This window comes from Bacillus sp. KICET-1, assembly GCF_027721405.1.
GTDB lineage: Bacteria > Bacillota > Bacilli > Bacillales > Bacillaceae > Bacillus > Bacillus velezensis.
This window is the reverse complement of sequence record NZ_CP113515.1, coordinates 339,665-395,411: the sequence shown is the minus strand read 5'-3', so window position 1 is coordinate 395,411 and position 55,747 is coordinate 339,665. Positions and strand designations below refer to the sequence as shown.

Below are 55,747 nucleotides of genomic sequence, written 5' to 3'. Positions count from 1 at the left end.
AACGCTACGGTTTTGAAAGAGATTCCGTTATTTTGCTGGAGCAAATTCGGACGATTGACAAGCAAAGATTAACGGATAAAATAACTCATCTGGATGATGAAATGATGGATAAGGTTGATGAAGCCCTGCAAATCAGTTTGGCACTCATTGATTTTTAGTCATATTTTGGTTGCTCATATAGAGCAACTTTTTTTGTTTTCGAAAAACATAAGCGCTATAATAAAGAGATAATCAAACAAAATTTGTTGTTTTGTGTCGGGAGGTCAGTGAAACCCATGTCGAATCAGAAAGTGTATCAGTTCATTATTGATCAGCATGATGAACTGCTTGATACTTGGACAGCCAAACTAAAAGAAGTAGGCAATCAGGAAGACTATCAGCTTACGAATCACATATGTGAAAATATTTGTAAAGACTATATAGACATTCTTTTATTATCGACAAAAAATGACGAGGCTACGGAAGAGCAGATCAGTGAACTCGCACTGCGCGCCGTTCAGCTCGGCCTGTCGCTGAAACTTCTTTCAGCCACCCTGTCAGAGTTTTGGAAACTGCTTTACGAAACGATGGTCGACCTTAATATGGCCGATCAGGACAGAGCAGATTTGATTTTGGAAATAGACAGCTTTTTCAATCCGATCAACACGGAAATTTTAAATCAGTATTCTATCTCCTGGGAAAAAACGGTTACTTTGCAAAAAATCGCGCTTCAGGAATTGTCGGCTCCGCTGATCCCGGTATTTGAGCATGTAACGGTCATGCCGCTTGTCGGGACGATTGATACGGAGCGTGCAAAGCATATTATGGAAAATCTGTTAAACGGCGTCGTAAAGCACCGTTCACAGGTTGTATTAATTGATATTACGGGCGTGCCGGTCGTTGATACGATGGTGGCGCACCATATTATTCAGGCATCAGAAGCGGTGCGGCTTGTCGGCGCGAAATGTCTGCTCGTCGGAATCCGTCCGGAAATCGCGCAGACGATCGTTAATCTGGGAATTGATTTGTCGCAGGTTATTACGAAGAATACCCTTCAAAAAGGAATTCAAACAGCGCTTGAAATGACAAATCGAAAAATCGTTTCATTGGGGGAATAACATTGTGAGACATCCAAAAATCCCGATCCTGAAACTGTATAACTGCTTATTGGTATCCATCCAATGGGAACTTGACGACCAGACAGCTTTGCATTTTCAAGAAGATCTGCTGAACAAAATCTATGAAACCGGCGCAAACGGGGTCGTCATTGACCTGACATCCGTTGACATGATCGATTCATTTATCGCGAAAGTGCTCGGCGATGTCATCACCATGTCTAAATTGATGGGTGCAAATGTCGTATTGACGGGAATTCAGCCGGCTGTGGCGGTCACATTGATTGAACTCGGAATCTCACTTGAGGAAATCGAAACGGCGCTCGATTTAGAGCAAGGGCTTGAGACATTGAAGCGGGAATTGGGGGAATAGCGATGAACGACCAATCCTGTGTGAAAATCATGACAGAATGGGATATCGTAGCCGCCAGACAGCTTGGCCGCAACGTTGCGAAGGAATTAGGCTTCGGCACGGTGGACCAGGCCAGAATCACGACGGCTATCTCAGAATTGGCCAGAAACATTTACTTATATGCAGGCAAGGGCCAGGTCAGCATAGAACAAGTAAACGACAGAGGGAAAAAAGGCCTTAAAATTATAGCAGAAGACAAAGGACCCGGAATCCCCGACATCCGTAAAGTGATGGAAGACGGCTTTTCAACGTCAGGCGGACTGGGAGCGGGACTTCCGGGCGTCAAAAGGCTGATGGACGAATTCAGCCTGCAATCTGTTGCAGAGGAAGGAACAGAGATTCAAACCGTGAAATGGCTTCGGTAGGAGGTTAGAACGTGGATTTCAGGGAGGTTATAGAGCAGCGGTATCATCAGCTGCTTAGCCGATATATAGCCGAATTAACAGAAACATCTTTATATCAAGCCCAAAAATTCAGCCGAAAAACGATTGAACATCAGGTTCCTCCGGAGGAGATCATCAGCATCCACCGAAAAGTAGTAAAGGAACTGTATCCGGATCTGCCGGAAGATGTTTTTCATTCGCTGGATTTTTTAATAGAAGTCATGATTGGCTACGGGATGGCTTATCAGGAACATCAAAGTCTGAGAGATATCCAGCAGGAGCTTCGTTCAGAAATTGAAATTGCCGCAAATGTTCAGCAGACGCTGCTTGGCACAAAAATTCCTGAAGAAGAAGATCTGGATATCGGGGCAATCAGCGTCCCCGCCAAACAGATGAGCGGGGATTATTATCACTTTGTCAAAGACAAGGAATCGATTAACATCGCGATAGCCGATGTCATCGGAAAAGGAATACCCGCCGCATTGTGCATGTCGATGATCAAGTATGCCATGGACTCTCTTCCGGAGATCGGCATTCACCCCTCCCAAGTGCTGAAAAATCTTAACCGCGTTGTAGAACAGAACGTGGACTCAAGCATGTTTATCACCATGTTTTACGCAAACTACAATACGAAAAATCACCAATTTACATATGCTTCTGCGGGGCATGAACCGGGCTTCTACTACTCTGAAAAAGAAAAAAAGTTTTATGATCTGGAGGCAAAAGGATTGGTGCTGGGAATTTCCCAGGATTTTGATTACAGCCAATATGAACAGCACATGGACGAAGGAGACATGATCGTTCTTTTTTCTGACGGCGTCACCGAATGCCGCACCGAAAACGGTTTCTTAGAACGCAGCGACATTCAGCGCATGCTGGAAGAACATATGGATTGCTCCGCGCAGGATATGGTCAAAAATATTTACGACAGCCTGCTGAGACTTCAGGACTTTCAGCTTCATGACGATTTTACGTTAATTGTTTTGAAAAGAAAGGTTTAAAAAAACAGCAGCACGGGTAAAAAGCCATTAGCACGAGTAAGGATAACTTTCAGAGGTGATACGATGAATTTAACGGTAGATATGAAGGAGAATCTTTCAGATATACAAATCAATATCGCTGGAGAAATCGATGTATACTCAGCTCCGGTGGTTCGTGAAAAGCTGATGCCCCTGGCAAACGAGGGGAAGGACATGAGAATCTGCTTAAAAGATGTAAACTATATGGACAGTACGGGTTTAGGCGTTTTTGTAGGCGTGTTTAAAACGGTGAGCAAGGAAGGCGGCTCTCTGAAGCTTGAGAATCTTTCCGACCGGCTCGTCCGTCTGTTTGAAATTACGGGGCTTAAGGACATCATCGACATTTCGGCAAAGTCAGAAGGTGGCGTGCAATGAGTACATCAGTTGATTATATAGAGATGAAAATTCCGGCCGAACCGGAATATGTAGGAATCGTCAGGCTTACGTTATCAGGGGTCGCAAGCAGAATGGGCTATACCTATGATGACATTGAAGATTTAAAAATCGCTGTCAGCGAAGCTTGTACAAACGCTGTCCAGCATGCATACAAAGATGAAAATAAGGGAGAAGTATCCGTGCGGTTCGGTGTGTTTGAGGATCGGCTGGAGGTCATTGTCGCCGATCAGGGAGACAGCTTTGATTTTGATCAGAAGCAGCAGGATCTCGGGCCGTACACACCTTCGCACACAGTCGATCAATTGTCAGAAGGAGGGCTCGGTCTGTATTTAATGGAAACGCTCATGGATGAAGTCAAAGTTCAAAGCAACTCTGGCGTAACCGTGGCGATGACAAAGTATTTAAATGGGGAGCGAGTTGATCATGGCACAACCATCAAAAACTACGAAACTAACTAAAGATGAAGTTGATCGGCTCATACGCGACTTTCAAACACATGATAATAAAGAAGCCCAGGAAACACTCGTCGAGGTGTATACCAATCTCGTCGAAATGCTGGCAAAGAAATATTCAAAAGGAAAAAGCTTTCACGAAGACCTCCGCCAGGTCGGGATGATCGGACTTCTCGGAGCCATTAAACGGTATGATCCCGAGGTCGGCAAATCCTTTGAAGCATTTGCGATTCCGACCATCATCGGCGAGATCAAACGCTTCCTCAGGGATAAAACATGGAGCGTACACGTCCCGAGACGGATTAAAGAACTCGGGCCGCGCATTAAAATGGCGGTGGATCAGCTGACGACAGAGACGCAGCGGTCGCCGAAAGTCGAAGAAATCGCAGCCTTTCTCGATGTGTCAGAAGAGGAAGTGCTTGAAACGATGGAGATGGGAAAAAGCTATCAGGCGCTTTCTGTCGATCACAGCATCGAAGCGGATGCGGACGGAAGCACCGTCACGATTTTAGATATCGTCGGGTCGCAGGAGGAAGGATACGAACGCGTCAACCAGCAGATGATGATCAAAAGCGTGCTTCATGTGCTGTCCGACCGCGAAAAACAGATTATCGATCTAACATTTGTGCAAAATAAAAGCCAAAAAGAAACAGGGGACATTCTCGGAATATCTCAAATGCACGTCTCGCGCCTGCAGCGGAAAGCGGTGAAAAAACTGAGAGAGGCCTTGATTGGAGATCCCTCCATGGAGCTAATGTAATGATTCAGGTTGAAGAAAATGAACATGTTCAAACTCTCGTATACCAATTAAATAAAGAAGGCAAGTCCATATGCGGCGACAGCTTTTTTATGAAGGCGAATGAAGAAGAATTAGTTTGCGCGGTAGCGGACGGTCTCGGCAGCGGATCTCTTGCCAACGAATCCTCGTCAGCCATTAAAGATATCGTGGAAACGTATGCGGATGAGGATGTGGAAAGCATCATTGAGCGCTGCAATCAAGCGATGAAAAACAAAAGAGGGGCGACTGCCTCCATCTTAAAAATCAATTTCATCAAAAGGGAATTGACATACTGCTCGATCGGCAACGTCCGTTTCTTCCTGCACTCCCCATCAGGCGAAGTCTTTCATCCGCTGCCGATTTCGGGTTACCTCTCAGGCAAACCGCAAAGATACAAAACGTATACGTCATCATACGAAAAAGGGGCGAGGTTCATCATCTACACGGATGGGCTTGAGGTCCCGCATATCCGCACCTGCTTAAAGCAGGGACACTCAATAGAAGATATATCAAAATCACTTCATCCGTACACAACATCCAGACGTGATGATTTGACCTATATTCTAGGGCAGCTTTTATCGTAAGGCTGCTTTTTTTATGTTCCGCCGTTTTTTGATACACTAGAGAAAGAATGAAGAGATGGAGGCTTTTGTGATATGGAAACGTTAGCCCTTTTGAAAAAACAAATCGCTGAAGAAACAGCGTTATCCCAAAAACATGTCGAAAGTGTCATCCGCCTGCTGGAAGACGGCAATACCGTCCCGTTTATTGCGCGGTACCGAAAAGAGCAGACCGGCTCAATGGACGAGGTGCAGATTCAGGCAATTTCCGAGCGGTGGCAATACATACAAAACCTGACGCAGCGGAAAGAAGAAGTCATCAGATTGATCTCAGAGCAGGACAAGCTGACGGAAGGGCTGAAGCAAAAAATCGAACAAGCGGTCAAGCTTCAGGAAGTCGAAGATTTATACCGTCCCTTCAAACAAAAACGGAAAACAAAAGCCACCGTCGCCAAAAGCAAAGGCCTTGAACCGCTTGCGGACTATATTCTTTCTCTCCCGAAAGAAAACCGCCTTCACGACATCGCTGATCAATATATCAGTGCAGAAAAAGAAGTCGCTTCAAGAGAGGAAGCCATTGAAGGCGCGAAGCACATCATAGCCGAGCAAATCTCGGATGATCCTCATTTCAGAAAGTGGATCCGCCAGGAAACGTATAAAAAAGGAATTCTCACTTCCGCGGCAGGCAAGTCAGCCGCAGATGACGAGAAAAACGTCTATGAAATGTACTACGAGTACGAAGAGCCGATCCAAAAGGTCGTTCCTCACAGAGTGCTTGCGATGAACCGCGGTGAAAAAGAAGGCATTTTAAAGATTGCGATCGAACCGCCCGCCGATCAGATAAAAACTTATTTAGAAAAGCAAATCATCAAACGCCGTGAAACGCCTGTGAAAGAAACGCTGAAAGAAGCCATTGAGGACAGTTACAAACGTCTGATCCAGCCGGCTATTGAGCGCGATATCCGCAAAGAGCTGTCAGAAAAAGCAGACGCGCAGGCGATTCATATTTTCGCTGAAAACCTGCGTAAGCTCCTGCTGCAGCCGCCGATGAAGGGGAAAGTTGTGCTCGGCGTCGATCCGGCCTTCCGTACGGGGTGCAAACTGGCAGTTGTTGATGAGACGGGAAAAGTGCTGAAAATCGACGTCATTTACCCGCACGCTCCCGTAAAAAAGACAGCGGAAGCCCGGAAAAAAATCAAAGAATTGCTGGACCGGTACGAAGTCGAGGTTGTGGCGATCGGAAACGGCACGGCATCACGGGAGACAGAGCAATTCGTCGTTGATGTGCTGAAAGAAACAGAGCGGGACATTTATTATGTCATCGTCAATGAGGCCGGAGCAAGCGTGTATTCCGCGTCAGAAATCGCCCGTGAAGAATTTCCGGATTTTCAGGTCGAAGAGCGCAGCGCCGTCTCCATCGCGCGGAGATTGCAGGACCCGCTGGCCGAGCTTGTAAAAATTGATCCTAAATCCGTCGGCGTCGGGCAATACCAGCATGATGTGAGCCAAAAGCATTTAAACGAATCTCTCCGTTTTGTCGTAGAGACCGTCGTCAACCAAGTCGGGGTGAATGTCAATACAGCATCAGCCGCGCTGCTTCAATATGTAGCCGGGTTATCCAAAACCGTTGCCGGCAATATCGTTAAAAAAAGGGAAGAGCTCGGCAAATTCACAAACCGCAAAGAGCTGAAAGAAATCCCGCGTCTCGGCGCAAAAACATATGAACAGTGCATCGGCTTTTTGAGAGTGCCCGGAGGACCGGAGCCGCTCGACCGCACCGGGATACACCCGGAAAGCTATAAAGAGACAAAGGCGCTGCTCAAAAAACTGCAGCTCACTGCGAATCAGATCGGAAGCGCGGACGTAAAAGAGAAAATAAGCGCACTGCCGCTGTCTGAAACGGCTGAAGAGCTCGGTATAGGGGAAATTACACTTACGGATATTTGCGGGCAGCTGACAAGGCCGGAGCGAGATCCTCGTGACGAAGTGCCGAAGCCTTTGCTGAAAAAAGACGTTCTGCAGCTTGAGGATTTAAAGGAAGGAATGGAATTGCAGGGCACCGTCCGCAACGTTGTAGACTTCGGCGCTTTCGTCGATATCGGCGTCAAACAGGACGGGCTTGTGCACATTTCAAAACTGAGCAATCAATTCGTCAAACATCCTCTCGACGTCGTATCGGTCGGAGACATCGTCACCGTATGGGTCGAAGGGGTGGACGTGCAAAAAGGCAGAGTGTCGCTGTCTATGGTAAAATAAAAGCACTGCTTACGAGCAGTGTTTTTTTCTGTAGAAATACCAGCACTGATTCAGCAGTTTGATTTGGTAATTATCCTTTTCTAAAAACGCTTTTTGCATTTGTTTCATCAGCCAATTCGGCATGGCTCATTCCTCCTCAGCTTTTAGTTAGAGGTCGGTTTTAACTCATTGTATGCGAACGGTGAATTGTCCCGTTCAATGTTTTTAAAGCGGGGTGCACTTATGGATAACGAACAACTTCAAAAGCTGACGGAAGACATCTCTGCACAAGATTTCGGAAAGCCGTTCCGTCACAGAGCCTTCTTCAATGACCGGCTGAAAACGACAGGCGGCCGGTACATGCTGTCTTCCCATAACATCGAATTAAACCGCAAATATCTGATCGAACACGGGCAGAGCGAGCTGATAGGAATCATCAAACACGAGCTGTGCCATTATCATCTTCATCTTGAGGGAAAAGGGTACAAGCACAGAGACAAAGACTTCAGAGACCTGCTTCAGAAAGTCGGAGCGCCGAGATTCTGCACGCCGCTGCAAACCAAAAAGACACAAAAGAAAACATATATGTATAGATGCGCGGCTTGCGGCCAACAGTATATAAAGAAGCGGGCAATGAACCCGGAAAGATATGCCTGCGGAAAGTGCAGAGGAAAAATCAAAAGAATTTTTTAAAAAGGCTTGACTCATTTTAATGTTCTATGTTAAATTATAAAAGTCGTTGAGAGACAACGACACTTTCTCAAAAAAATAAATGTTGCTTCTTGACACAATATGTCGCATCATTTATAATTAAGAAAGTCTGATTATTCCACAGTAGCTCAGTGGTAGAGCTATCGGCTGTTAACCGATCGGTCGCAGGTTCGAATCCTGCCTGTGGAGCCATATGGAGAAGTACTCAAGTGGCTGAAGAGGCGCCCCTGCTAAGGGTGTAGGTCGCGTAAGCGGCGCGAGGGTTCAAATCCCTCCTTCTCCGCCAGATAAGTTCTCAACCAGACGGCCCGTTGGTCAAGCGGTTAAGACACCGCCCTTTCACGGCGGTAACACGGGTTCGAATCCCGTACGGGTCACCATTTACCTTCGTTGGGCTATAGCCAAGCGGTAAGGCAACGGACTTTGACTCCGTCATGCGTTGGTTCGAATCCAGCTAGCCCAGCCATTTTATTTAAAAATTTTGAATCACTTTTAGAGCGAGCCATTAGCTCAGTTGGTAGAGCATCTGACTTTTAATCAGAGGGTCGAAGGTTCGAGTCCTTCATGGCTCACCACTTGTCACGCGGGTGTGGCGGAATTGGCAGACGCGCTAGACTTAGGATCTAGTGTCTTACGACGTGGGGGTTCGAGTCCCTTCACCCGCACTTTCTTTTCAAAGTGCTGATCATCATCACTAGCTTATATGCTTAGTGGAAAGACAGCTTCATAGCACGCGGTCGTGGCGGAATGGCAGACGCGCTAGGTTGAGGGCCTAGTGGGTGAATAACCCGTGGAGGTTCAAGTCCTCTCGGCCGCATCAATGATACCAAGGGTTTAGACGCCCTTGGTATTTTTTATTTCTTTTAAAAATATGTGTTTTGTGACCAAAAGTGTCCACTAACTTATAGTAAGTCATCTAATTTGTCAGCCATTTCTTTCTGTTTGTTAGGATATAAATGGCCATATACGTCAATAGTTGTTTTCACTGAAGCGTGACCTAGACGTTCTTTTATTGTGATGTAGTCTTCACCTTGATTTATTAAAAGAGCAACATGTGAGTGTCGAAAATCATGTAATCTGATTGGTTCTAGGTCGGTGTCTCTGCAAAAATATTTTATCTTTCGGCTGAAAATATCCTTTGATGATGGTGTATCCTTATATTGAAATACATAAGTGTTTTCTGAATGAGGAATCATTAATGATTTGAATAATTCTTTTTGGTGTCGTTTCCAATGTTCTAATAGCTGTAATAATTTTTGGTTTATACTTATACGCCGGAAGCCATTCCTTGTTTTTGGTTTAGTAACAATAAATTCACCTTTTATAAGAGTGGCTGACTTTCGAATATCCAGTTCCATTATGTAGGGGTCTATATCGTTCCATTGCAAAGCTAACATTTCGCCGCATCTTAATCCTGTCAGGTAAGCTGTTGTATAAAATGTTTTAAACAATAGTTGATCGTCAGGTATGAAACTAATAAATTTTTTGAATTCTTCAGGTCTCCAAAACTTCATTTTTTTATGGTTTAGAGGTAATCTCTTAACTTTGCCACAAGGGTTTTCTTTTATCACATCTTCATTTATTGCTTTTTCAAATAATTGGCTCAAAGTAGCTAAAAGGTTATTTACTGACTTGTTACTCAATTTTTTTTCAATAAGATGTTTTCTGAATTCAATGATCTCATTGTGTGTAATTCTTTTGATATCTGCATGTTCAAAATAATCTCGTATATGTTTGTTGATTGTGTATAACTGTACACTATGATAACCCGGTTTACTTGAAGTTTTACATTCATCTAAGTACAACTCTATTAATTCTGGAAAACTGATTTTTTTATTTCTTATCCAGTCTTTTGATGCGTGTTTACTTCTAAAGTTGGCCTCTAATGTAAGGGCATCCTTTTTTGTGGGGGCAGTTGGTCTTTTTCTTATTCTTTTTCCAGTTATAGGATCATTACCTAAACTTACATCTACTTTATATTTTCCACTCTTTGTTTTTTTGATCGGCATTACTATCTCTCCTTACCCAAACGCTTTAAGCTGGTTATTACAGAAATTGAATACACTGTTCAGGGTGTTACCGGGCTGCGCGAATTTATAATCGACAACCGCAGATAAAGGCACTTCAAAATAAGACGCCACTTGCTCTTGAGTGAATTCTCTAATGATGGGGATGGCATCATGAATCATTCTGTCTGTGAGTAACAGTTCTGAGGCAAAAAGATTTGCTTGATGTTCGAGTTTATCTTTCAGGGCACTTGAACAGTTCAGAATCTTAAAAGTATTGAGATTTTTGTGTAGGTAATAATGCCCTAACTCGTGGGCAATTACAAAGTGTTCGTATTTTAAATTTTCATTGATATGAATTAGATATTGATTTGTGGGTTCATCAAATTGAAGAAATCCATTTGCTTGTCCTAGATTATTTTTTAAGATGTAAATACCCAAAGATTCACATATTTGATAAACGTTATTTGTGCCATATTCTTTTATTACAGCTAACGATTTATGTTTTATTCTTCTACTTGTATAAATGATAATCACTCTTTCTTTTTTAACTCGTCTATGAATTTAATTCCGTTTTTTAATGCTTTCTTAATTAATAAAGCAGTTTCTTCATCGAATTCACCGTTATTCATAAAAAGGAGTGTATCTTCATCCTTTAATTCCTGGATGGCTTCGTTAATTGTTTTGTTCAGCAGATTATTGTCATTAGATTCTTTGTTTTGGTTCACCTGTTCTTTTCCTAATAAATAATCTGTTGTTACATTGTAAACGTCACTGATCTTTTTCAAAGTAGAAGTATCGGGGTCTCTGTAATCTCTTTCATAATTAGATAATGTGTTTTTGGATATTCCAATTTTATTAGCAGCTTGTTGTTGATTCCAACCTAAGTTTTCTCTACATATTTTTAATCTTTGACCTAATGTCATAATGTTTTTCACTCCACGAAAAGTTGATTATGAAAAGAATAATACCACTATGTGTGGATTTTTTCATTTTAGTTAACGAAAAGTTTACTTTTAATATTGACATCAACTTTACGTTGTTTTATTCTGGTTATACAAATCAACTTAACGTTAACTAAATCGTTATTATTTACAGATGGCGCATAAAAAATACACAAACAGTTGATTTTTGTGTTGACGTACACGAAACGTTGATTTATAATGAAATTAACCACGAAAAGTTGATTAAGGAAGGAGAAAATATATGAAACAGTTTTTAACTGCTAAGGATATTCAAGATATTCTAGGGGTTAAACAAGCGAAATCATATGAAATTATTCGTCAACTGAATGCTGAAATGTTAAGAGAAGGTTATAAGGTCATTAGGGGAAGAGTTAATAAACAGATATTTGAGAAACGTTACTTTTATGAAAGTAATAAAAGTAAAACGGGTTGATAATATGAGTTTAAGGCAAACAAATTCATTCATGAGGGATGCTGTACCACTAGCTAGACAGATGGAGGGGCATTGGTCGGTGAGAATGAAACTGGCGCTAAATCAAGTCATTGTAAAACATCTTTTGAGTAAGCCACTTTCAAAGAATAACATTCAGGAGCTGCTTAAAAAAGGCGTTTCATATCGCCGGATTTGTAAAAATTACGGTATCGGCAGAAAAGACCTTTCTGCACTTCAACAAAAACGTATAGTGTGAAGTCATATACCACTATCGGTATTGTTAGAAAAACTGAAAGGGGGAATGCGATGAAAGTAAAGGTGAATGCAACGATTGTTATGGATATTGAAGCCTTAGAAGCTGACAAGAATTTTGAACATTTTGCTGATTATGCAATTTCTGAATCTTATGTAGTGGAAGCGCCAACTTATGATTTAGCCAATGTAGAAGTATCAAAACAGCTTAAAGGGTGGCATTGGTGGTGCATATGGTCGGTTGAGCCAACGGGCAAGAAAGATAACCGAGTGTTCGTCTTGTACAATGATGAATTGTACGAAAAATGTCATTAGAAAGGATTTTGCTCTTTGAAAACTACATACAGACAAAGAAAGCGCCTTGATGATTACCATCAAGAACGCCCGCAATAAAACCTCAACAATTTTATTATAGGGCATTTTTGATGAAAAGTCATGCGTGAGTATTTGAGTGATGAACAGCAATCACTTTAAATGCTGTAGCAGGCTAGAATAAGCGTGCGGCATGGCTGTAATCAGCCTGATGGCTATAAATAGCCTACTAGGTCGCCATGAAGGATTTTTCCGTTAGCGACTGACAAGCGCCACGATGGAGACAGTACCGGAGCGAATCTGTGAATATAAAATTGAAATTTAAATAACCGAATAAAAATAACGGAATGGAGATGTAAAAAAATGAATTTAAATTTTATCGTACCGGACATCAATATGACTTTTGGGGAAATGAGATACATGGGACTTAACAGAGAAAGATACGTATATGATCGAGAAAACAATAAGCGTACTGATGTACTGGAATCGCGAATTTATAACATTGCTAGTGCTGTTCAAGGTGGTCAAATTGAGGTAACTATTCCTGAGTATGCTGGAGCAAAAGAAATCCCTGCTTTTGCTGAAATTGAGTTGAAAAACCCAAAAATTAGCGCTATGGCAACCAGTCAAAGGGATTCAACTTTTGCCAATGTAATGTGGAAACTTGAAGCTGATGATATTGTTGTGAAAGGCGGTTCTTCTGTAAAACCTGCTACTACAACTGGCGGGAATGATAAGAAATAGTCTATTGATGGGTTATAGCTAAGTAGTAATGATGTTTCAGGAAACGGAGGTAAATGGCAAAGTGAAGACTGTAAAATCTGTGTACCTTGAAAATGTCATTATCCCTACGATTGAACTTGGTGAATGTCATCGTTGTGATGAAGACAATGCTGTAGAGTATTTTCGGGAAGAAGTCCCGAGGGGATATGTATGGGAAACGTATTGTCACTCCTGTAGAGAAAAAACATCAGGGTATGAATTCTGATGATTAATATTAGTGATTTCTTTAATAAAAGGTTTTGGAAGTATAGGGGCAAACGTATTCGTCCTTACATGAGAAATAATTTGAAATTGGCAGGCGCAATTATTTTTGTGCCTGTTTTTTTGTTGTCCATGTTCATCTTCTGGAAAGATCAGTTGCTCCATCTGGACGTTATGAAAACTGTAAAACATTTTGAGTGGAATGTACCTCTGATAATCAAGAGTGTACTGTTCTCTCTCTTGGCTGTGGCGGCGTGTGCTGTCCTAGCTTATTTTTTGTTTTATGATGCGTATAAAAAGCTGTACCACAGGCAAAAAATTGCGAGGATGATTTTTTCGAATAAGTTTTATGAAAAGGAAAGCGTTCAGGTGAAAAAACTGTTTTCGAATGACACGGCTACTAAAGAAAAAATCACTTACTTTCCAAGAATGTATTATCAAGTCAAAGACAATCACATTTATATCCGTATAGCTATGGATATGAGCCGTTTTCAGAATCGCTTCCTAGACTTGGGAAAGGATTTAGAAAACGGCTTATTTTGTGACCTGGTGGATAAAGAAATGGAAGAAGGCTTTGTCTGCTTCAAACTGCTTTATGATGTGAAGAAAAACCGTATTTCAATAGATGACGCAGTGGCGAAAGATGGTGTTTTGCCATTAATGAAACATGTGTCATGGAAGTTTGATAAGTTGCCGCATATGCTGATCTCCGGCGGTACAGGCGGAGGGAAAACCTATTTCATGTTAACGATCATAAAAGCGTGTGTAGGGCTTGGGGCAGATGTGAAAATCTTAGACCCGAAAAATGCCGATTTAGCCGACTTGGAAGAGGTGCTGCCGAAAAGAGTCTATTCGCAGAAAAATGGCATTCTTATGTGTCTGAGGAAGTCGGTTGATGGCATGATGGAGCGAATGGATGAAATGAAGAAAATGCCCAATTACAAGACGGGTGAAAACTATGCCTATTTAGGGTTGAAACCTGTATTTATCTTCTTCGATGAATACGTGGCGTTCATGGATTTGCTGGACATGAAAGAGAGGAATGATGCTTTATCCTACATGAAACAATTGGTTATGTTGGGACGGCAAGCTGGTTATTTTCTTGTTTTAGGGGCACAGCGCCCGGATGCAAAATATCTAGCGGACGGGATACGAGATCAGTTTAGTTTCCGTGTGTCGTTAGGCTTGATGTCTGATACAGGGTACGGAATGATGTTTGGTGATGTTGACAAAGCGTTTGTGAATAAAAAAGTGACAGGGCGAGGTTATGCCAATGTTGGCACAGGATCAGTTTTAGAGTTTTACAGTCCGATTGTACCGAAGGGGTATGATTTCATGTCATCTATTAAAGAATCGCTGGTTGGAGTCACGGGAGCGCAGGCGACGGCAGTCGCCAGCGGCAGCGTAAGCGACCAGACGGCCAGCGGTGAGCGAAGGAGCGAAGCGAGTGAGTGAACTACAAAAACCCCCCCACGCTAACAGGGGGGTAGTAATCGTAAAAGAAAAAGAAGAAAACGCTGAAAAGCCTTTAACATCAATGGTTGACTACATTCGTGTGACTTTCAAAACGCATGATGTTGATCACATTATCGAGAACATTCTTCACTTGAACAAAGATTTCATGACAGAAAAGCCAAACGGTTTTTACGGATATGTCGGAACGTTTGAACTGGACTTCATAAAGGTTTTTTACTCTCCGCCCGGAGATAATAGAGGTATTCTGGTCGAGTTATCGGGTCAAGGCTGTCGACAATTTGAGTCGTTCTTAGATTGCCGGAAGAAAACATGGTTTGATTTCTTTCAAGACTGTATACAGCATGGTGGGTCATTTACTCGTCTTGATCTGGCAATTGACGATAAAAAAACATACTTTTCAATCCCGGAATTGTTGAAAAAAGCCCAAAAGGGCGAATGTATTTCACGGTTTAGGAAATCTGATTTCAATGGCTCATTCGATTTATCGGATGGTGTAACAGGCGGAACGACAATTTATTTCGGCTCAAAAAAATCAGAAGCGTACCTCTGCTTTTATGAGAAAAATTATGAACAAGCTGAAAAATACAATATCCCGTTAGAAGAATTAGGCGATTGGAATCGCTATGAATTGCGCTTAAAAAGTGAACGAGCGCAAGCCGCAATTGATGCTTTGATGAAAACGAAAGACTTAACATTAGTCGCCATGCAGATCATTAATAATTATGTAAGGTTCGTTGATGCTGACGAGGAAGTCACTCGGGAGCATTGGAAAACGAGCCTTTTTTGGTCTGAATTTATAGGCGATGTAGGGAAACTGAAACTGTACATGAAGCCGCAAAGAGACTTTTACCAGAAAACACGGAATTGGCTGAAAAACTCATGTTCCCCCACCATGAAAATGGTGCTGGAAGCTGACCAACACTTGGGACGTAATGACCTCTCGGACATGATTATGGAAGCCGAGCTGTCAGAGAAACAAGAAAAGATGCTGGATGTGTTTCTTGCTGAAGTGAGGGACATGGTCGTTTAGCATTTTAAATAGATTGCTATCGCTCTTAAACACAGGTGATGCGATTAAACGTATGTGTCAACGGTACCGGAACGAAGTGAGGATAAGGAGTTGACATATTCAGCGCAACCAAAACCCTCTTGGCATTGAACAAACAACCGTTTGTTCCTGCCTACCGGCGAGGGAGTCCCCCGATGATTCGGGGGAATAGGGGGATAGATTATTAGCGATCCAACGGGCTTCCGTTGGTGGGTTTGGGTGAAACCCATGATATTAAACAAGAAAGGTGTGCTGTCATGGTAGTGCATCATCTTAAGATATATCCAGAGTATTATGAGGCTGTTTGGAAAGACGTAAAGAAATTTGAAATTAGAAAAAACGACAGGTTCTATGTGGTCGGAGATACGCTTGTGCTTCATGAATGGATGGATGGATTTACAGGTCGAAAATTAGAAGCGCAAATTATATATATTACCGATTACAAACAGCGTCCCGGGTATGTAGTTCTTGGTATCGAAAGAATTAAGGGATGAATATGTTACATTCAATATTTTTCGTAATTGTGAGTTTGCTTGGCAGCGGTTTTTTATTCTTTTTGTTATATCCCAAGCTTCAATATCTGGCGGACCGTTATCAGTGGACAGAAAATGCGATGTTTATTATTTCTCTTTCTGTGGCAGGGATTGTTGGTTTGCTGGGGCAAATTTCCGAAAATGTTTCTTCTGATGCGTTTGCAAAGGTATTTTATTTTACCTTTGTTTTTTTATGGGGTTTTTCATTATGCGTAGGCGCTTTTCTAAGAGAACGTTAAGGGAGGAATAAATATGAATGGCGTTAATCTCCTTAATCCGGCTTTGCTGGAAAGGGAATTAGAGTCAATTGGTCATTTAAATTTGTTTGATGAAATTGTTGAACAAATGAAAGAAGTCTCTTCTTATGAAGAATCATTTATTGTTCAGGTGACTGCTGAGGTGAATGGTTTTTACCAAAAGGTATATGCAGTGTTTTCGATTGTCGAAGAAGATGAATTAGAAGAGCAGCACGAAAAAGATGTTCATTTTGAAGCTATTGGCTATTCAAAACCAGTTGCGCAGTAAAGTGAAGGGATGTGTTCTTTCGTGATCGTTCATCATTTAAAGATACTTCCGGAAGAGTTTGAAGCTATTTCTAAAGGGGCTGCTGAGGTTACAGTCAGCGAAAATATTTATAAGGCCAAAGATGTTTTGTGCCTTCATGAATGGAAGGGCGAGTGTACGAAGCGAGTCATAGAAGTCCTTGTTTTAGATAGGCGTCAGTCATTGACACCTGGTCTTATAGTATTAAAGATCGAAAAAATGAAGGAAGGAGAAAATAACAGCGATCTATTTAAATAATTTCAATAAGGAGGAATAAAGATGAATAGCTTTAATCTTCTCAATCGAGCATATTTAGAAAGTGAGTTAGAAAAGATCGGTTTATTGAAATTGGCTGAGGAATTCATTGAAAGGTTGAATGAATTAGTCCCTTATTATGAGAAGGGTCAAAGGATTTTGCTTGAATCTGAGCATCCCTTAAAGGATGATTTTAAACGTTTTGTGTCTGCTGTCTTCTTCATTCCTGAAAGTGAAGATGAAGAGGAAGAAATAGAGGAAGTTGATGTTGAGTTTGAAATATTGAGATCGTATGATAGCTCTCCAAAATGAGGAGGATTTATGAAATATAAAATTGTCAATGAGTCCACTCTTATAGATACATTAGAACGGCACCTAAATGGTCATCTTTTAGACGATGTTTTAGAAAGGCTGAGTGATGAAATCTCTTCCGGCTATGAACAGATGATTATTGTTCATGTTCGCAAGGATGATGGCGGCGAAATGGTGGCGAATTTGTACTTTCATTTTCGAGTCATGGAAGAATATGAGGGTGAAAGTGAGTATGGTGAGGTTTTTGTGGAATTTGTTATGTATGACCCATATGTTGTTAGAAAAGATTATGAAGCAACCTACTTGAAGAATGGAGGACGATGATAGAAGGAGTGGTTGTGTGTCTGCTGTTGACGATCAATTCAGAAGCTTGGGGTTTAATGTAGGCATCCCGTCGCTGGTTTTTGTAAGAAGTCTAAGCAGAGATTGTATGTTGGTTGTGGAAGGTCAAAGGGTCAAAGGTTTTTCTGAGTACAGATACACCTTTTATAAAACGAGGTATTTGCCGGATGGACGAATGACAAGTGTAAAAGTTTATATAGAGAATCAAGGCATAAAAAGGGTGGTACATCGTGTAGCATCCTTTTTATCATTCTTGGAAAGTACAAAGCAAATTGAAAAAGGCACAGTTTAAAGGGGTGAAAAGATGCTTCAAAAGGAAAATGAAAACGAGAAAAAAGAAGAATCACTTTTTAAGGCTGCTTTCCAAAAAATAAAACAAGTCCGTCGGCCTGAGAAAACAAATACAAAAGTACCGCGAGATCGTACCCGATTGGTCGCAGGGACGTTGTGGACGTGTGTAGGAGCGTTACTTCTCTTTTGTCTCCTATCTGTTTTGTTGTCTGTTAACACTCGATCTACTGTAAATGACTTAAGGAATCAATCCAGTAAGCCTGCTGATAGCGAAAAACAGAATATGTCTACAACGGCGGCTGAAAATTTCTTGTCAGGCTTCATCAATGAATATATCAACGTGAAAAACAATCAAGACGCCATCGACGAAAGAAAAAAGAATCTTGAGAGTTACATGGTGAAACAGACACAAACAAGCTTTGATGAAGGCGATCGCTTCGATATGGATGGCTTTAAGGGAGATCGTCAGCTAAATGATTACAGCTTGTATAACGTGAAAGAAGGTGATAAAGGGAAGCTTTTTCAGTACAAAGTGACATATACGAATCTCTTTCCGGTAGAAAAAGAAGTTGAGAAAAAAGTGAAGGATGGGAAAAAGGAAAAGAAAGTGAAAGAGAAAGTCACAGAAAATGAAAAAGCTGAAAAACAAGTGCTGCTAAATATTCCTGTAGTCAATAAAGGCGATGCATTCGCCGTCTCTGCTGTCCCATACTTCACTGAGATATACGATTTAAAGGGCAATGTATCAGCTTCAGAGAAGGAAGAAACGAGGGATGAATACGCAGGAGATAAAAAGGAAGCGATTGAGTCATTTCTTACATCTTTCTTTGAAAAATATGCTTCTGAAAAACAAGAGGAAATGGTGTATATGATGAAAAAGCCGGAAGCGCTTCAAGGAAGCCTTGTATTCGGTGAAGTGAAAAGCGCTAAGGTCTTCGGGACGAAAAAAGGTTTCGAGGTTATTTGTGCTGTCCAATTTAAAGAAAAAGAAAATGATATACCTGTCAATGAAAGCTTTACGCTCGAATTAACAGAGAACAGCGGTCAATTTTATGTGAATGAATTAAAACACAATTAGAAAGGGGAAAACAAAATGGATTTATTTAACCATTTGATTATGGGGGCTGGCCTCCCTACTCTTAGCGGGGTTAAAGGCTGGGTTTTGGACATTGTCTCGCAGTTTATTGTGATTGTTGTCGTGGCTTTGGCTGCTAAGCACTTCGTGAAATTGAAAATAGGCGGAATTGTGGCGGCTTGTGTTCTCGGAAGTGCTGTTACATGGACTATTCGTCACTGGTCGCAGTTCTCCGGCTGGGTTGACGCACTCATGAACAAATTGTAAGGAGTGATATTGTGGGGCGTCTAGTTTTTAATTATCGGAAGGCAATGCGGGAGCCGAAAAAAATTCAACAGCTTACCGATAATTTTTCATTGCCGTTTGCTATTGAGTTGATACCTGCAATCAACTACTTTATTTTTGTGGCTCTATGCTTCGGTTTTTGGTACGGCGTGAGGATGATTTTCCCTCACGCTTTTGAAAATACATTCTTTATCGTGATTTTTGGTACCCCGGTATTGTTAACCATGCTTGTAACGAAAATTAAACCGGAAGGAAAAAACATCTATCTGTATTTCTTTGACTTTGCAAAATACTATTTTCTGATTAAGCTTCCTGAAAAGAAGTTTTGTAATGACCGTAAGGTGGATTTAAGTAATGAAAAGCAAATTGAGTTCCGAAAATTAGTAGAGGTGGTGGGAAAATCGAATGAAATTAAGAACACCGATGAAAGCCATATACAACAACCTGTTGTTGACAAGAACGGGAGACGTTTGGGCGTATTACCGCATAAAAAGCAGTTCCATCCCAATGCAGAATAAAGAAAAGGTCGAGAATTACAAACAAAAATGGAAACACTTATTCGAAGAAATTACTTCATATGATGACTTTCATTTAATGATGTATCCAAGTGAATATGAGTTGGAAAAACGATTTGAGGATTTAGAATCTGATCTTGCCGAAGATGCTTTGGATGTGGCTCGTTATTACAATGAGGAAACAGTAAGACTCTTGGAACAACGTTTAGGGCGGCTTACCAAGTATGATTTTATCTTCGGCATTAAATTGAAAAACAGCCTTGTTAACATCAGCGTTGAAATGAAAGACAATGTATTGTCATTGTTCAATACGGCGACTGATACAGTCGTCAAAATGTTGGGGTGGGAACAAAATGTTCCGACCTCCTTTTTTTATAAGTATGAAGAAGTTGAAGAGACATTAGCCAATGTAATGGCGTCCATTCGGGGCGAACGGCTGACGAAGCAGGAAATGACGTACATGAATCGTTATCATTTTGTGCGTGGCTTAAAGCATCGAATCGAAGAGGAAAGCGAGATTAGAAACGTCAGATCAATCACGAATACACTTATTGACCCTACAAATCCTTCTGTATTACATCTCCATAGTGATCAAGATGAAGGCTTCACTTCTTTTGTTGTCGTTGATGAATTTTTGCACAACATGTCTGAAAGTGATTTGTTTTATGAAGCGCAGGCTCTTCCGTTTCCAGTAGAAGTACAGATCAAGGCACAGACAGAATCGAAGTCTATCACTAAACCAGCCTTAAATATCAAGAAGCAACAATTGAAAGAGGAACAGCGTGAACAGCATAGCACAGGTGACCGCAGTGACGTTTCAACTGTGACCAGTGCGACGATGGTGCGGCATCTGCAAGATGAAATAAAAAAAGAAGAAGTGTACTTGATGAATTGGCTGGCCGTCATTGTGGTTCATGGCAAAGATAAAAAGGACTGTACCCGAAAGGCTACGATTGTTAGGCGTCATTTAAAAGGGGCGGGCATCACATGCAGGCTTCCTGTGGCGGATCAATTGAAACTGTTTTATAAGATGCTGCCCGGCGAAAAGTTAGATATAACGGATAAAAACTGGATTCAAAAAACAACACAAGATGGGCTGGCTGAAGGTTTGTTTGCTGTTAACTCTGATATAGGTTCAAAAATAGGATTCTTTCTTGCTTGGGTTGATCGTTTCATTGAGCACACCGATTTAGAAAGCGCCATTCTATCAAGTCGTGATTTTGTCTTATTTCATCCATTCTTAGCGAATCAACAGTTAAAAGGGTCGAAGACACGTTCACCTCACTGTCTGATTACAGGAGACACAGGGAACGGAAAGTCATACCTCGCAAAATTGATTTTTAATTATATCAGCATGCTGAACGTTAAGGCGCTTTATATTGACCCCAAAAAAGAAATGAGGAAATGGATACGCCGAGTTTTAAACGATCAAGAGATCAGAGAAAGGTTCCCTCTGTATATCGCTCATTTAGAAAAATACAACTATATTACGTTAGATCATGAGGACAAAGGAAACTGGGGCGCATTAGACCCGATTTCCTTCCTCCCACCTATGAAAGCGAAAGACCTCGTTCAAGTCATCTTTGAGCAAGTTTATGACTTTAAAGGAAAAGACGATGTGAATACAGCGTTTCTACGTGCGACATCAAATGTCATTGAGATGAAACAAAAAGGGGAACAAGTTGGCTCTCTCCATATCGTGAAGGAGATGCAGAATCATCCGGAGGAAGCCGTGAGAAAAGCAGGCGATTATTTAAATGAAGTTGTGGCGGACTCCATCCTGAAATTATGTATTCATGATGGATCAAACCCGGCTCTATCACTAGAAGAAAGAATCACGATTTTAGAAGTTGAAAATATGGATTTGCCGGAGCACTCTGAACGATTAGAGAACTATACAACCTCACAATTAAAATCAAGTGCGGTTATGTTTGCGCTCGGTAAATTCTGTGAGCTGTTCGGAATGAATCCAGATGAACAGACAGTTGAGTTTATAGATGAAGCATGGATATTTACCACTTCTCAGCAAGGGAAAAAAGTCGAACGTCAAATGCGGCGTATAGGTCGCTCTTATAATAACGCTGAGTATTTTATCTCACAGTCTACAAAAGACGCATTGAAAGAAGAGGACAACGGTAACTTTGGTGTTGCTTTCGCTTTTGATGAACCGAACGAACGTGAAGACGTGTTGAAGTGGATGAACATGGAGGTCACAAAAGAAAATCTGAAAATGATGGAATCCATGTTTCAGGGGCAATGTCTCTTTAAAGATTATTATGGCCGTACTGCAAAAATATCAATTGAATGCCTGTTTGAAGAATGGGAAGGCGCATTGAAAACAGTTGAGAAAAAAGCTGTCGCATATGCCGAAGAAAAATATTTATAAAGGGGATGGAGAAATGGAGGTTGCGCTCTTAAATTCTTTGGTTTTGACCAGCCCGGGCTGTTATAAGGCTGACAAAATTACGATACAAGAAGTTCATGATGTACTGAGGTGTTACGGTTGGCGTTATAAAAGCTTTATCGGGCACAGGTCGACGGCTCTATTTATGCAAGCGCTGCTAGGAATTAGAGTGGAGCATAATCGTAAAATATTCAGGCACATGAGGTATCAAAAAGCAATTTGTTTTAAACTGTATGATCGGTTTCCTGAATGGAAGGTGCTGACCGAAAGGGATTTAGCGAATGCAAATTATCAGTTTTATTTACTGACAAGGCTGGATTAGGAGGAACGACATGAAAAAGAAAAAAATTCTTATAGTGTCAGCTGTCATTTTGCTGTTCATCACTATCATAACAGCAGTATCTACCATTGCGGCGGATGGAGATACAACCACACAGCCCAAAATCCAAAAGTCAGGAGGCGTTGAACTAGAGTCGAAACGATTTCCGATTTCTCGGTATCAGGCGAATAATGAAGCATCTGATGAAATGCTCAAAGGTCCATTTGTAGGGATGACAAATGTGACGTTTTCTTTTGCAGGGAATATCGTTCGTGTGGTCGATGCTGGTATGGATATTATGTATAACCTTAAGCCGATAGATAAATTTGCGGACAGCATCACGAATGTATCAAAAACGGTATATAAATCGCTGAAAAAGAATTTTGGGGAAGCGCTTTTTATCTTTGTGGGCGGTTATGTTGTGTACCTATTTTTTGTAAGAGGAAGTGTGAAGGATGCTATGAGACGTAGCATTCTTTTTATTGTTGTATTAGTTATTGGGGGCTTATGGGTATCAAACGCTGGTTATTACATGAAGGGATTGAATGCCCTTTCTGTTGAGATACAAGGGAAACTGTTAAAAGCAGGAAACGGTTTGATTGGAATAGTAGAAAATGAGGGCATTTATGCTGATGCTTCAAAAATAGAGAAAGGTAAGGAAATGGAAGGAACAGTCGCTGTAATGCGTAATGTGTACTTTGAGATTGCCTTGAAAAAGCCCTATCTCATTGTGAATTATGATCAAACAAGTGCGGCTAAAATCAATGAGAAAGGAGACAGCAAAGAAGAATTAAGTCGTATTGATAAGCTGTTGTCCTATAAATTGTCTGACGAAGGTCAAAAGGAAAAACAGAAATATATAGAGGAAACCGAAATAAAAAAATATAACAATGACACAATGACTTCCGGGAATGTGTTTAATCAGTTGGGGGAATCGGTTATAGCTGTTGTTTCGGCAATAGCAATTGGAATCCCTTTTCTTGCTTTGGCGTTTCTTAGTTTCTTATTACAGATTATCGCTTTAGCGATTGTATTTTTTATTCCGTTCGCTTTTATTATTGCTTATGTCCCGCAATTTGCTATGTCAGGTTTTGTTGCTTTAGGACGTTTGCTAAGCGTTTATCTTTTAAAAGCGATGTTGAGCATTTTAATACTTTTTGTATATGTTCTCTGTTTCATGGTTGATACACTCGTCCCTCCTAATGGTTTTGGAATGTACCTGTTAAATACGGTAGTATTGGCGGCTGTAATGTGGATTGCAATTAAGAAAAGAGATTCGATTGTTCAATTTGTGACTGCCGGAAAAGTTGTATCTGTTGATAATAACATGGTAGACAACATGAGAAAGGAATATGTACAGCCTTCTTGGGAAGCCGCAAAAAAAGGTGCAGGCAGACTATCTGGGGCAATTGGACAAATTGGAAAAGTGTTTGGCAACAGAAAAGGAAAAGGCGGATTCGAAGATCAAGAATCGCCATCTTCTGAGGGAACGAGTGCAGGTGGAAACAGTCCGGGGATGGTGACTGGATTCAACAAGGGAGCTATTTCGAGGACGCCGCAACAAAATGAAAAACCTTCTGTAGCCCCGCCTTCTGAAGAGAGAAAGGCACTTGAAAGAAAGCCGCAAAACATGTCGAAAGAACAGCCTAGATTAACGCCGAGTGAATTACAGAAAAAACAACAGCTTAACTCTTCTGCAAGAGACTGGCGGCGAGAAGGTGTTAAAGCTCCTATGATAGATGATGTTTTGAAAGAAGAACAGGAAGGAGCTTATAAGCGTGCACCAATGCTTCAAGAGAAGATGGATGAAAAAGACCGGTCTGACCAAAGGCAATTTGTTGAGTACGATGCTGCTTCTCATGAGACGAACGGAAATCTTCATCAGCAGGAAGAAGAAAACATAAAAAGAGCACCTTTGTATCAAGAAACGATGACGGAAGAAGAACGAACAGACCAACAACAATTTAGTGAAAGAGAGCACCGGGCAAAGGGTTATGACCATCAGGCAGCAGTGCAACGGGAGAACATTTCTCCGGCTTATCAAGAGGTTCAGAAAGAAACACAATATACTCCGTATTCAACTGTTAAGCAGGAGAATAAACAGCCGAATCAACCAGTTATAAGACCATCTGAGACACCTTCAAAAGTTCGAACAGATGGTTTTTCTATGGAGAAAAAACAATCTGTGTCTTCTAGCGGTGAAAGCAGATTCGTAAATCGTGAAGTTCCAAAAAAGGTCACTGAAAAGCCTTTGACGCTGAAGCGTAATAGTTCAAAAGTGGTTAATAAGGTGGAAACTCTTCCCCTGCATGATATTGTCGGACGCTCATCAGAGAAAGGCATAGACAGACTAAGAGAGGATGAAAGAACATGACGGTTTTAAGTAAGTCGAAGTCTAAAACATACCTTTGGATATTCATATGTTCAACTCCTGTCATCCTCTTCTTTCTTTTGGCGGTAGCTGTCGTCATGTTGATTTCGGGAGAGCATGACATTGGAAACGATGAAATCGGGGGCGGAGATGGAGAGTTTGAAATGGTCGGCATTGCCCCGGAAGTTGAACGTTTTCGTTTTGCTTTTGAGAAATACGCTCGTCAAGAGGGTGTATACGATCAAGTGAATGTGATTATGGCGCTCACCATGCAGGAAAGTGGTGGGCGTTCTTTAGATATTATGCAAAGTTCAGAAAGCATAGGGTTGCCGCCAAATACTATTACAGACCCGGAATACTCTATTGAAGTTGGTGTCAAACATTTTAAAAAAGTGTTTAAGGAAGCTGGAGGAGATGTCCGGCTGGCTTTACAATCGTATAACTTTGGCTCTGGCTTTATCGGATATGTAAAGAAGCACGGCGGCAAATACACAAAAAAACTGGCTTTAGATTTCAGTCGTCTTCAAGCCATTAAGATGGGCTGGAAAAGCTACGGTGATCCGAGTTATGTAGATCATGTGATGCGTTATCTCAAAGGCTCTAATAAGGATGTGAAACCTGTTGACGGCGCAATAGATGGCTATGAAAACATTATGAAAGAAGCTCTGAAATATGAAGGGCAGCCGTATGTGTGGGGCGGTTCAAACCCGAAAAGCGGCTTCGACTGTTCGGGACTTGTTCAATGGTCATATGCGAAGGCTGGCATCACTCTTCCGAGAACAGCGCAGGAACAGCATGGAGCAACGAAAAAGGTCAGTGAAAAACAGGCCGTACCGGGTGACCTCGTATTCTTTGGCGGCACATATGAAGGAAAGGCAATTACTCATGTCGGCATTTATGTCGGTGAAGGTAGGATGTTTAATTCAAATGACAGCGGTATTCAGTATTCTGATCTAAAATCCGGCTACTGGCGCAGTCATCTAGTTTCATTTGGACGCATTAAAAATTAGGAGGTTGTTTCTATGACAAGAAAAACGAATTGGCTTCTTTATGGGATGTTTTTGCTTTTGGTATGTGGGATGGGATATCTTGCTTACTCAAAATTTCAAGAATTTGATAAAGCGAGACAAGGGTTTTTAGAGAAGCAGGCAGAGCTTAAAAAGGAAGAAATACGTCAGTCAGAATCAGGGGGTGCTGCTGAAAATCATGCTTTTTTTGAAGCGTTCTTGAACTACAGCGATATAGATAAGCGATACGAAGCGGTTAAAAAATATACCACGGAAAAAGGGTTTGATTATGCCTTTCCTTCCCGATCTGACAAAAAGCATTCTATCAGTGTACAAAGTAAATTACGTTCGTTGGAAAGCTATTCAAAGCCGATTGATGATTCGACTGAATTGTTTTTGAACATTGTAGAGGTATCAACTACTGCAAACTCTGTAACCAGTCATCAAGTGCTGATTGTCCAAACAAAGATGAAGAAGGAAAAGAACAAGTGGCTGGTAGATGATGTACAGGTAAAAGGAAATGGATGAAAAGTGGAAAAACATATATATTTTGAGTATAATGAATATTGAAAAAAGAGGGGGTGCATATTTTGAAGAACCTTTTTACTTTCCTTAATATCTTCGCCCTGATTCTTCTGACTGCGTGCGGCGGAAATAAATATGATGACGCAATTGATAATGTAATAAAAAAATATAAAAACTCTTTAATAAAAGATGGATATGATACTGATGATGTTAAAAGGGACAATGCAGTAATTCGTGTATATGATGGCGGGAAATATATTCAGCTTGCTTTCTATAATGATGGATCGCTCAATTATTCCACGTATGATTACTATGAGAAGATGGGGAATGATTATGAAGAAATGGAGCATATGCCTTCAACTGGAGAGCATGATCGTTTAGGCTTGTATAAGAAAACACCTGATTATGAAGAAGTTAAAGGAGAAGAGACAAAATCGGAAGAGTAGATTTTATGTCTACTCTTTTTAATTAATAAAGAAAGATTCTTAATGAACATTGAATTGGCATGTAATAAATAGGTATAATATTATAAACATTAGCGTAGTATTGGGCTGTGAGAATAATCTAAAGTTACAATTGAACTATATAGCATAACTCATCTTACTACAAGGAGAAATTCAAATGCCTGCGGACAAGGAGTTCAATACATTAGTAAATCAGATACGTTTATTAAAAGACCGAAATTTGATTATTAAAAATATGAAGGAAGCTAAAAAACACCTATTGGAGAAAAATTATTTTAATTTAATTAATGGTTTTGAAACGCTTTTGTTAGATGATCATAAAAAACCACCTAAAAACTATTCTAATATGTGTTTCGACGACTTTCTAGATCTTTATGAATTTGATAAAAAATTTTCAAGCCTTTTATTTACTAAAATATCTGAACTAGAGAATAAATTAAAGTCTTCTATCGCTTATCATTTTTGCAAAAACCATTGTTCAACAATCAATGATAATAATAATTATATAAATCTTAAAAATTATTCTGTTCCAGAAAGAACAACTGCCCCAGACTCAATTGTCAAAGCTTTTAATAAACACATACTTTTCTTAAGGAATAATTATTATAAAGGGAGATTTAAAGGGAGTTTTGTTGGGAAAGTAACTTATGAACCTAAAAAAACTATATTGGAAGGGAAATTTAGTGGAAGGTTTGCTTCTACGTCAATAAATGAGGTTCTTCAAGGAAAGTGTGCTTTTTTTAATTCACGGCAATCAACATTACTTAAACATATTAAGTCACACGCTCCACGTTCAGGACCTATTACCATATCACTAAATATAAACGATGAAAGAATTTATGGACTGAATTATATAGATGCATGTAAAATTAAGTTTAATTATATAAATGAATATAATAATCCTCCATTTTGGGTCATTATAAAAACGTTGATGTTTAATGATATAATTACTTTGTTATATGGGTTAAAAAAGCGTACGCTTGATGCTATTTTAAGAGATTTTAATCTAAGGCCACATGATAAAGAGAAGTTTTTAAACTCCCTACAGATTATTCGTGAATTAAGGAATTCATGTGCACATTTTGAGTTGGTTAATCGCTTTAGAACTTCAAAAAGATTAAAAATTAATGCACATTTAATTTCACAATTAGGGTTGAAACCAATGAGATCACAATTTGTTATAAAATTGTATGATGTTTTAAAGGTTTTAAAGCAGTATGTGAATTTAGATGAGATCAAATCGTTTTTATGGAGGTATCGTTACCATACAAAAAGCAATATTGCAATTCCTTTATTTGATAGGATGGGTAATGCTAATATTTATTATTGGATTTAAATTAATTGTTGATCCTAACTTGCATATGTGTTATGATTGTTACATAAAATAAAACGTAGCCAAGACGGCGTGTTAAGCTATCGTAGCTTACTAAAAGTCCGAAAAAGACACTATTCATTAGAGTAGTGTCTTTTTCGTGTTCTTTGCACTTTTTTAAAATTTTTGTGAATGATAACTGTTACGATTATTTCCATTTCCACTAAAATTTTATATCCTTGTCAAGACACAAAAGTCTTACAATAACCGCAATAAAGACGAAAAGAATATTTTGTTCAATAGACAATTCGTACCTTTTTACATTTTAACTTTGTCAAGAAATGTTTAATCTGCCATAATACAATTAATGTAAATATTCCAACAATTTAGTGGAGATGGGGGAGCTTTCTTGCAGCAGGGTTTTTTAAAGAGAAGCAAAATTCCATATGATTTGGTGACAAAAAAACTAAATGCTTGGTACATGGCGATAAAAAGTGATTTGGTTGAAGAAGCAGAACGAATTAAAGTGGAAGCTGAAGCTGAACTAGCTAATATGGAAGAAAATCAAGATGCTCTATTATATTATCAGCTGCTAGAATTCAGACATGAAATCATGTTGAGCTATATGAAGTCAAAGAATATGGATAGCTTGGAAAATGCATATGAGACGCTAAGGGAAATTGAATCCCAAGGCCAATTAACCGGTATGTTGGAGTATTATTTTTATTTCTTTATGGGAATGTATGAATTTAGAAGGAAAGAACTGACTACAGCAATAAGTGCTTATCGAATCGCGGAGAAAAAGTTGTTTGAGGTGGAAGATGAAATTGAAAGGGCGGAGTTCTTCTTCAAAGTCGCCCATGTGTATTACTATATGAAACAAACTTATTTCTCTTTAAATTATGCCAATCGGGCACTTGAAATTTTCAAACAGTACGATGCGTATGCAGTTCAAACCATAAGATGTCAAAATATAATTGCTGGTAATTTAATTGACTCTTTGGATTATGAAAGAGCACTAGATGTGTTTAGAGACACATTGCGTATAGCTGAATTAGTTGGAGCGGATTACTTGATTGGTATGTCTCAAATGAATATTGGTATTTGTTATGATTATATAGGTGAATATGATAAAGCAGCTAAGTATTTACAAACGTCATTAGAATTTTTTGAAAAGACTGAACACGTCTTTTTGACAAAAACATTGTTCAATATTGTAAATGTTAAAACGAAACAGAAAGCTCTGGCTGAAGCCTTACTTTATTTAAAAAAGGGGCGATCTATCGCAAAGAAATACGGAGATTCAGAATATGAAGCAAAGTTTAAGATTATAGAAGGACTTTATTTTAGTGATGATGAATATTCTTTAATTGAAGAGGCCTTTTCGTATCTGAATAAAAAAAGAATGTTCGGAGACATTGAAAATTTTGCTATCAGAGTAGCGGATTATTTTTATGAGGAAGGGGATTTATCACGTTCCAATGAGTATTATCGACTGAGTATTGAAGCAAGACGAAAAATAAAAAAAGGGGAGATTATTAATGAAAATCAGCCGGACTTTGTTTACAGTCATTTTATTGGGTAGCATTGCAGGAGTGGTTTTAACAAATGATGTCCCTGTTATCAAAGCTCCTTTTCACGTTGCTGATGACAGAGTAGGTGCTTAATGATTTGGACAAAATATACGCTAAAAAGCTCTAACTAGACCCTTTGTGGACTAGTTAGAGCTTTTTTATTTGACCATGTTACCCAGTGTACTCCTCCATGGTGTGATTTAATACGGTATGGTTTAAAAATCCGAAATTACTCGTGAAGCACTAAAATTTCTCCTAAGCGCATTCCAGTCAGATAATCGGTCGTATAAAATAATCATTGTGTTGTTTATTGTTTTATTTTCAAGTCCTTTATCTTTTGAATTTGAAAGTGAGTGAGTGTCCATTTTGTGCCCAAAATTAATATAAAACGGTGTAAATGAATGTAATGAATAGCTTCAAATGCTTGAAATGACGGGGTTTTGTAACTATTGATAAGCTATCACTTTATTGAGGGCCTAGTGGGTGAATAACCCGTGGAGGTTCAAGTCCTCTCGGCCGCATCAATGATACCAAGGGTTTAACCACCTTTGGTATTTTTTTGTGCTTATTTTTAAATGATCTACTATCCACAAACTGCCCGCTTACCTAAAGTAAGTCATCTGCAGTAGACATCGCATAAATATTTTCATCATTATAGGTAGTTACTAATGCCTCAAACTCCAATTTGCAAAAGCAGAGGAAGTATTGCTAAGCATGGAGGGAAAACAAAGATGCCTTGTTATATGATCAGTTATTAGAATTTAGACACGAGATAATAGGGCAGGGGCATAAAGGTACTGAAAAGCCTTAATCTTTTTTAAAAGGTTAAGCCTTTTTTGGGCTATAAATGTAATCGGTGTCCAATTAGTTGCCCTGAATTCATGAAAAAGGATAAAATAGGTGTAAATAAGTTGTTATTTTAAAATTAGAACCAATTCTTTATCACAAAGCAATAATAACTAATCGGCGAAGAAAGGATAACAGTCAAATGAAAACATTAGTTATCGTTATACACCCTAAGTTGGAAACGTCTGTTGTCAACAAAACCTGGATGAATCGTTTAAAGCAAGAGAATGACATTACGGTTCATGACCTGTACGGTGAATACCCTAATTTTATCATTGATGTAGAAAAAGAGCAGCAGCTCCTGTTAGATCATGAGCGTTTCGTTTTTCAGTTCCCAATGTATTGGTATAGCAGTCCCGCGTTACTCAAACAATGGGAAGATGATGTGTTAACACATGGCTGGGCTTATGGAACTGGAGGTACTAAATTGCATGGAAAAGAACTACTCTTAGCTATCTCCTTAGGCGCACAGGAATCTGATTATCAAGCAGGCGGAGAATATAATATCACGATCAGCGAGCTTATCAGACCGTTTCAAGTCACTGCTAGCTATATAGGAATGCGTTTTCTTCCTGCCTTTACACAATATGGGACACTTCATCTTTCAAAAGAAGATGTTAAGAACAGTGCGGAGAAATTGGTTGACTATCTTAAAGCTGAGCATTGATCCGGTATACGCGAGGAAAGCTGAAATAAATGATGTGAAACTAATTACAGCAAGGCGATGAGTACATATTTCTTGATGAAATGTAGATTTCCTTGGTCTCTAATCGGTGCCCAGTTTGTGCTCAGAATTCATGAAAAATGATGAAAATAAGTATAAATAAAATAAACAGATGCTTTGAATAAAAGCTTTTGTAACTCATGATAGGTTTTTACTAGGTTGAGGGACCAGCGGGTGAATGACCCGTGGAGGTGCAAGTCCTCTCGGCCGCATCAATGATACCAAGGGTAATAAAGAGATCCTTGGTATTTTTTGTGCTTATTTTTAAAAGATCTACTGCCCACTTACCTAAAGTAAGTCATCTGCAGTAGACATCGCACAAATATTTTCATCATTATAGGTAGTTACTAATGCCTCAAACTCCAATTTGCCAAAGCAGAGAAAGTGCTGCTAAGCAAGGAAGAATACCAAGACTTCGAGGAAAATGTTTGCTGATGTTGAAAATTTTTCGATTGAAGTCGTTGATTATTTTCATGAACGAGGAAGCTTAATGCTCTCTACGAAAATTAAAAAAGGGGAGATTATTGATGAAAATCAGCCGGTGTCTATTGGCTGCAGTGATTTTAGGTAGTGTATTTTCAATAACTTATTTGCAAAGTGATCAAAATACTCAAACTATCTGGACAATACTTTGCTTGGTTCTTATTTGTCGATAGTCGCCGTAACGAAAACCAGCGAAAAAACTGAATTTCATCCTTCTTTCCTGGTTTACAATGTTATTTGGCGCTGGTATGGATATTCGTCTAGTCTTTTAAGGTACAGTTGAACCAATCATCCACTATGCCGTTAGCTCTCCATCAGGTGAAACAGAAACCCCCAGACTTTTAGAGAAGCATTACGCTATACATTTCTGGGACTGCATGCTTGGACCGTTTATACGCTTGTATAATGTGGATTTGATAATTAAGGAGTCGATATTATTAAATGAAGTTTAACAAGAAAAAAATTAACGTTGTAGACATTCAAAAAGCGAAGAAAAGCGTGTTTGCTACAGGGATAGGAAACGCGATGGAATGGTTTGATTTTGCTTTATATTCTTATTTGGCAGTTATTATTAGTAAAAACTTTTTCAGTCCGGTTCAAAACGATGAATTAAAGTTAATATTTACTTTTGCTACATTTGCAATTGCCTTCTTACTTAGACCGGTAGGCGGAATTATTTTTGGTAAAGTGGGTGATAAATTTGGTCGGAAAATAGTATTAACAATTACTATTTTAATGATGGCTTTATCTACTTTAATAATTGGTGTGCTTCCTACCTATGACCAGATTGGTGTATGGGCCCCTATATTATTACTCTTAGCTCGTATTCTGCAAGGTTTTTCTGTGGGTGGAGAGTACGCTGGTGCAATGGTATATATCGCAGAATCTTCTCCAGATAATAAACGTATAAGGTTAGGCAGCGGTTTAGAAATCGGGACATTATCTGGTTATATAGTAGCGTCTGTTTTAGTTACAGTACTTTTCTGGACTTTATCTGATGTTCAAATGAATAGTTGGGGATGGAGAATTCCTTTCTTCTTAAGTATTCCAATAGGATTATTTGGTTTATATTTGAGAAGTCATTTAGATGAATCACCAATCTTTGAAAATGACATCTCTGAAAACCAAGAACAACAACCAGGTTTATTAGAAGTCATTAAAACATATAAAAAAGATATCTTTTTATGTATCGTATTTGTGGCATTTTTCAATATAACCAATTACCTATTGTTAGGTTATATGCCTTCTTATTTAGATGAGAACCTTGGTATAAGTGATAATATAAGTACACCGGTTACAGCAATTGTATTGATTATTATGGTACCGTTCGCTTTAACTTTTGGTAAATTGGGAGATAAATTAGGAAATAAAAAAGTTATAACAATTGGATTAGTATTAGGAATTGTATTTTCGATTATCTCTTTTCAATTTCTTAATATGGGGAGTCTAATATTCTTATTTATAGGACTTTTAATGTTAGGTATTGTATTATCTGTATACGAAGGTACTATGCCAGGATCTTTACCTACGTTGTTCCATACTGACATTAGATATCGAACATTATCCTGGACATTCAACTTATCAGTTTCTATTTTTGGCGGAACAACACCTTTAGTTGCTTCTTGGTTAACCCATGTGACAAGAAACAATTTGGCGCCGGGTTTCTATTTATTAGCAGTTAGTTTAATTGGCTTAATAGTTGTGTTAACCTTATTTAAAGATACTTCAGGTAAATCTTTAAAAGGTTCTTACCCAACAGTTGCTTCTAAAGCTGAGTTTCAAGAAGCTGTTGAAAATCCAAAAGATTCACTGTGGTGGAAAATGGAACAAACAGAAAAGGAATGAAAAAAACATCCATTTAATTGACCGGCTACTCGAAATACAGACTCAGAGTAAGCTGGGATTATCCGAGCAGCAATGACTGCAGCTCTTTTATATTCTGGAGGGCTTACTGCTTTGCAAAAGCAGCGTTGCTATTCTCGATCGTCATTATTTTATTGGTTGTGTCCTAATAATAAAACATTGACGCAAGAACGAAGAGAAATTAAAAGGTCCGAGCAATACAGCAAAATAAGAAATAAGAAGCTTTGTTATGCCAGTTCTTCTCCCGAAGGAGAGCTGGCTTTTTATTTTCTATATGGGGCCCAAAGCAGAAAACGAGAACTTGTACGCTAACTAATAATCCTATTGTTTTTATCAACAAAGGTTTTTTGGATATGAAGAGGGTGAACTGGTGAAAAAATGGAGTTTGTTGTGGAGTTAGCTTTTCAATTAGGGACATCTCAACAACAAAATAATAACCAGCCCGATTAAAAAGCTCATCAAAAGTTCCATTATTCCAACGTTAATATATTTGCGATAAGTTATTGAATCAATATACGATCCACTCAATTATTTGAGTGGATCTGTTTGTTTTTTATTTATTTGCAGCAGTCTCTAAGTGACGAAACAATAGATGAATTAAAACCCTTTACGCAGCCAAGTTGCGGCAAGATCAATTGCTCCGCGCGCAGCTTCAGTTTTAGCTAAGGCGTTGAGCATCACGAAATCGTGAATGATACCTAATGCAGTATTTGATAAAACCGGTTGTAATGAAGAAGAAATTAAAAGTTATAACAAGGAAATTCGTAATTTACTTAACATGCTGACAACTGAGCAATAGTTTTATGAATATAGATGGAGGGCCCTGCGGGTGAATAACCCTTGGAGGTTCAAGTCCTCTCGGCTGCATCAATGTTACCAAGGGTTGTAGACGCCCTTGGTATTTTTTTGCGGAAAATTCATCTGTTACTGTATAGTAGGCCGTATGATTTGTCAGTCACCTTCATCCTTCTGCTGACTGCGTGCGGCGGTAGTAAATATGATAATGCAATTAATGAAGTGATGAAGCAGGAGAAGAAAGTCAGAAAAGAAATGCGAGCAGATTCAGATGAGTACAAAAGAGGTAACGCCATAATTCGTGTATATGATGACGGGAAGTATATTCAACTTGCGTTTTATCTGCCAGAAGAAAGTTCTCGCAAGAGCTGACTGCTTATTCTTTATTATGAGAAGCTTGGAGATTCTTATGAGGAAATGACACATATGCCGGGTGATAGTGATGGCGACCGCCTTGGTCTTTATAAGAAAACACCTGATTATAAAGAGGTTAAAAGCAAGGAAACAAAAACAATGTGCTTGTTCATTCCTGATAGGGGAACAATTGTTTCACCGTTAAGTTGTTGTGTGAGAGCCAGTATGTTAAAATGCTACGTAGATTTAATAATAAAGTTTAGATTCAAGGAGATTTATTTATGAAGTTGGATGAATTTACCATCGGGCAGGTTTTTCAAACTAAATCTTTTGAATTAACAAAAGAGAATATAATGAATTTTGCAGAAGTGTATGACCCACAATACATGCATTTAAATGAAGAAAAAGCAAAAATGGGCAGATTTAATGGAATTATTGCTTCTGGAATACAAACGTTATCTATTACTTTTAAGCTTTGGATTGAAGAAGGGTGTCATGAAGACGATATTATTGCTGGGACAGGAATGAATAATATAAAATTCCTAGCACCCGTTTACCCTAATGATAAACTGCACACTATTGTTAAGGTTATTGATAAAAAACCAAATAAAAGCCAGACGGGGATACTTACTGTATTGTTATCTACCTATAATCAGAAAGAAGAAAAAGTGTTTGAAGGTGAGTTATCAGTATTAATGAAACGCTAAATGACTTTTGTGGCATATCATCGTCACCTTTCATTTTTTATAGGTGTCTGGATGAAATAAGCAATCATCTTAATGAATTGAGTGAACTTTGAGTCTGCTCTTTTTTATTTGTTCAACCTATGTCAAGAAACAAAGGACTAACAATAACGAAAAAATCATCTCGTAAATACGAATTTAAACATTGCTGCCTTGAGGTTTTTTGCATATTTCTCTGTATCATTGCACCGGATGAATATCTATAATGAGCGTTCTATCCTTCGATGTTATGTTTCCTTTTTACTTTTTGGTTTTGTCAGTTCAAAGCTGTACTTTACCATGTCATGGATTTGGTGCTCTGGGAGTCCCTCATCTAAGGTAAGAGTATTCCAATGCTCCTTGTTCATATGGTATCCGGGCTTGATTTCTTCAAAAAGACCACGTAGAAAATCAGCCCTTTCAGGTTCGCATTTAAGGTTGACACATAAGTGTTCGTCGCGAGTGAAGATAAGTGCAAATATTTTCTTATTCCCTTTGTGCCGAATTGCAGTCCAACCATCTCCAAAAGGATGGTCTTCATAAGAGTTTGGAAAGGTTAGACAGTAATCTTTTATTTCATCATAATTCATTATCAATTCACTCCATACCTCATTATTTTTATATACAGAACATATTTGTTCAAACTAAGATTTGCGGTTTCTTTTATACAATCCGAGATTTCCTCAAGTCTTTGTTTGAACTTAGCTTCTGAACCTTGAGTTGTTGGATAGTAATACTCACCCCTATTAAAGAATCTGGCATCGTCTGCATTGTCGTTAATTTTTCCTCTGTATCATGAGCATATTTATATCCCTTACCGTAATCTAAATCTTTCATCAAAAGGAGCAGACTTTATGTCTGCTCTTTTTTTGTTCATGAAAAAGCCATTTTTCTTATCCCCAGTCTGATAAAAGATTTTCTGTGAATCATTTAACAATTATTGGCCGATTTTTCTTTTTCGATAATATCCTTTACCACATCCTCAATTGTTATATGTCCAAGAGCTTTTTCCAAGGCAGATTGGGCGAGTTCAAATATTGGACCAATTGTACTTTGAATGTTCCGGCCTACAGGACATTGAGGATTGGGATTTTCATGTATACTAAACAATTCTTTATCTTGAACAACATTAACTGCTCTATAAACATCAAGTAAGGTGATTTCAGTTAAATCCTTCGCTAATTCAGCTCCTGCAATACCTGGCCGTACATTTACTAAACCTGCTTTTTTCAGCATCCCCATAATTTTTCTTATTAAGGCGGGATTTGTATTTACACTTCCAGCTAAAAATTCAGAAGTGCTAATTCCGTCTTCATTTATTTCAATAAGAGCCAATATATGAATTCCTACAGCAAAACGGCTGCTAATAGACATGATTTCTTCACCATCCTAATTACGTTACACTCTTTATAGTACACTTGTAACTGAATGTATTACAAGTTCTTTTACTCTAATATGCTCAATTAACAAGATGATAAAAGTATTGACAAATAAATAAGGTGTAACTAAAATTATTACATGTAATCAATATGGTTACATTTAAAATTTTGAATGATTAGGAGGACTTTAAATTGAAAATTGGAATCATTGGTGCAACCGGAAAAGCTGGAAGTCTTATCATGAAAGAAGCGGTAAGCAGGGGACATGAAGTAACTGCAATTGTAAGAGATGCTGCAAAACTTAAAGAGGAAAAGATTTCAATCATTGAAAAAAATATAATTGATCTTACATCGGATGATCTAAAAAAGTTAGATGTAATAGTTAATGCCTTCGGTGCTCCATTAGGAGAAGAACAGGCACATGTAGATGCTGGCCGGGCATTAATTAGGGCATTAAAAGGAACGGGTACAAGAGCCGTAATTGTAGGTGGAGCAGGGAGTCTTTATGTAGACGAAAATAAAACTGTCAGTGTAATGGATACACCTGATTTCCCGGAGATTTTTATTCCAACAGCTAAAGGCCAAGGTCGTAACTTGCAAGAACTAAAGGAAACTTCTGATATTAACTGGACATTTATCAGTCCTTCAGCGGTATTTGACCCAGACGGGAAAAGAACTGGATTTTATCAGTCAGGAAAAGATCATCTTCTTGTGAATTCGAAAGGCGAAAGTTATATCAGCTATGCAGACTATGCAATTGCAGTATTGGATGAAATTGAAAATCCAAAACATATAAATGAACGCTTTACAGTTGTTGGAGAAGCTGAATAAGTGATTGAGTAGAAACAAAGGGTACCATTAGTGTCATCGCTAATGGTATCTTCCTTCTAAGAATGTACGGAGACATTGAAAACTTTGCAATCAGAGCAGCTGATTTATTCGAGTTGAGGATAGAGTAGGTGCTTAGTGAGTTGGACCAAAAAAATATGTATAAATAGCTCTGACTAAAACCTTTGTGGGTTAGTTAGAGCTTTTGTAAACCCACTCGTTTTCGTGAGTGGGCTTTTTTAAAATACATCTATCAACATGATATTTATTATTAAGTACGGTAAGGGGTCCGTCAAAACTTCTAAATTACAGAAGTTTATTTTCATGGTAGTTTAATCATAATGTCACTTTCGAATAATATTGATTAAACTTGATTGAATAGATCAAGACATAAATAACGATTAGTGCGGCAAATGTGTTTAGAACAATTAATGAGTGATTCAAGCTAAAGAAACTGGTCAAAATGCCGACTCCAATTGGAGGGATAATGAATCCGGAATAAGCGCACAAATAAAATGCTGATATTACTCTCGGTCGTTCTTCCGGCTTAGGCAGCTGTCCGGCAAACCTTAATGCTGCTTGGAACGACCAACCGGCGCCGACCCCTTGGATAAGCATTCCAATCCAGAGCATCCATAAATCGCCTGTCTGTCCGGAGAAAACAATGATCCACGGACCGATGGCCAGCAATACAATTCCGATGCGCATTCGCTTAACTGGATTCTGTACCCACGGGAAGAATTGTATCAAGGCAGCCACGCCTAAGAGTATGAACACCAACACACCTGCTAATGAGAGATTAGAGGAGTGAATGACGTTTTTGACATAGGAAGGAATGACGGAAAATACGATTCCGCCTAACATGAAGAATGTAAAAGCCGGAAGTCCAATAAATGAAATAAAATGGGTTCGTATATTTTCCGGTATACCGAGCGAAATTTTTGTATTCAGCGGTTTTGGTTCTTCTTTAAGACTCGGTAACATTTCCAGAAGTACCAAAGAACTCAATAGCATGGCAAGCAAAAGCCAAAATGGCATTCGAAGCGGCTGAACCTGCACATATTGCAACACTAGACCGGATATAGCCGGACCCATGCCGAATCCAACGTTTACGAATACTCCCGATAACTTAATAGCAGTACTTAGATGCTGGCGAGAGGTTTGTGATAATAAAAATGTGGTGGCCGTTCCTGTAAAAGCGCCATATGCAATGCCTTCCAAAATCCGTGCCGCAAATAGCATCCAGACGTTCTGGCTCCCTATGAAAAGCAACGTTGACGCGATGGATAGCCAGATGCTGATGCGAAGGACCTTCTTTAATCCCCAGGAGCTCCCCTTGGCTCCTACGATTAGCAAGGTCGGAACCAAGATAACGGCATAAACAGCAAACAACATTGTAATCTCTAGGCTGCTCATTTGATAGTGACTCCCGTATATAGGGAATAATGATGAAATATAAGTGGCTCCGCAAGACATCATCAGAATAATCCAAAACATTCTCTTCATCTTTCGTTCTCCTCGCACTTTATTAGTAAATCCGTTTTATTTGAGAATGATCGTTCTTAATAGGGTAAAAAATTATTTCTTTAAAATGGATAATGTCGTATCCACGATCTGCTCTAATTTATCTCTGTTATCTGTTGTCTTGATCATCACTCGAAGCCCGATTAAAGCATTATTTATATATTGGGATAGTAATTCCGCGTTTTGCCTCTTATCGAGTTCTCCGGACTGCTGACCTGCCTCAATGAGTTCACGGATTAGACGCTCTGTATCGGTTAATCGTTGATCTACCCAATCCTTACATTCGGAATCATGCAGAGCCAGTTCAACTGCTGTGTTTACGATCAAACATCCTTTAGGGTATTCGCCTTCTCCTCTAGTAATGACTCTATCGAACAACTGCCGGATTGCTTCAACTGCAGTAAGATTCTCTTTATTGATTTTTTTCTCCGACTGCAATTGAGTGTAACGGTTTAAAGCCTTAATGTATAACGAATGCTTATCTCCGAAGGTATCATACAAACTTCTCTTGTGCACTCCCATATGGTTAACTAAGTCTGTCATGGAAGTTTTCTCATACCCTTGTTCCCAAAATAAACGAACAGCTTTAAGCAGTACTGCATCTTCATCAAATTCCTTGGTTCTAGCCACTAAATTCCCCTCCTTGTGATGGTAATCATAACATATTGAGAACGATCGGTAAAGAATAATTATGATCCATTCCTCTTCTTATCTTTAGAACGATCCTGTCCTTTTGTCATAAATGGGGTCAATCTAAGATTGGGAAAGATCAGTTTCAAAAGGATCTTTTTTCTTTAAAACGGTGGCTATTTTAAGATACATGGCACCAATGATATGTCATGTAACTTTTTGGAAATGAAAAACTACTCCATTTTTACTCCACAATATGAATATTCAAAGGTTTTATAACAGAAAACACAGTTTTACTTTATTGATGGCCCAACGGGTGAATAACCCGTGGAGATTCAAGTCCTCTCGGCCGCATCTCAATGATACCAAGGGTTTTGACACCTTTGGTATTTTTTTGTTGTAAGTGCATGTGGCATTAAAAAAGTGCTGACCTCTGCACAAAATCTTTGCGCGAGTCTGCACTTTTATTCTGCAAGATACACTGCCCATTATCACCGATTACGGGAGTTTATTTAATCCGTTCTTAGCCGAGCTGATACCTGGCTTTTAGAAGTTTTTTTTAAGTGGTTAAAACCAACAAATTTTTTGCCTTCTTCATCCCATAGACGGAACTTTAACGACTTAAAACTTCTTGCCAGTGTGATGGTCGGAACGTTTTGCAATGGTTCAGTGTTGTTATGCACGATTTCAAGCTTATAGTTTGGGACTCTTGGGCTTAAATGATGAACATGATGGAAACCGATATTGCCTGTCAGCCACTGCATGACTTTTGGAAGCTTATAAAAAGAGCTTCCTTCAACGGCTGCTTTTACATATTCCCAATGCTCATCTTCTTCGAAATATGAATCCTCAAACGTATGCTGAATATAAAACATCCAAATTCCGAGGGATCCCGATATCATAAAAATTGGCGTCTGGACCAGCAGAAAGTTTTGCCAGCCGATAGCCCAACATAAAAGTGCTGCCAAAGCGACGATCCCCAGGTTCGTTACATATGTATTCATCCGTTCTTTGCGTTTTGCCCCTTTACGATTAAAACGATTGGTAATCCCGAAGACGTAAATCGGTCCGATAATAAACATAACAAACGGATTTCTGTACAAACGGTACATTATTTTTGTCTTAGTTGAGGCTTCTTTATATTCCTCAACAGTCAGTACCCAAATATCGCCCGTACCGCGTTTGTCCAGGTTGCTGCTTGTCGCATGATGGACAGAATGATCGTGTGCCCAATGATCAAACGGATGCAGAGTCAGAATTCCTGTAATTGTTCTAAGGATTCGATTCGCCTTTCGGTTCTTAAAAAAGGAATAGTGGCAGCAATCATGAAAGATGATGAAGGTTCTCACTAAAAAACCTGCCGCAACGACAGAAATCGCTGATGTAAGGATATAAGAAATCGACAAGCTCTTATAGGCCAAACACCATAACAGGAAAAATGGCACCAATGTGTTAATGATTTGATAAATACTTTTTTGTAAATCGGACTTTTCATAAGGGGTAACCAGTTTTCTCAAAGTCCTTAGGTTTTGTTCATTCATTTTTAAAAGCTTCCCCTTCCCTGATGTTCTTAATCTGCGTATAGAAAACGTTTTATTGCCTTTGAAGTCCCAGCTGTCATACTCCATGTATGATAAGTATCTTTCCTAATCCTGTGTAAAATTATTGAAGGTCAGAAAATGATCTCCATCTCGATTAAATCTTTATTAGCAATGGCCAGCCGGGATACAAAAAGCGTATGAAGATTATACCCAGCTCTTTATCGGGCCAAACTCTCTCCATGCTCCCCTATGTGAATCAGTTTATTTAGACCGTAAACTTTGATTGTTTGAGGAACAAACATGACAAGTTAATACCGTTAAAATAAGGGTATACTTGAGTGATCGTTTGGAAACTTGTGCAGAAACAAAGCTATACCAGTGAACAGTCAAGAATATCTTGTACTTGAACAAGAAACAGCTGAGCTTTTTAAAGAAACCTTTAACAATCAATATGAAGTACTGGGTTTGAAGGCATTCGTGATTCATTTTCACGGTGTTTTCAAACCATAGCTATTAACAGGCATCTTATTTTGCACTGGTATCGACAGGTTTAACAAATAAAACATGAATGAACACATTATTAATTTGCAGTTATTTCCGTTTCGTGCTATGATAAAGGGGAATTATTTTTGTTCGTGTAAAGGATAGTATGAATATCGACTTTTCGTCTTGATGATACTTTGGGCAAGGATAGTAATACAATGTGTAACACACTAGGAGGCAACAAAAATGGAACAAGGTACAGTTAAATGGTTTAATGCAGAAAAAGGTTTTGGATTTATCGAACGTGAAAATGGAGACGATGTATTCGTACACTTTTCTGCAATCCAAAGTGACGGATTCAAATCTTTAGACGAAGGTCAAAAAGTAACGTTTGACGTTGAGCAAGGTGCTCGTGGAGCTCAAGCTGCTAACGTTCAAAAAACTGCTTAATCTTTAATCGTTTATACAAACAGGCTCTTTATACAGGGCCTGTTTTTTTATGTTCTCTGTATCATACTGAATAAAAAAAACCCTACTCAACGTTCGAGTAGGGACAGTTGCTACAAGGTAAGAAAAAGGTTTAAAACCTCAAAGGATTGTTTACAGTATAACATACCGGATTGACGATATGTGGAATATATATAAATGATTTGTTTTTATGTTCTCAATATATCTGTATGTTATTCTTTGTTACATTTCGCATATCTCTAATATGAAAAGAAGATAAACAACTGCTATTCACTGTCGCAAGAGATGTAAGAAATTCTTAAAGATAAAGAGGAGAGTGGTTGTTTTTTCTTCCGGAAATAATCACTTAGACCTAAAACAATGAAAGCCCTGCCTCTCTTCCATCCTTACGGCTCCTTGTCCGTGCCAGTGTGAATCAGGATTACAAAAATCAAGTGACTATTTCATCGAAATTCAAATGTTCGTTGAAGAAAAAAATAAAACAGATTAGATTGTTGGGGTAATAAAAGGGGTTAATGTTTTAAAAGTAAGTTGAAGAAGTTAAACATCTAATCGTAATATTCCGAAAACTTAAAATTAACCTTAGCAGAAACTTTTTATTTGTTTTTCAGTGATTCCTTTAATTACTTCCAGTTCACTAATCAAAAATTCATATGCATGATCCAGCATTTTTTTTTCGCTTGAATTAAGTGCTTTTTCTTTCTTCATCCGTCTTAAATCACGTACAACTTCAGCGCCTTCTTGTATTTCACCCGTTTTTATTTTGTTCGTGTTTACTATATACCTTTGCTTCCATGGCAGTAACCTATCTGATTCTCCATGCTGAAAAATGTGCATAATGTGTTTTAATGCAAGTATATCGGTAACTGGTCGTATATTCGAACTCAATATTTTACGCGTTGGAATCATAACTGTCATATTACTGATTGACATTCTTATGACATAATACTGTTGTTTTTCCTCTAAGAATTCTTTTTCTTCTATGGCTTCAATTATACCTGCTCCGTGCATTGGATAAACAATGTTATCGCCAATTTGAAACATATCATCCACCTCCATATATAGGAACTTAACTTAAGGTTATCATATATGGAGTGAGATATCAAATTTTTAATGATAACATGGTCATTTATTGGTGTCAATAACTTTTTTAAAAAAACAACATCAAAACAAGAGGGAGCCTGTGGGATTCCCGCTTTCATAACCAATGAAATGTTGAGGGCCCAGCGGGTGAATAACCCGTGGAGATTCAAGTCCTCTCGGCCGCATCTCAATGATACCAAGGGTTTTTGATAACTTTTGGTATTTTTTATTTCTTTTTAAAACATGTGTTTTGTGGCCAAAAGAGTCCGCTGCTTATAGGAAGTCGTCCGGTTTGCCAGCCATCCTTTGAAGAGTCTTTTTATTTTCCTTAGTGTATCGGTTATTCTGCTGACTGCGTGCGGCGGAATGAGATATGATAATTCGATTAATGAAATGATAAAATAGGAGAAGACAGCCAAAAAGAAATGAGAGCAAATTCAGATGTGTAACACAAGAATAACTCATCGTGATCGTATTCGTACACATTTTTACAGAGGAGGACAATTATGATTGGAATACTGGCAGGAATGGGGCCGAAATCTACTGGGCCATTTGTAGATAAGGTAGTAGTCGAGTGCCAAAAAATATATGGAGCAATACACGACATGGATTTTCCTCATATGATGATTTATTCTTGTCCGACTCCTTTCTATATGAATAAACCTCTCAATCATACGGACATGGAAAAGGCAATTATTGAGGGGGCTGTAAAGCTTGAAAAAACGGGTGTTGATTTTATTGCAATCCCATGTAATACCGCACATATTTATTTTAATCAAATAAAAAAATCGCTTTCAGTCCCTTTACTAAACATGGTTGATGAAACCATAAAAAAAATACCTAAAGGCTCAAAAAAAGCAGCTCTTTTAGCCACCGTTCCTACGGTTCAATCTGGAATATTTCAAGAAGCGTTAAACAGAGAAGGTTATGATTTTTTACATCAAGATAGTTGGCAAATCTATGTCGATCACATAATAGAAAAGATTAAACAAGGTCAAATCGATGAGGCTGGTACATTATATGATGAATTACACCGTGAATTAGCAGAAAAGGTTGATACGGTTATCATTGCATGTACGGATTTAAATATGGTCACGGATCAAAAAAGCAGCGAACTTACCTTTGTTGATTCATAAGCTTGTCTCGCTCAAGCCATTATAAATAAGTATGTATTATTAACAAAATAAGCCGTCTGATTTATCAGCAAATTCAGGGCGCTTTTTTCCGTTAAAGCGCCCGGCTTCGGCAGATACATGATCCTCGATTACTTCTTTAAATGTAACTTCCCCGCGTTATTGTTCTTTTAACATTGAATATTTTCGATACGCTTTATAGAAACTGCAGCCAAAGAGAACGGCCATAAGAGCGGGAAGCGACCTTAAAAGGGCAAATGGAGTTTCAAATAAAAATGCTTTCCAAAACATTGCGCCTTCCATACTCCACAGACCTTCAGCTAAATACAAACCTGAATTCGTGTAAATCATATTACAATAAAACAAGCACAGTAACCCAAAACAAGATGAAAAACTCATTAGTCTTTTATAATAATTACTCTTTGATTGGCGATCCGAGAAGATTTCATTTTGATCATCATCTTCTTTTTGCCAATATCGAGTTCCAAGCCCCCAAGGGCCATTTATATAACTCCAGCCGAAGTCTTCATATATCTCTCTGTAATCTTCGAATTTTTTCTTTGATAAATAATCTTGATAATCCAGTCTCATCACATATTTTTTGTCGGTTTTTTCGAAAGTGTATATTCCTAATCCGCTGATATTTGTACAGCGATAGCCTTTTTGTAATTGCTCGTTCAGCCATTGCTCCTCTTTTTCAATATCAAAAAACATCTTAAATTTCTTCATTCGATTCACTTCCTTCGTGCAGGGATAAAATATGCAGTAACCTGTTTTGTTCCATCTTCAAAATGGCGCTTCCTTCCGCAGTTATCATATAAACTTTTCTCCGGCCCGACTCTCCAACAGGTTCAATCCAGCCATGCTTATTCAAGTTTTCAATCGCGCCGTATAATGTGCCGGCTGCTAAAATAACAGTTCCGTTACTCATCTTCTCGATCTTCTGCATGGCGGCATAGCCATGAAGCGGCTCCCGCAGAGCTAATAAAATATAATGCATGGTTTCAGACAGCGGTAATAATTTATGTTTCATATCCTCATCCTCTATTCAGTCTGACTATATAGTTAAACTTAATACAGTTCAACTGAATAGTCAATGGTTTTTTCAAAATTTGTCAAAGGAACTTGAAAATCAAATCTAAAAAGTCGCTTTTCTTACGTAATGGGAAGCGACTTTTGAGTAGTCCTATTCAATTAAATGGCCCGATTGTTGGTTGTAATGTTTAACTTCAGTGTTTGAAATGCCGGGCGGTAATAAGATTTCACTTTATCGAATGCCCAGCGTATAAATACCCCGTGAAGGTCCAAACCCTCTCGGCCGCATTAATAATACCAAGGGTTTTGAGTCCCTTGGTATTTTTTGTTCATTGTATGATGACGTAAACTTCTGACTTACTTAGTGGCTGTCGTTCCAGTTTTTCTCTATAAAAGTATTAGCAGGCTGTAAGTTGGTTTTGTTCGCAATTTCAATGACAGCGGGAACCACGGAAGGGTCTGTTTTGGAGAAGTTAGGAATCCGCGGATCTAACCGGAAAAAGCGATCTCCCAGCAGATTCGCGCTGACCATGGATTCATAGTAGCCATTTCCGCCGGAGATCATCTGAAGAAATGGCAGTAAAGGTTCATTAGGCGACCTGTCCAAAAGGACTCCCCAATTTGGAGGAAGGTTCTTCAGATTTTCGGGACGTATGTTATCCGCACTCACCATTCCCCATCCCCTCGTATCTCTTCTTAACCGAGTCGGGGCTTCACCTGTACCGATGGATAGCGCCGCAATTTGATCCAGTGGCACGTTGGCTTTACCAACCGCAAACGCGATACTGGCCGTACTGGGGTTCGTTGCCACTACATATCCGTCCACGTAGTTTTGATAGGCTCGTTGCGTTGCGGGAGCACCGCTGCTCCGCAGTATGACATCACTCACTTTCTCATTTAAATAGGGAGAGCCGGGAAAGTTGTGAAATAATACGGGCGTCCAACGATCCAGTGCTGGGGAGTATAATTTGAATGAAGGGACAACAATTCGTTTTCTTACATCTTTAAGACGAAGTCCTGGCGGGAAAAAGTTTCGTACCGCTTTAATAAAACCGGAATATGGTAATTGTTGATTGAAAACAGGTCCGCCCGGCCGGGAAGTGCTGAATGCGGGCAGGATTTCATCCTCAAAATACTGAAGTGTTTCCTTCGGAGATCTTCCGCTTGCTAATGCAAGGGCAGTAAATGAACCGATTGAATTTCCCGCAAATACATGGGTTCGACTTATTAATGCTGGATTTTCTTCAGCCAGTCTGTTCAATAGTTGTAAACTTAAAGCACCTAAGGTACCGCCCCCGTCAAAGGTCATGATCCGATATTTTGCCAAAGCTGATTTCTCCTTTCTGATGAAAACTATCATTCAGTATATGTTCACCCAGAGTCTATTGTATGGATGAATGAATATCTCCTTATCTTAAAAATGGTTTGATTATCAATCCAGCGAGTCGGGAAAGAATATGTTTTTTATTTAAAGAGGTTTTTTCCGGGAAAAAGGAGAATTATTTAAAAATAAAAGGGGGAAAACACTTGAATACGATTGACCTTATTGTTTTACATTTTGAAGAAGTAAGACGGCGAAGCATCAAGTTATGGACAGCTATACCTGAGGAAAAAATGGACTGGCGCCCGGATTCCGAAGCAATGTCGTGTAAGGAAATGATAAGACATGTAGTAGAAGCGGAATTTCTTTATCATCACATTTTACTAAAACAAATGAATGAGTCTTCAGAGGAATCTAAAAACCCGTATGAATCAAAAACGTTTACCACAGTAACCGAAGAATTAGAATTCGCAAAACCGTATCGGGCCGAGTTTTTGACATTCATCAAATCGTTAAACGAAACAGATTTAACAAATATAAAGATTGACAGGTCTGATGTTGGATATATTCGCGAACTAGGAGACATGTTATTAAGAATCGCTTACCATGAGTCCGTACATACCGGTCAGCTTTTAGACTATCTCAGAACTGCTGAGGTTGACAGGCCTTTAATTTGGGACTAGTTAAATGATTGAGTTTTACATGGGAAGGGGAAAGAATGGAATATAAACCGATTAATTTCCAAGAGAAATTAGCTGCGTTCCAAGATCAATGGTCTCCAAAAGTAATCGCTGAAATGAATGATTATCAATTTAAACTTGTTAAAGTACAAGGGGATTTTGTTTGGCATAAGCATGACGAAACAGATGAAGTTTTCATTGTCATTAAGGGTAATTTAATCATTGAATTTCGTGATGGAGAAGTAAAATTAAATGAAGGTGAAATGTTTGTCATTCCGAAAAATGTTGAACATAAACCTTATGCAGAATCAGAGTGTCACATTTTGCTTGCAGAACCTAAAGGTGTTGTGAATACCGGGCAGGAAATAACTGATCAAACAGCTGAAAATGATGTCTGGGTCTAGCCTGTAACAAAAAAACGATCAAAAATCCGAAAGACCGAATGACGATTAGAGAAAATGATCAGGAAAACCAATTAAGAAAAATTTAAGGTTAAATATTGAAAAATTTTGTTAATATTATAATACATTGTTTGGAAATGTAATCATTTTATAAGGAGTTTTCTAATTGCGTTGGAGTAAATGGTTCAATATTTTTTGCATAGCAGCATTGGGATCAATATATGGCTATAAATTGTTTACTAACCAAGAAGTCAGTACGGCTCGTTTAATCATAGCTGCTGCAATTATCTTGTGGAACATTGTCGGACTTTTTAGCAAAGAACCAGTAAAACAAACACAGCAAGCAAACTAAAAGTCAAAAACACAAAAAGTTGGTACAGAAGGATGCTGCAGCGCGCAGCATCCTTTTTTCGCAGTCTCTCTTTTTATGCTGCTTCTTAAACCTGCCAAAAATCAATCAAGTTTCAGTCAGGCATCCAGAATCTGTTGTATCGAAAAATGAAAATTGCCCTAAAATGTGCCGGTTCATCAACATAATAGTCCAAGCTGGGGTTTTTTATTTACATAGTATGAAGAGATTAAAAAATGCGAGAAGGAGTGGCGTAATGTATTATAACGAAGGTGAAGATCAACAGTACGTTCAGAAGAAAAAGCCATACAACGAAGCCTGTGACCTTGGCCATGATTTTGATATGGCGGACGACGAAGCAAGAGCGGAAGCAGCAAGAGAAGCAGAAGCGAGAGCCAGAGCGGAAGAGGCAATAGCAAGAGCGGAAGAAGCAAGAGCCCGAGCAGCAGAAGCAAAGGTAAAAGCGGCAAAATTAGCAGCAAAAGCGAAATGTAAAAAACGTCATAAGAAAGAGAAAAAACATGATTGCAAACGTAAGCACAAGAAGAAAAAATAAGAGCTTTTCATCATGTAAATGATAAGATTCAATGTGTATTGATTTTACCCGTACAGGGGTGCAAAAACGATAAAGAAAAAGATTCTTGTCGGGGGATCAAACAGAAAGGTTGCTCAGCCGGTGTCTCAGCAGAACCAGGCATAGCAGGGCAAACATAAATTTCTATGGACTTCCATAGTTTGGTTGGTATACCACGCCAATAAATGTAAGTGCCTATCATGATAAAAAAGGCAGGAGAGACAAGAGTTTCGGCAGCTTGCCGCTCTTGTCTTTTTTTGTTTTTATATCATCTTCGCGTATAGGTATCTATTTTTAAGTTTGCAGATCATCTGTCTAAGAATTTGTCCAATTCCTACATATACTGGTATCGGAATCAAATGCTTATTGGGAGTGAAATAGATGGGATCAGCACAGTTAACAGGACGCGTCATCTTCAAAGGGGACCCCGGCTATACACAGGCGGTTAAGAATTGGAACCCTTATGTTGATGTCTGTCCGCTTGTCTTTGTTTTTGCACAAAATTCATACGATGTAAGTAATGCTATTAAATGGGCTCGTGAGAAGAATGTGCCTATGCGTGTCAGAAGCGGCCGCCATGCTCTGGATAAAAATCTTTCCACGGTAAGTGATGGGATTGTTATTGATGTGAGTGACATGAATAAAGTTTTCTTAGATGAAAAAAACGCGGTAGCAACCGTTCAAACCGGCATTCACGTCGGCCCGCTTGTAAAAGGTTTAGCTCGGGAAGGTTTTATGGCCCCGTTCGGAGACAGTCCAACCGTCGGAATCGGAGGAATCACAATGGGAGGCGGATTTGGAGTGCTTTCACGATCGATCGGCCTGATAAGCGATAACCTTCTCGCACTGAAAATGGTAGATGCCAAAGGCAGGATTATTCAAGCAAATCAATCCCGCAATGAAGATTTACTGTGGGCTTCCAGAGGCGGCGGGGGAGGCAATTTCGGATATAACACCCAATATACGTTCAAAGTTCATCGTGCCCCTAAAACCGCAACCGTCTTTAATATTATTTGGCCGTGGGAACAGTTAGAAACGGTATTTAAAGCGTGGCAAAAATGGGCGCCGTTTACAGACGAACGATTAGGATGCTACCTTGAGATTTACAGCAAAGTAAATGGCTTGTGCCATGCGGAAGGATTGTTCCTCGGTTCAAAACCAGAGCTGGTTCAATTATTAAAACCTTTATTAAATGCCGGAACGCCGGCACAAACAGTAATCAAAACACTATACTACCCGGATTGTATAGATTTCTTAGATCCTGACGAACCGATTCCCGGCAGATCTGATCAGAGTGTTAAATTCTCCTCGGCGTGGGCGCTCAATCTTTGGCCGGAAGAACCTATTGCAGTAATGAGACAATTTTTAGAAAAAGCGACTGGGACAGAAACCAATTTCTTTTTTATCAATTGGGGCGGCGCGATAAGCAGAGTTCCAAGCAGTGAAACAGCCTTCTATTGGCGCCGGCCATTGTTTTATACGGAATGGACGGCTAGTTGGAAAAATAAATCACAAGAAGCTTCGAATCTTGCATCAGTTGAAAGAGTGCGTCAGCTGATGAAACCATATGTAACAGGTTCATATGTGAATGTTCCGGATCAGAATATCGAGAACTTCGGAAAAGCATATTATGGCTCAAACTTTGCAAGGCTTCAAAGAATAAAGGCGAAATACGATCCCGAAAATGTATTCCGTTTTCCGCAAAGCATCCCGCCATCGTATAAATAGTTTGATCGTTTTGGGAAACAAAATAAAATGCTGCGTTTGCATTCTAAACATTATTATTGGAACACACCAGAACATTCAGGTGTGTTTTTATTGTTGTTTTCATTTCTGAAATGTGGTTATTCACTTATATCCCAGTGCGGATTCCAAACGATTTCCCATAACTGTCCATCGGGGTCTTGAAAGTGACCGGCGTATCCGCCCCAAAAAGTATCATGAGCGGGGTCAGTTATCGTTGCTCCTGCCTGTTTTGCCTGTTCCATGACTTTATCGACTTCAGCTTTACTGCTGACGTTATGTCCTCATGTAAATTCCGCAGGGCTTGGAGCAGTTAACGTAACGTTTGATTCATGTGCGATGTTTTTGCGGTCCCAAAGGGCAAGTTTCAGTCCCGTTTGCAAGTAAGCAGCTGCGCCATGTTCAAATCTGTACCGGCTATTCCTTCTGTAGGCAGACCCAAGCCATCCTGATAGAAGTGCAGCGATTTTTCTAAATTGTCTGCGCCTGAAGTAATTACTGTAATCCGCGGCTTCATAGCAATCATTGATTAAGAGCAATATAAAGTATTGGACATTTTCACCGAAAATATTTTGACATTTCAGTAAAGAACCTATATATTCATATATGAGCACATAATCATATACGGTTATTTTTGTGTCCATGTTAGAATGCTTCATAACAGAAAAGAAATAATAAATGCAGTGTATGAGATAAGGAGGAGATTTTTATGGGTCACAATCACAATCACGCTGGCGGGTCCAATAAGAAGGTTTTATTGATCTCTTTTATCGTGATTACAGGTTATATGATAATAGAAGCGATAGGCGGATTTTTAACCAATAGTTTAGCGCTTTTGTCAGATGCAGGCCATATGCTGAGTGACTCGATCTCATTAATGGTTGCTCTGATTGCTTTTAAATTGGCCGAAAAAAAGGCAAGTCATCATAAGACATTCGGCTACAAACGATTTGAGATTCTCGCAGCTGTGATAAACGGTGTTGCATTAATAGTGATTTCCCTTTATATCATTTATGAAGCAATCAAACGTTTCTCTCATCCGCCGGAGGTAGCAACAACCGGCATGCTGACGATTAGTATCATCGGGTTAGCTGTGAATATATTGGTCGCTTGGATTATGCTGAACGGCGGAGATACAAAGAATAACCTGAACATAAGAGGGGCTTACTTACATGTGATAAGTGACATGCTCGGATCTGTAGGTGCCATACTGGCTGCGATTCTTATCATCTTCTTCGGGTGGAGCTGGGCAGATCCAGCGGCCAGTGTCATTGTGGCTATTCTTGTTCTGAGAAGCGGTTACCATGTGACGAAAGACTCCATTCACGTATTAATGGAAGGAACTCCGGAAAATATCGATGTCACTGACATCATTCATACAATTGAAGAGACAGAAGGAATTCAAAGCATTCATGATTTGCACATATGGTCTATCACAAGCGGATTGAATGCTCTTTCCTGCCACGCTGTTGTTAACGATCAACTGACCATTTCTGAAAGCGAAAGTATTTTACGCAAAATTGAACATGAACTTGTAGACAAAGGCATTACACATGTAACCATTCAAATGGAAACAGCAGCGCATAATCACGACAATACGATTCTTTGTCAGGCCCAAACTGAGAATCCGCGTGACCATCATCATCATCATTAAAGGAGGAAATAGGGACTCACTTGTCTGCTGACAATTAGGATAAAACCGGAGGGGGGATTCATATGTACGACACGATAGTAATCGGAGCCGGTCAGGCAGGAATCTCAGTAGGATATTATCTAAAGAAGTCGAAACAAAAGTTTATCATTTTGGATAAAAGTCATGAAGTGGGAGAAAGCTGGAACAAGCGGTATGACTCATTGGTTTTATTTACTTCTCGAATGTACAGCTCTTTGCCTGGAATGCCTCTTGAAGGAGACAAGCATGGACTCCCTTCAAAAAATGAAATTGCTGCTTATCTGAAAAAATATGTAGAAAGATTTGATATCCCGATCCAATTACGGACAGAAGTAATAAGTGTCCAAAAATTAAACAACGATTTCTTAATAAAAACAAACCGGGAAGAATATCAAACGAAAAATCTTGTGATGGCCGCAGGTCCTTTTCATACCCCTAACATTCCATCAATATCAAGGGATGTAGCCGATCATATTCATCAATTACATTCTTCACAATATAAACATTCAAAACAACTGGCGCCCGGGAATGTACTGGTAGTCGGCGGCGGGAATAGCGGAGCTCAGATAGCTGTTGAATTATCCAAAGAAAGAGTTACATATTTGGCTTGCAGTAATAAACCGGCTTATTTCCCTTTATGGATTGGAAAAAGAAGCATCTTTTGGTGGTTTGATAAATTAGGAGTTTTACATGCAAGTCATACATCAATAGTAGGCAAGTTCATTCAAAAGAAAGGCGACCCCATATTTGGGTATGAATTAAAACATGCAATAAGACAGAAGAAGATCATCTTAAAACAAAGAGTCATAGCCGGAAAGCAAAATGAAATCATTTTTAAAGATTCATCTTCATTAGAAGTAAACAATATCATTTGGGCAACTGGCTTTAAGAATCCGCTTTGTTGGATGAAAATAGAAGGTGTTTTGGATAAGGAAGGCCGAATTATACATCACCGGGGTGTTTCAGCTGCGGAGGGATTGTACTTTATTGGTTTGCCTTGGCAGCATAGGCCAGGTTCAGCGCTGCTTCAAGGTGTAGGAAATGATGCTGAATACATTGTAAAACAAATGAACGGCGGATAGACTGAGGAGAGCAGTAACTTACGGGTTTCCTGCTCTTTTTTGTGTTGAATAAGTCCGGTTATGTGACTGTGTAAAGCCGAAAAAATCATTAATAAGAAGATCCCTGACTCATTGATTGTGCAACATTCTGACGTACTTCCCGAGCTAACTGCGCGGCACGTAAGGAAGCCTGCCAAATAGCCGGACTCACTGCAGATTGACTGATGGATAATGCCTGTTGTGTGGCTGGAACCATTAGTCTTAGGAGATTTTCCGCCTCGTCTACAGATGACGCGTATTGGTGACCGGCTGCTCTTCGCAGGTCTGCTATCGCGGCGGGGAAGTTTGACCATAGACGAAGTATTGAATTCATGCAGCCAACCATAAGAGGAAAATGAGGAGCCCGGCCTTGTCCGGAGGCGAGAAGCTCTGCTGCGCCTAAAGCGGAATAAACGTGATAGCTCAACGGAGTAAGATATTTCGCGTGTACAATATGAAGTTCTCGTAATCCCCAAGTGTCTGGAAGAAATCTGAATTCTGAACTCATACCGCATCCCAGAGCGAGTGCTCTGCTGACAGCCTGCAAGTGTTTCACTACCGCAGCCATTGATTGTTGAAAGGAGGACGAGTGTATTGGAATTTGTTGAATCGCAGATAAATGGCTTCGCATTTTATGATTTGCCTGACTTAAATCAGGATGCTGTCTGTAATCATATACATAATACGGATAATAATCATAATACATATCTAAACTCCCTTTATGAATGACTTTTAGGAGCAGGATATGCACCCAGATTGTTTTTGATAAGGGCATGTGCCTAAATGAATCCATCAGTGCAACTATTTTAGTCCGCGCATATTCAGTTGGTATTTTTTATGCAAACGGATTTTGTGGCCAAAACGTTTCTACTTACTTCAGTCTTTTAGGCTGAACAAGGGAATTTCTTAGTGCGGCACACTCTCATACAAAAAGCATAGGATAATATCACAAAAATTTAAAATTGCGGGGATGAAAAATGTATTATATACCTTTTTCGCATCAATGTTATTATTGTGTGAATGTACCGATGTATAATGATGGAAGATCTGTTTATTGGACTGTTCCAAATAACTATGATCCTTCATACGAAGATAGAAACCTTCTCTTGAAAGATTATGGACCAAAACCATTTGTTGTGAATATTAATAAAGCCGCAAAACAAAACAATACGTTCCGTACGGCCCTATGGACAGGAAAGCATTTTCAAATTACTTTGATGAGTCTTGGTATTGGAGAAGATATCGGTTTGGAGATCCATCCTCACGTAGATCAATTCTTACGGATTGAGCAAGGCCGAGGGATAGTTAAAATGGGCAAGAGTAAAGATAATTTAAGTTTCCGAAGAAATGTCTATGATGATTATGCCATTGTTGTCCCTGCCGGCACTTGGCACAATGTTATTAATACGGGTAATACGCCGTTAAAACTATATTCAATTTATGCTCCTCCCAACCATCCGTTTGGTACAGTTCATGTGACAAAGGCAGATGCAGCGGCTGCGGAAGATTAGTATAGGATTCCAGAGGACTTTGCGCTGCAAAGACTATAAAAAAAATGGTATTGGGACAGCATGATGAAATAAAGCGATTGAATGGCTGAAACACAAAATATTAACGTTTCAGCTTGTCATAGTGCAGTTGATGCGATGCTTTATTCCACAACTTTTCAACAGCAAATGTGGTTTTTTGTCTGACCATTTTAATTGATTGGCAGTCAGTGAAAATAGACATTTGTAATGAATTTATCCTTGCTCATCCTAATAAGCGGCTTTAACTGCCAAGTTTCTGTTTCTCTTCATACCATTTGCGAAGCTGATGAATATGAGCTTGATGATATCTATTATGGTCTGCCATATGCCATATTCCCCATTGAATGGTTGCTTGTTTTTCTGATTCATAATCTACTGTATGATTCAGCTGCTCGTCAGTTAACTGATAACAAACAGACTTAAACATGCTGAATACTTCTTCATAATCAGTGAGAATTTGTTTTAATGAAACACCGGAAATGAAAGGGATCTTATTGTTCTGATCTAACATTGGTCCATACTTCTCTTCAAGCTGCTTTGGTATTGGTTCACCCTTTATTCTGAATATCCAGTTGAGATCAACATATGCTAAGTGTCTTATTAGCTGAGCTGTACTATTGTATGTTTGATTTGGTCCTTTATAATCAATCTCCTGCTGTGACATGTCTGACACAATGGATATTAAGCGGCTGTCATTTTCATTAACGGCAGAATACAGCATTCCCACAAGATGATCCATGTGCGTTTCACCTTTTAAATCTAAAATCATTAACCCCGCCTCATTAGCACAATTTTTATATCAGTTTGCCTTATTACTCATATTTGTCAAGCCATCCGGGGAATG

At 39.2% G+C, this 55,747-nt stretch carries 66 protein-coding genes, 7 tRNA genes and 6 pseudogenes (1 of these 79 only partly in view); 61 read left to right on the top strand and 18 right to left on the bottom strand.

Going from position 1 to position 55,747, the window contains the following annotated elements:
* From ndoA to OVA33_RS02015, 10 genes are all read left to right on the top strand, one after another.
* A protein-coding gene (ndoA, locus tag OVA33_RS02060; RefSeq protein WP_003156187.1) for a type II toxin-antitoxin system endoribonuclease NdoA crosses the window boundary here: on the top strand, window positions 1-158 show its final stretch. It extends 193 nt beyond the left edge of the window; 158 of the gene's 351 nt are visible here — the last part of the coding sequence; its start codon lies off the left edge, out of view; it ends in the stop codon at window positions 156-158.
* A gap of 117 nt (window positions 159-275) precedes the next feature.
* The gene (locus OVA33_RS02055; RefSeq protein ID WP_003156182.1) at window positions 276-1,097 is read left to right on the top strand and encodes an STAS domain-containing protein; all 822 of its coding nucleotides are present in this window, start codon (window positions 276-278) and stop codon (window positions 1,095-1,097) included.
* A 4-nt stretch (window positions 1,098-1,101) separates the two neighbouring features.
* A complete protein-coding gene (rsbS, locus tag OVA33_RS02050) occupies window positions 1,102-1,467 on the top strand; it encodes an RsbT antagonist protein RsbS (protein WP_007609584.1) in 366 nt (121 codons plus the stop codon).
* 2 nt (window positions 1,468-1,469) lie between these two features.
* Window positions 1,470-1,871, top strand: a complete 402-nt coding sequence (locus tag OVA33_RS02045) for an anti-sigma regulatory factor (RefSeq protein ID WP_017419223.1) — start codon at window positions 1,470-1,472, stop codon at window positions 1,869-1,871.
* An 11-nt stretch (window positions 1,872-1,882) separates the two neighbouring features.
* A complete protein-coding gene (locus tag OVA33_RS02040; RefSeq protein WP_007410233.1) occupies window positions 1,883-2,890 on the top strand; it encodes a PP2C family protein-serine/threonine phosphatase in 1,008 nt (335 codons plus the stop codon).
* A gap of 63 nt (window positions 2,891-2,953) precedes the next feature.
* On the top strand, window positions 2,954-3,283 hold the full coding sequence (gene rsbV / locus OVA33_RS02035) for an anti-sigma factor antagonist RsbV (RefSeq protein ID WP_003156176.1): 330 nt from the start codon (window positions 2,954-2,956) through the stop codon (window positions 3,281-3,283).
* A complete protein-coding gene (gene rsbW, locus OVA33_RS02030; protein WP_003156173.1) occupies window positions 3,280-3,762 on the top strand; it encodes an anti-sigma B factor RsbW in 483 nt (160 codons plus the stop codon). Before rsbV ends, rsbW begins: the two co-directional genes overlap by 4 nt.
* Entirely contained in the window at window positions 3,728-4,516 is a 789-nt protein-coding gene (gene sigB, locus OVA33_RS02025; protein WP_003156171.1) for an RNA polymerase sigma factor SigB, read from the top strand. The genes rsbW and sigB overlap by 35 nt, the downstream gene beginning before the upstream one ends.
* Window positions 4,516-5,118, top strand: coding sequence for a phosphoserine phosphatase RsbX (locus OVA33_RS02020; protein ID WP_007410234.1), 603 nt, complete (start codon window positions 4,516-4,518; stop codon window positions 5,116-5,118). Before sigB ends, OVA33_RS02020 begins: the two co-directional genes overlap by 1 nt.
* Before the next feature lie 72 nt (window positions 5,119-5,190).
* Window positions 5,191-7,350, top strand: coding sequence for a Tex family protein (locus tag OVA33_RS02015; protein WP_110085353.1), 2,160 nt, complete (start codon window positions 5,191-5,193; stop codon window positions 7,348-7,350).
* A gap of 9 nt (window positions 7,351-7,359) precedes the next feature.
* Here the strand turns inward: OVA33_RS02015 and cmpA are convergent, their stop codons facing one another.
* Window positions 7,360-7,473 carry a cortex morphogenetic protein CmpA gene (cmpA, locus tag OVA33_RS02010; RefSeq protein ID WP_003156164.1) on the bottom strand — a complete coding sequence of 38 codons (114 nt, stop codon included), beginning with the start codon at window positions 7,471-7,473 and terminating at the stop codon, window positions 7,360-7,362.
* 99 nt (window positions 7,474-7,572) lie between these two features.
* Between cmpA and OVA33_RS02005 the strand changes: the two genes are divergently transcribed.
* The 8 genes from OVA33_RS02005 to OVA33_RS01970 all read left to right on the top strand — a co-directional run bounded on the left by OVA33_RS02005 (window position 7,573) and on the right by OVA33_RS01970 (window position 8,857).
* Window positions 7,573-8,022 carry a SprT family protein gene (locus OVA33_RS02005; protein WP_053285489.1) on the top strand — a complete coding sequence of 150 codons (450 nt, stop codon included), beginning with the start codon at window positions 7,573-7,575 and terminating at the stop codon, window positions 8,020-8,022.
* A 135-nt stretch (window positions 8,023-8,157) separates the two neighbouring features.
* Window positions 8,158-8,232, top strand: a tRNA-Asn gene (locus OVA33_RS02000).
* Between the two features lie 3 nt (window positions 8,233-8,235).
* Window positions 8,236-8,326: transfer RNA gene (locus OVA33_RS01995), tRNA-Ser, on the top strand.
* A 19-nt stretch (window positions 8,327-8,345) separates the two neighbouring features.
* A tRNA-Glu gene (locus OVA33_RS01990) sits at window positions 8,346-8,420 on the top strand.
* 11 nt (window positions 8,421-8,431) lie between these two features.
* A tRNA-Gln gene (locus tag OVA33_RS01985) sits at window positions 8,432-8,506 on the top strand.
* A gap of 33 nt (window positions 8,507-8,539) precedes the next feature.
* Window positions 8,540-8,615, top strand: a tRNA-Lys gene (locus OVA33_RS01980).
* An 8-nt stretch (window positions 8,616-8,623) separates the two neighbouring features.
* Window positions 8,624-8,705: transfer RNA gene (locus tag OVA33_RS01975), tRNA-Leu, on the top strand.
* A 68-nt stretch (window positions 8,706-8,773) separates the two neighbouring features.
* A tRNA-Leu gene (locus tag OVA33_RS01970) sits at window positions 8,774-8,857 on the top strand.
* Window positions 8,858-8,942: 85 nt separating this feature from the next.
* On the opposite strand, the gene OVA33_RS01965 is transcribed toward OVA33_RS01970, so the two are convergent.
* Genes OVA33_RS01965 through OVA33_RS01955 form a run of 3 tightly spaced genes read right to left on the bottom strand, consistent with a single transcriptional unit; the run spans window position 8,943 to window position 10,972 of the window.
* On the bottom strand, window positions 8,943-10,049 hold the full coding sequence (locus OVA33_RS01965; protein ID WP_025649962.1) for a tyrosine-type recombinase/integrase: 1,107 nt from the start codon (window positions 10,047-10,049) through the stop codon (window positions 8,943-8,945).
* Window positions 10,050-10,061: 12 nt separating this feature from the next.
* Entirely contained in the window at window positions 10,062-10,583 is a 522-nt protein-coding gene (locus tag OVA33_RS01960; protein ID WP_025649961.1) for an ImmA/IrrE family metallo-endopeptidase, read from the bottom strand.
* Window positions 10,580-10,972: a helix-turn-helix domain-containing protein gene (locus OVA33_RS01955; protein ID WP_025649960.1), complete on the bottom strand. Its 393-nt coding sequence runs from the start codon at window positions 10,970-10,972 to the stop codon at window positions 10,580-10,582. The genes OVA33_RS01960 and OVA33_RS01955 overlap by 4 nt, the downstream gene beginning before the upstream one ends.
* A 280-nt stretch (window positions 10,973-11,252) precedes the next feature.
* On the opposite strand from OVA33_RS01955, the gene xis reads away from it, so the two are divergent.
* The 29 genes and pseudogenes from xis (at window position 11,253) to OVA33_RS01810 (ending at window position 33,541) form a co-directional block, all read left to right on the top strand.
* Window positions 11,253-11,444 (top strand): ICEBs1 excisionase, encoded by a 192-nt coding sequence (gene xis, locus OVA33_RS01950; protein ID WP_045927023.1) that lies wholly within the window; start codon window positions 11,253-11,255, stop codon window positions 11,442-11,444.
* 4 nt (window positions 11,445-11,448) lie between these two features.
* Window positions 11,449-11,700, top strand: coding sequence for a hypothetical protein (locus tag OVA33_RS01945; RefSeq protein ID WP_224443236.1), 252 nt, complete (start codon window positions 11,449-11,451; stop codon window positions 11,698-11,700).
* 50 nt (window positions 11,701-11,750) lie between these two features.
* On the top strand, window positions 11,751-12,011 hold the full coding sequence (locus tag OVA33_RS01940; protein ID WP_045927024.1) for a hypothetical protein: 261 nt from the start codon (window positions 11,751-11,753) through the stop codon (window positions 12,009-12,011).
* Window positions 12,012-12,371: 360 nt separating this feature from the next.
* Window positions 12,372-12,752, top strand: coding sequence for a YdcP family protein (locus OVA33_RS01935; RefSeq protein ID WP_025649957.1), 381 nt, complete (start codon window positions 12,372-12,374; stop codon window positions 12,750-12,752).
* 252 nt (window positions 12,753-13,004) lie between these two features.
* Entirely contained in the window at window positions 13,005-14,447 is a 1,443-nt protein-coding gene (locus OVA33_RS01930; protein WP_128974204.1) for a DNA translocase FtsK, read from the top strand.
* On the top strand, window positions 14,440-15,498 hold the full coding sequence (locus tag OVA33_RS01925; protein WP_025649955.1) for a replication initiation factor domain-containing protein: 1,059 nt from the start codon (window positions 14,440-14,442) through the stop codon (window positions 15,496-15,498). The genes OVA33_RS01930 and OVA33_RS01925 overlap by 8 nt, the downstream gene beginning before the upstream one ends.
* Before the next feature lie 275 nt (window positions 15,499-15,773).
* On the top strand, window positions 15,774-16,010 hold the full coding sequence (locus OVA33_RS01920; RefSeq protein WP_025649954.1) for a DUF3850 domain-containing protein: 237 nt from the start codon (window positions 15,774-15,776) through the stop codon (window positions 16,008-16,010).
* A 2-nt stretch (window positions 16,011-16,012) separates the two neighbouring features.
* Complete coding sequence (locus OVA33_RS01915) at window positions 16,013-16,288, top strand: hypothetical protein (protein WP_106067991.1); 276 nt, start codon at window positions 16,013-16,015, stop codon at window positions 16,286-16,288.
* A 13-nt stretch (window positions 16,289-16,301) separates the two neighbouring features.
* Window positions 16,302-16,574: a hypothetical protein gene (locus tag OVA33_RS01910; protein WP_017418458.1), complete on the top strand. Its 273-nt coding sequence runs from the start codon at window positions 16,302-16,304 to the stop codon at window positions 16,572-16,574.
* A gap of 21 nt (window positions 16,575-16,595) precedes the next feature.
* Entirely contained in the window at window positions 16,596-16,850 is a 255-nt protein-coding gene (locus OVA33_RS01905; protein ID WP_025649953.1) for a DUF3850 domain-containing protein, read from the top strand.
* Between the two features lie 21 nt (window positions 16,851-16,871).
* Window positions 16,872-17,159 carry a hypothetical protein gene (locus OVA33_RS01900; protein WP_025649952.1) on the top strand — a complete coding sequence of 96 codons (288 nt, stop codon included), beginning with the start codon at window positions 16,872-16,874 and terminating at the stop codon, window positions 17,157-17,159.
* Between the two features lie 9 nt (window positions 17,160-17,168).
* On the top strand, window positions 17,169-17,483 hold the full coding sequence (locus OVA33_RS01895; protein ID WP_025649951.1) for a hypothetical protein: 315 nt from the start codon (window positions 17,169-17,171) through the stop codon (window positions 17,481-17,483).
* 16 nt (window positions 17,484-17,499) lie between these two features.
* Window positions 17,500-17,793, top strand: coding sequence for a hypothetical protein (locus tag OVA33_RS01890; protein WP_025649950.1), 294 nt, complete (start codon window positions 17,500-17,502; stop codon window positions 17,791-17,793).
* A 12-nt stretch (window positions 17,794-17,805) separates the two neighbouring features.
* On the top strand, window positions 17,806-18,870 hold the full coding sequence (locus tag OVA33_RS01885) for a conjugal transfer protein (protein WP_025649949.1): 1,065 nt from the start codon (window positions 17,806-17,808) through the stop codon (window positions 18,868-18,870).
* A 15-nt stretch (window positions 18,871-18,885) separates the two neighbouring features.
* Window positions 18,886-19,134 carry a hypothetical protein gene (locus OVA33_RS01880; protein ID WP_025649948.1) on the top strand — a complete coding sequence of 83 codons (249 nt, stop codon included), beginning with the start codon at window positions 18,886-18,888 and terminating at the stop codon, window positions 19,132-19,134.
* Window positions 19,135-19,145: 11 nt separating this feature from the next.
* Window positions 19,146-19,670: a conjugal transfer protein gene (locus OVA33_RS01875; protein WP_025649947.1), complete on the top strand. Its 525-nt coding sequence runs from the start codon at window positions 19,146-19,148 to the stop codon at window positions 19,668-19,670.
* The gene (locus OVA33_RS01870) at window positions 19,558-22,053 is read left to right on the top strand and encodes an ATP-binding protein (protein WP_128974180.1); all 2,496 of its coding nucleotides are present in this window, start codon (window positions 19,558-19,560) and stop codon (window positions 22,051-22,053) included. Before OVA33_RS01875 ends, OVA33_RS01870 begins: the two co-directional genes overlap by 113 nt.
* A 13-nt stretch (window positions 22,054-22,066) precedes the next feature.
* Window positions 22,067-22,393 (top strand): YddF family protein, encoded by a 327-nt coding sequence (locus OVA33_RS01865; RefSeq protein ID WP_017418466.1) that lies wholly within the window; start codon window positions 22,067-22,069, stop codon window positions 22,391-22,393.
* A gap of 10 nt (window positions 22,394-22,403) precedes the next feature.
* Window positions 22,404-24,764 carry a CD3337/EF1877 family mobilome membrane protein gene (locus tag OVA33_RS01860; RefSeq protein WP_025649945.1) on the top strand — a complete coding sequence of 787 codons (2,361 nt, stop codon included), beginning with the start codon at window positions 22,404-22,406 and terminating at the stop codon, window positions 24,762-24,764.
* Window positions 24,761-25,771, top strand: a complete 1,011-nt coding sequence (locus OVA33_RS01855; RefSeq protein ID WP_050586602.1) for a bifunctional lytic transglycosylase/C40 family peptidase — start codon at window positions 24,761-24,763, stop codon at window positions 25,769-25,771. Before OVA33_RS01860 ends, OVA33_RS01855 begins: the two co-directional genes overlap by 4 nt.
* A 183-nt stretch (window positions 25,772-25,954) precedes the next feature.
* A pseudogene (locus OVA33_RS01850) lies at window positions 25,955-26,296 on the top strand (hypothetical protein); the annotation flags it as partial.
* A 62-nt stretch (window positions 26,297-26,358) separates the two neighbouring features.
* The gene (locus tag OVA33_RS01845) at window positions 26,359-26,739 is read left to right on the top strand and encodes a cystatin-like fold lipoprotein (RefSeq protein ID WP_025649942.1); all 381 of its coding nucleotides are present in this window, start codon (window positions 26,359-26,361) and stop codon (window positions 26,737-26,739) included.
* 175 nt (window positions 26,740-26,914) lie between these two features.
* Window positions 26,915-28,093: an Abi family protein gene (locus tag OVA33_RS01840; protein ID WP_025649941.1), complete on the top strand. Its 1,179-nt coding sequence runs from the start codon at window positions 26,915-26,917 to the stop codon at window positions 28,091-28,093.
* 385 nt (window positions 28,094-28,478) lie between these two features.
* Window positions 28,479-29,654 (top strand): Rap family tetratricopeptide repeat protein, encoded by a 1,176-nt coding sequence (locus OVA33_RS01835; protein ID WP_128974181.1) that lies wholly within the window; start codon window positions 28,479-28,481, stop codon window positions 29,652-29,654.
* 977 nt (window positions 29,655-30,631) lie between these two features.
* On the top strand, window positions 30,632-31,156 hold the full coding sequence (locus OVA33_RS01830; protein WP_025650426.1) for an NAD(P)H-dependent oxidoreductase: 525 nt from the start codon (window positions 30,632-30,634) through the stop codon (window positions 31,154-31,156).
* Window positions 31,157-31,628: 472 nt separating this feature from the next.
* Window positions 31,629-31,784, top strand: a pseudogene (locus OVA33_RS01825) (tetratricopeptide repeat protein); the annotation flags it as partial.
* Complete coding sequence (locus OVA33_RS01820) at window positions 31,741-31,869, top strand: hypothetical protein (RefSeq protein WP_223204396.1); 129 nt, start codon at window positions 31,741-31,743, stop codon at window positions 31,867-31,869. The pseudogene OVA33_RS01825 and the gene OVA33_RS01820, both read left to right, overlap by 44 nt.
* Before the next feature lie 30 nt (window positions 31,870-31,899).
* Window positions 31,900-32,099 (top strand): annotated as a pseudogene (locus tag OVA33_RS01815) (BCCT family transporter); the annotation flags it as partial.
* Window positions 32,100-32,137: 38 nt separating this feature from the next.
* Window positions 32,138-33,541 carry an MFS transporter gene (locus tag OVA33_RS01810; protein WP_021495073.1) on the top strand — a complete coding sequence of 468 codons (1,404 nt, stop codon included), beginning with the start codon at window positions 32,138-32,140 and terminating at the stop codon, window positions 33,539-33,541.
* 615 nt (window positions 33,542-34,156) lie between these two features.
* On the opposite strand, the pseudogene OVA33_RS01805 reads toward OVA33_RS01810, so the two are convergent.
* Window positions 34,157-34,261, bottom strand: a pseudogene (locus OVA33_RS01805) (esterase); the annotation flags it as partial.
* Window positions 34,262-34,486: 225 nt separating this feature from the next.
* Here OVA33_RS01805 and OVA33_RS01800 point away from each other — a divergent pair.
* Window positions 34,487-34,864: pseudogene (locus OVA33_RS01800) on the top strand (cystatin-like fold lipoprotein); the annotation flags it as partial.
* A gap of 125 nt (window positions 34,865-34,989) precedes the next feature.
* Complete coding sequence (locus tag OVA33_RS01795) at window positions 34,990-35,415, top strand: MaoC family dehydratase (RefSeq protein ID WP_017419214.1); 426 nt, start codon at window positions 34,990-34,992, stop codon at window positions 35,413-35,415.
* A 263-nt stretch (window positions 35,416-35,678) separates the two neighbouring features.
* On the opposite strand, the gene OVA33_RS01790 is transcribed toward OVA33_RS01795, so the two are convergent.
* From OVA33_RS01790 to OVA33_RS01780, 3 genes are all read right to left on the bottom strand, one after another.
* On the bottom strand, window positions 35,679-36,020 hold the full coding sequence (locus OVA33_RS01790) for an MmcQ/YjbR family DNA-binding protein (RefSeq protein ID WP_015239219.1): 342 nt from the start codon (window positions 36,018-36,020) through the stop codon (window positions 35,679-35,681).
* Window positions 36,021-36,093: 73 nt separating this feature from the next.
* A complete protein-coding gene (locus tag OVA33_RS01785; RefSeq protein WP_223255072.1) occupies window positions 36,094-36,267 on the bottom strand; it encodes a hypothetical protein in 174 nt (57 codons plus the stop codon).
* 93 nt (window positions 36,268-36,360) lie between these two features.
* Window positions 36,361-36,804 (bottom strand): Rrf2 family transcriptional regulator, encoded by a 444-nt coding sequence (locus OVA33_RS01780; RefSeq protein WP_071181553.1) that lies wholly within the window; start codon window positions 36,802-36,804, stop codon window positions 36,361-36,363.
* Between the two features lie 197 nt (window positions 36,805-37,001).
* Here OVA33_RS01780 and OVA33_RS01775 point away from each other — a divergent pair, with 197 nt between their 5' ends.
* Window positions 37,002-37,640 carry an NAD(P)-dependent oxidoreductase gene (locus tag OVA33_RS01775; RefSeq protein ID WP_071181554.1) on the top strand — a complete coding sequence of 213 codons (639 nt, stop codon included), beginning with the start codon at window positions 37,002-37,004 and terminating at the stop codon, window positions 37,638-37,640.
* A gap of 333 nt (window positions 37,641-37,973) precedes the next feature.
* Here the strand turns inward: OVA33_RS01775 and OVA33_RS01770 are convergent, their stop codons facing one another.
* The 3 genes from OVA33_RS01770 to OVA33_RS01760 all read right to left on the bottom strand — a co-directional run bounded on the left by OVA33_RS01770 (window position 37,974) and on the right by OVA33_RS01760 (window position 41,332).
* Window positions 37,974-39,143 (bottom strand): MFS transporter, encoded by a 1,170-nt coding sequence (locus tag OVA33_RS01770; protein ID WP_025650271.1) that lies wholly within the window; start codon window positions 39,141-39,143, stop codon window positions 37,974-37,976.
* Between the two features lie 72 nt (window positions 39,144-39,215).
* Window positions 39,216-39,791: a TetR/AcrR family transcriptional regulator gene (locus tag OVA33_RS01765; protein ID WP_017419210.1), complete on the bottom strand. Its 576-nt coding sequence runs from the start codon at window positions 39,789-39,791 to the stop codon at window positions 39,216-39,218.
* Between the two features lie 512 nt (window positions 39,792-40,303).
* A complete protein-coding gene (locus OVA33_RS01760) occupies window positions 40,304-41,332 on the bottom strand; it encodes a Delta(5) desaturase DesA (protein ID WP_025650272.1) in 1,029 nt (342 codons plus the stop codon).
* A 184-nt stretch (window positions 41,333-41,516) separates the two neighbouring features.
* On the opposite strand from OVA33_RS01760, the gene OVA33_RS20650 reads away from it, so the two are divergent.
* Together OVA33_RS20650 and cspC are read left to right on the top strand one after the other, a co-directional pair.
* Window positions 41,517-41,615 (top strand): molecular chaperone TorD family protein, encoded by a 99-nt coding sequence (locus OVA33_RS20650; RefSeq protein ID WP_074534332.1) that lies wholly within the window; start codon window positions 41,517-41,519, stop codon window positions 41,613-41,615.
* Window positions 41,616-42,061: 446 nt separating this feature from the next.
* Window positions 42,062-42,265: a cold shock protein CspC gene (gene cspC / locus OVA33_RS01755; protein WP_003156143.1), complete on the top strand. Its 204-nt coding sequence runs from the start codon at window positions 42,062-42,064 to the stop codon at window positions 42,263-42,265.
* Between the two features lie 600 nt (window positions 42,266-42,865).
* Here cspC and OVA33_RS01750 read toward each other — a convergent pair.
* Entirely contained in the window at window positions 42,866-43,327 is a 462-nt protein-coding gene (locus tag OVA33_RS01750; protein ID WP_128974182.1) for a CarD family transcriptional regulator, read from the bottom strand.
* Window positions 43,328-43,872: 545 nt separating this feature from the next.
* On the opposite strand from OVA33_RS01750, the gene OVA33_RS01745 reads away from it, so the two are divergent.
* Window positions 43,873-44,502 (top strand): aspartate/glutamate racemase family protein, encoded by a 630-nt coding sequence (locus OVA33_RS01745; protein WP_128974183.1) that lies wholly within the window; start codon window positions 43,873-43,875, stop codon window positions 44,500-44,502.
* Between the two features lie 156 nt (window positions 44,503-44,658).
* Here the strand turns inward: OVA33_RS01745 and OVA33_RS01740 are convergent, their stop codons facing one another.
* The 3 genes from OVA33_RS01740 to cotR all read right to left on the bottom strand — a co-directional run bounded on the left by OVA33_RS01740 (window position 44,659) and on the right by cotR (window position 46,861).
* Complete coding sequence (locus tag OVA33_RS01740) at window positions 44,659-45,228, bottom strand: DUF2812 domain-containing protein (protein WP_014416987.1); 570 nt, start codon at window positions 45,226-45,228, stop codon at window positions 44,659-44,661.
* A complete protein-coding gene (locus tag OVA33_RS01735; RefSeq protein WP_014416988.1) occupies window positions 45,215-45,532 on the bottom strand; it encodes a PadR family transcriptional regulator in 318 nt (105 codons plus the stop codon). The genes OVA33_RS01740 and OVA33_RS01735 overlap by 14 nt, the downstream gene beginning before the upstream one ends.
* Window positions 45,533-45,895: 363 nt before the next feature.
* Window positions 45,896-46,861, bottom strand: coding sequence for a sporulation hydrolase CotR (cotR, locus tag OVA33_RS01730; RefSeq protein WP_014416989.1), 966 nt, complete (start codon window positions 46,859-46,861; stop codon window positions 45,896-45,898).
* A gap of 200 nt (window positions 46,862-47,061) precedes the next feature.
* Between cotR and OVA33_RS01725 the strand changes: the two genes are divergently transcribed.
* From OVA33_RS01725 to OVA33_RS01705, 5 genes are all read left to right on the top strand, one after another.
* Window positions 47,062-47,538 (top strand): DinB family protein, encoded by a 477-nt coding sequence (locus tag OVA33_RS01725; RefSeq protein ID WP_017419205.1) that lies wholly within the window; start codon window positions 47,062-47,064, stop codon window positions 47,536-47,538.
* 35 nt (window positions 47,539-47,573) lie between these two features.
* Window positions 47,574-47,939 (top strand): cupin domain-containing protein, encoded by a 366-nt coding sequence (locus tag OVA33_RS01720; protein WP_017419204.1) that lies wholly within the window; start codon window positions 47,574-47,576, stop codon window positions 47,937-47,939.
* Window positions 47,940-48,102: 163 nt separating this feature from the next.
* Complete coding sequence (locus OVA33_RS01715) at window positions 48,103-48,288, top strand: hypothetical protein (protein WP_017419203.1); 186 nt, start codon at window positions 48,103-48,105, stop codon at window positions 48,286-48,288.
* Between the two features lie 253 nt (window positions 48,289-48,541).
* Window positions 48,542-48,841, top strand: coding sequence for a hypothetical protein (locus OVA33_RS01710; protein ID WP_017419202.1), 300 nt, complete (start codon window positions 48,542-48,544; stop codon window positions 48,839-48,841).
* A 399-nt stretch (window positions 48,842-49,240) separates the two neighbouring features.
* Window positions 49,241-50,587: an FAD-binding oxidoreductase gene (locus tag OVA33_RS01705; RefSeq protein ID WP_017419201.1), complete on the top strand. Its 1,347-nt coding sequence runs from the start codon at window positions 49,241-49,243 to the stop codon at window positions 50,585-50,587.
* A gap of 116 nt (window positions 50,588-50,703) precedes the next feature.
* Here the strand turns inward: OVA33_RS01705 and OVA33_RS01700 are convergent.
* A pseudogene (locus OVA33_RS01700) lies at window positions 50,704-51,119 on the bottom strand (VOC family protein).
* Between the two features lie 192 nt (window positions 51,120-51,311).
* Here OVA33_RS01700 and OVA33_RS01695 point away from each other — a divergent pair.
* Together OVA33_RS01695 and OVA33_RS01690 are read left to right on the top strand one after the other, a co-directional pair.
* Complete coding sequence (locus tag OVA33_RS01695; protein WP_063636962.1) at window positions 51,312-52,256, top strand: cation diffusion facilitator family transporter; 945 nt, start codon at window positions 51,312-51,314, stop codon at window positions 52,254-52,256.
* A 62-nt stretch (window positions 52,257-52,318) separates the two neighbouring features.
* Window positions 52,319-53,356 (top strand): flavin-containing monooxygenase, encoded by a 1,038-nt coding sequence (locus OVA33_RS01690; protein WP_128974184.1) that lies wholly within the window; start codon window positions 52,319-52,321, stop codon window positions 53,354-53,356.
* Between the two features lie 88 nt (window positions 53,357-53,444).
* Here OVA33_RS01690 and OVA33_RS01685 read toward each other — a convergent pair whose 3' ends face one another.
* A complete protein-coding gene (locus OVA33_RS01685; RefSeq protein ID WP_104843115.1) occupies window positions 53,445-54,080 on the bottom strand; it encodes a hypothetical protein in 636 nt (211 codons plus the stop codon).
* 271 nt (window positions 54,081-54,351) lie between these two features.
* On the opposite strand from OVA33_RS01685, the gene OVA33_RS01680 reads away from it, so the two are divergent.
* Complete coding sequence (locus tag OVA33_RS01680; protein WP_017419197.1) at window positions 54,352-54,885, top strand: cupin domain-containing protein; 534 nt, start codon at window positions 54,352-54,354, stop codon at window positions 54,883-54,885.
* A gap of 259 nt (window positions 54,886-55,144) precedes the next feature.
* Here the strand turns inward: OVA33_RS01680 and OVA33_RS01675 are convergent, their stop codons facing one another.
* Entirely contained in the window at window positions 55,145-55,672 is a 528-nt protein-coding gene (locus tag OVA33_RS01675) for a DinB family protein (RefSeq protein ID WP_241688005.1), read from the bottom strand.
* Between the last annotated feature and the right edge of the window lie 75 nt (window positions 55,673-55,747).

Bases quoted from the DNA above. Each gene is read 5' to 3' on its own strand.
- OVA33_RS01695 (WP_063636962.1), top strand. From the start codon at position 51,312: ATGGGTCACAATCACAATCACGCTGGCGGGTCCAATAAGAAGGTTTTA.
- sigB (WP_003156171.1), top strand. From the start codon at position 3,728: ATGGCACAACCATCAAAAACTACGAAACTAACTAAAGATGAAGTTGAT.
- cspC (WP_003156143.1), top strand. From the start codon at position 42,062: ATGGAACAAGGTACAGTTAAATGGTTTAATGCAGAAAAAGGTTTTGGA.
- OVA33_RS01810 (WP_021495073.1), top strand. From the start codon at position 32,138: ATGAAGTTTAACAAGAAAAAAATTAACGTTGTAGACATTCAAAAAGCG.
- OVA33_RS01685 (WP_104843115.1), bottom strand. From the start codon at position 54,080: ATGTATTATGATTATTATCCGTATTATGTATATGATTACAGACAGCAT.
- OVA33_RS02005 (WP_053285489.1), top strand. From the start codon at position 7,573: ATGGATAACGAACAACTTCAAAAGCTGACGGAAGACATCTCTGCACAA.
- OVA33_RS01955 (WP_025649960.1), bottom strand. From the start codon at position 10,972: ATGACATTAGGTCAAAGATTAAAAATATGTAGAGAAAACTTAGGTTGG.
- OVA33_RS01745 (WP_128974183.1), top strand. From the start codon at position 43,873: ATGATTGGAATACTGGCAGGAATGGGGCCGAAATCTACTGGGCCATTT.
- OVA33_RS01840 (WP_025649941.1), top strand. From the start codon at position 26,915: ATGCCTGCGGACAAGGAGTTCAATACATTAGTAAATCAGATACGTTTA.
- OVA33_RS02020 (WP_007410234.1), top strand. From the start codon at position 4,516: ATGATTCAGGTTGAAGAAAATGAACATGTTCAAACTCTCGTATACCAA.
- OVA33_RS01720 (WP_017419204.1), top strand. From the start codon at position 47,574: ATGGAATATAAACCGATTAATTTCCAAGAGAAATTAGCTGCGTTCCAA.
- OVA33_RS01680 (WP_017419197.1), top strand. From the start codon at position 54,352: ATGTATTATATACCTTTTTCGCATCAATGTTATTATTGTGTGAATGTA.
- OVA33_RS01790 (WP_015239219.1), bottom strand. From the start codon at position 36,020: ATGAATTATGATGAAATAAAAGATTACTGTCTAACCTTTCCAAACTCT.
- OVA33_RS01945 (WP_224443236.1), top strand. From the start codon at position 11,449: ATGAGTTTAAGGCAAACAAATTCATTCATGAGGGATGCTGTACCACTA.
- OVA33_RS01865 (WP_017418466.1), top strand. From the start codon at position 22,067: ATGGAGGTTGCGCTCTTAAATTCTTTGGTTTTGACCAGCCCGGGCTGT.
- OVA33_RS01785 (WP_223255072.1), bottom strand. From the start codon at position 36,267: ATGAAAGATTTAGATTACGGTAAGGGATATAAATATGCTCATGATACA.
- OVA33_RS01855 (WP_050586602.1), top strand. From the start codon at position 24,761: ATGACGGTTTTAAGTAAGTCGAAGTCTAAAACATACCTTTGGATATTC.
- rsbW (WP_003156173.1), top strand. From the start codon at position 3,280: ATGAGTACATCAGTTGATTATATAGAGATGAAAATTCCGGCCGAACCG.
- OVA33_RS01740 (WP_014416987.1), bottom strand. From the start codon at position 45,228: ATGAAGAAATTTAAGATGTTTTTTGATATTGAAAAAGAGGAGCAATGG.
- OVA33_RS01860 (WP_025649945.1), top strand. From the start codon at position 22,404: ATGAAAAAGAAAAAAATTCTTATAGTGTCAGCTGTCATTTTGCTGTTC.
- OVA33_RS02015 (WP_110085353.1), top strand. From the start codon at position 5,191: ATGGAAACGTTAGCCCTTTTGAAAAAACAAATCGCTGAAGAAACAGCG.
- xis (WP_045927023.1), top strand. From the start codon at position 11,253: ATGAAACAGTTTTTAACTGCTAAGGATATTCAAGATATTCTAGGGGTT.
- cmpA (WP_003156164.1), bottom strand. From the start codon at position 7,473: ATGCCGAATTGGCTGATGAAACAAATGCAAAAAGCGTTTTTAGAAAAG.
- OVA33_RS01770 (WP_025650271.1), bottom strand. From the start codon at position 39,143: ATGAAGAGAATGTTTTGGATTATTCTGATGATGTCTTGCGGAGCCACT.
- OVA33_RS01750 (WP_128974182.1), bottom strand. From the start codon at position 43,327: ATGTTTCAAATTGGCGATAACATTGTTTATCCAATGCACGGAGCAGGT.
- OVA33_RS01920 (WP_025649954.1), top strand. From the start codon at position 15,774: ATGGTAGTGCATCATCTTAAGATATATCCAGAGTATTATGAGGCTGTT.
- OVA33_RS01915 (WP_106067991.1), top strand. From the start codon at position 16,013: ATGTTACATTCAATATTTTTCGTAATTGTGAGTTTGCTTGGCAGCGGT.
- OVA33_RS01910 (WP_017418458.1), top strand. From the start codon at position 16,302: ATGAATGGCGTTAATCTCCTTAATCCGGCTTTGCTGGAAAGGGAATTA.
- OVA33_RS01870 (WP_128974180.1), top strand. From the start codon at position 19,558: ATGAAATTAAGAACACCGATGAAAGCCATATACAACAACCTGTTGTTG.
- OVA33_RS01675 (WP_241688005.1), bottom strand. From the start codon at position 55,672: ATGATTTTAGATTTAAAAGGTGAAACGCACATGGATCATCTTGTGGGA.
- OVA33_RS01830 (WP_025650426.1), top strand. From the start codon at position 30,632: ATGAAAACATTAGTTATCGTTATACACCCTAAGTTGGAAACGTCTGTT.
- OVA33_RS02045 (WP_017419223.1), top strand. From the start codon at position 1,470: ATGAACGACCAATCCTGTGTGAAAATCATGACAGAATGGGATATCGTA.
- rsbV (WP_003156176.1), top strand. From the start codon at position 2,954: ATGAATTTAACGGTAGATATGAAGGAGAATCTTTCAGATATACAAATC.
- OVA33_RS01735 (WP_014416988.1), bottom strand. From the start codon at position 45,532: ATGAAACATAAATTATTACCGCTGTCTGAAACCATGCATTATATTTTA.
- OVA33_RS01795 (WP_017419214.1), top strand. From the start codon at position 34,990: ATGAAGTTGGATGAATTTACCATCGGGCAGGTTTTTCAAACTAAATCT.
- OVA33_RS01965 (WP_025649962.1), bottom strand. From the start codon at position 10,049: ATGCCGATCAAAAAAACAAAGAGTGGAAAATATAAAGTAGATGTAAGT.
- OVA33_RS01780 (WP_071181553.1), bottom strand. From the start codon at position 36,804: ATGTCTATTAGCAGCCGTTTTGCTGTAGGAATTCATATATTGGCTCTT.
- OVA33_RS01885 (WP_025649949.1), top strand. From the start codon at position 17,806: ATGCTTCAAAAGGAAAATGAAAACGAGAAAAAAGAAGAATCACTTTTT.
- OVA33_RS01935 (WP_025649957.1), top strand. From the start codon at position 12,372: ATGAATTTAAATTTTATCGTACCGGACATCAATATGACTTTTGGGGAA.
- OVA33_RS01705 (WP_017419201.1), top strand. From the start codon at position 49,241: ATGGGATCAGCACAGTTAACAGGACGCGTCATCTTCAAAGGGGACCCC.
- OVA33_RS01690 (WP_128974184.1), top strand. From the start codon at position 52,319: ATGTACGACACGATAGTAATCGGAGCCGGTCAGGCAGGAATCTCAGTA.
- OVA33_RS01900 (WP_025649952.1), top strand. From the start codon at position 16,872: ATGAATAGCTTTAATCTTCTCAATCGAGCATATTTAGAAAGTGAGTTA.
- OVA33_RS02055 (WP_003156182.1), top strand. From the start codon at position 276: ATGTCGAATCAGAAAGTGTATCAGTTCATTATTGATCAGCATGATGAA.
- OVA33_RS01710 (WP_017419202.1), top strand. From the start codon at position 48,542: ATGTATTATAACGAAGGTGAAGATCAACAGTACGTTCAGAAGAAAAAG.
- OVA33_RS01820 (WP_223204396.1), top strand. From the start codon at position 31,741: ATGAAAATCAGCCGGTGTCTATTGGCTGCAGTGATTTTAGGTAGTGTA.
- OVA33_RS01940 (WP_045927024.1), top strand. From the start codon at position 11,751: ATGAAAGTAAAGGTGAATGCAACGATTGTTATGGATATTGAAGCCTTA.
- OVA33_RS01880 (WP_025649948.1), top strand. From the start codon at position 18,886: ATGGATTTATTTAACCATTTGATTATGGGGGCTGGCCTCCCTACTCTT.
- OVA33_RS01760 (WP_025650272.1), bottom strand. From the start codon at position 41,332: ATGAATGAACAAAACCTAAGGACTTTGAGAAAACTGGTTACCCCTTAT.
- OVA33_RS01895 (WP_025649951.1), top strand. From the start codon at position 17,169: ATGAAATATAAAATTGTCAATGAGTCCACTCTTATAGATACATTAGAA.